At 70.0% G+C, this 57,671-nt stretch carries 49 protein-coding genes (1 of these 49 running past the window's edge); 14 read left to right on the forward strand and 35 right to left on the reverse strand.

Features of this window, described 5'->3' with window-relative positions; translation table 11 throughout:
* Positions 1 to 204: 204 nt before the first annotated feature.
* The 5 genes from era to INT51_RS18495 are packed head-to-tail and all read right to left on the reverse strand — an operon-like array spanning position 205 to position 4,475.
* Positions 205 to 1,218: a GTPase Era gene (gene era / locus INT51_RS18475; RefSeq protein WP_193106815.1), complete on the reverse strand. Its 1,014-nt coding sequence runs from the start codon at positions 1,216 to 1,218 to the stop codon at positions 205 to 207.
* Positions 1,208 to 2,548: a hemolysin family protein gene (locus INT51_RS18480; protein WP_193106816.1), complete on the reverse strand. Its 1,341-nt coding sequence runs from the start codon at positions 2,546 to 2,548 to the stop codon at positions 1,208 to 1,210. The genes era and INT51_RS18480 overlap by 11 nt, the downstream gene beginning before the upstream one ends.
* Positions 2,549 to 2,594: 46 nt before the next feature.
* Positions 2,595 to 3,056, reverse strand: coding sequence for an rRNA maturation RNase YbeY (gene ybeY / locus INT51_RS18485; RefSeq protein WP_193106817.1), 462 nt, complete (start codon positions 3,054 to 3,056; stop codon positions 2,595 to 2,597).
* Positions 3,057 to 3,059: 3 nt separating this feature from the next.
* A complete protein-coding gene (locus INT51_RS18490) occupies positions 3,060 to 4,106 on the reverse strand; it encodes a PhoH family protein (protein WP_193106818.1) in 1,047 nt (348 codons plus the stop codon).
* 6 nt (positions 4,107 to 4,112) lie between these two features.
* On the reverse strand, positions 4,113 to 4,475 hold the full coding sequence (locus INT51_RS18495; protein WP_193106819.1) for a histidine triad nucleotide-binding protein: 363 nt from the start codon (positions 4,473 to 4,475) through the stop codon (positions 4,113 to 4,115).
* 77 nt (positions 4,476 to 4,552) lie between these two features.
* Between INT51_RS18495 and INT51_RS18500 the strand changes: the two genes are divergently transcribed.
* A complete protein-coding gene (locus tag INT51_RS18500) occupies positions 4,553 to 5,095 on the forward strand; it encodes an NADPH-dependent FMN reductase (protein WP_193106820.1) in 543 nt (180 codons plus the stop codon).
* 68 nt (positions 5,096 to 5,163) lie between these two features.
* Here INT51_RS18500 and INT51_RS18505 read toward each other — a convergent pair whose 3' ends face one another.
* From INT51_RS18505 to hrcA, 6 genes are all read right to left on the reverse strand, one after another.
* Positions 5,164 to 6,021, reverse strand: coding sequence for an ABC transporter permease (locus tag INT51_RS18505; RefSeq protein ID WP_193106821.1), 858 nt, complete (start codon positions 6,019 to 6,021; stop codon positions 5,164 to 5,166).
* Positions 6,014 to 6,841 (reverse strand): ABC-2 family transporter protein, encoded by an 828-nt coding sequence (locus INT51_RS18510; protein WP_193106822.1) that lies wholly within the window; start codon positions 6,839 to 6,841, stop codon positions 6,014 to 6,016. Before INT51_RS18510 ends, INT51_RS18505 begins: the two co-directional genes overlap by 8 nt.
* Positions 6,838 to 7,833 (reverse strand): ATP-binding cassette domain-containing protein, encoded by a 996-nt coding sequence (locus INT51_RS18515; protein WP_193106823.1) that lies wholly within the window; start codon positions 7,831 to 7,833, stop codon positions 6,838 to 6,840. The genes INT51_RS18510 and INT51_RS18515 overlap by 4 nt, the downstream gene beginning before the upstream one ends.
* 139 nt (positions 7,834 to 7,972) lie before the next feature.
* Complete coding sequence (locus INT51_RS18520) at positions 7,973 to 8,761, reverse strand: 16S rRNA (uracil(1498)-N(3))-methyltransferase (RefSeq protein ID WP_193106824.1); 789 nt, start codon at positions 8,759 to 8,761, stop codon at positions 7,973 to 7,975.
* Positions 8,762 to 8,788: 27 nt separating this feature from the next.
* Positions 8,789 to 9,916, reverse strand: coding sequence for a molecular chaperone DnaJ (gene dnaJ, locus INT51_RS18525; RefSeq protein WP_193106825.1), 1,128 nt, complete (start codon positions 9,914 to 9,916; stop codon positions 8,789 to 8,791).
* A gap of 115 nt (positions 9,917 to 10,031) precedes the next feature.
* Complete coding sequence (hrcA, locus tag INT51_RS18530) at positions 10,032 to 11,042, reverse strand: heat-inducible transcriptional repressor HrcA (RefSeq protein ID WP_193106826.1); 1,011 nt, start codon at positions 11,040 to 11,042, stop codon at positions 10,032 to 10,034.
* A gap of 167 nt (positions 11,043 to 11,209) precedes the next feature.
* Here hrcA and INT51_RS18535 point away from each other — a divergent pair, with 167 nt between their 5' ends.
* Positions 11,210 to 12,097: a DUF3097 domain-containing protein gene (locus INT51_RS18535; RefSeq protein WP_193106827.1), complete on the forward strand. Its 888-nt coding sequence runs from the start codon at positions 11,210 to 11,212 to the stop codon at positions 12,095 to 12,097.
* A gap of 151 nt (positions 12,098 to 12,248) precedes the next feature.
* The gene (locus tag INT51_RS18540) at positions 12,249 to 13,253 is read left to right on the forward strand and encodes a DUF4870 domain-containing protein (protein WP_193106828.1); all 1,005 of its coding nucleotides are present in this window, start codon (positions 12,249 to 12,251) and stop codon (positions 13,251 to 13,253) included.
* Here the strand turns inward: INT51_RS18540 and INT51_RS18545 are convergent.
* From INT51_RS18545 to INT51_RS18600, 12 genes are all read right to left on the reverse strand, one after another.
* Positions 13,231 to 13,428 (reverse strand): hypothetical protein, encoded by a 198-nt coding sequence (locus tag INT51_RS18545; protein ID WP_193106829.1) that lies wholly within the window; start codon positions 13,426 to 13,428, stop codon positions 13,231 to 13,233. The two genes, INT51_RS18540 and INT51_RS18545, sit on opposite strands and share 23 nt — an antisense overlap.
* Positions 13,429 to 13,481: 53 nt before the next feature.
* Positions 13,482 to 14,648 (reverse strand): radical SAM family heme chaperone HemW, encoded by a 1,167-nt coding sequence (gene hemW / locus INT51_RS18550; protein ID WP_193106830.1) that lies wholly within the window; start codon positions 14,646 to 14,648, stop codon positions 13,482 to 13,484.
* Complete coding sequence (locus INT51_RS18555; protein WP_193106873.1) at positions 14,645 to 15,334, reverse strand: MOSC domain-containing protein; 690 nt, start codon at positions 15,332 to 15,334, stop codon at positions 14,645 to 14,647. The genes hemW and INT51_RS18555 overlap by 4 nt, the downstream gene beginning before the upstream one ends.
* Positions 15,335 to 15,398: 64 nt before the next feature.
* Positions 15,399 to 17,291, reverse strand: a complete 1,893-nt coding sequence (gene lepA / locus INT51_RS18560; RefSeq protein ID WP_226985915.1) for a translation elongation factor 4 — start codon at positions 17,289 to 17,291, stop codon at positions 15,399 to 15,401.
* Positions 17,292 to 17,457: 166 nt separating this feature from the next.
* Positions 17,458 to 19,065, reverse strand: coding sequence for an aldehyde dehydrogenase (NADP(+)) (locus tag INT51_RS18565; protein WP_226985916.1), 1,608 nt, complete (start codon positions 19,063 to 19,065; stop codon positions 17,458 to 17,460).
* A 52-nt stretch (positions 19,066 to 19,117) separates the two neighbouring features.
* Positions 19,118 to 20,092 (reverse strand): 5-dehydro-4-deoxyglucarate dehydratase, encoded by a 975-nt coding sequence (gene kdgD / locus INT51_RS18570; protein ID WP_193106831.1) that lies wholly within the window; start codon positions 20,090 to 20,092, stop codon positions 19,118 to 19,120.
* Between the two features lie 151 nt (positions 20,093 to 20,243).
* Positions 20,244 to 21,128 (reverse strand): LysR substrate-binding domain-containing protein, encoded by an 885-nt coding sequence (locus INT51_RS18575; RefSeq protein WP_193106832.1) that lies wholly within the window; start codon positions 21,126 to 21,128, stop codon positions 20,244 to 20,246.
* 49 nt (positions 21,129 to 21,177) lie between these two features.
* A complete protein-coding gene (locus INT51_RS18580; protein ID WP_193106833.1) occupies positions 21,178 to 21,885 on the reverse strand; it encodes a FadR/GntR family transcriptional regulator in 708 nt (235 codons plus the stop codon).
* 2 nt (positions 21,886 to 21,887) lie between these two features.
* Positions 21,888 to 23,021: a mandelate racemase/muconate lactonizing enzyme family protein gene (locus INT51_RS18585; RefSeq protein ID WP_193106834.1), complete on the reverse strand. Its 1,134-nt coding sequence runs from the start codon at positions 23,019 to 23,021 to the stop codon at positions 21,888 to 21,890.
* A gap of 109 nt (positions 23,022 to 23,130) precedes the next feature.
* Positions 23,131 to 23,805, reverse strand: coding sequence for a M23 family metallopeptidase (locus INT51_RS18590; protein ID WP_193106835.1), 675 nt, complete (start codon positions 23,803 to 23,805; stop codon positions 23,131 to 23,133).
* Positions 23,806 to 23,822: 17 nt separating this feature from the next.
* Positions 23,823 to 24,746, reverse strand: a complete 924-nt coding sequence (locus INT51_RS18595) for an alpha-E domain-containing protein (protein WP_193106836.1) — start codon at positions 24,744 to 24,746, stop codon at positions 23,823 to 23,825.
* Entirely contained in the window at positions 24,727 to 26,460 is a 1,734-nt protein-coding gene (locus tag INT51_RS18600; RefSeq protein ID WP_193106837.1) for a circularly permuted type 2 ATP-grasp protein, read from the reverse strand. The genes INT51_RS18595 and INT51_RS18600 overlap by 20 nt, the downstream gene beginning before the upstream one ends.
* 63 nt (positions 26,461 to 26,523) lie before the next feature.
* Between INT51_RS18600 and INT51_RS18605 the strand changes: the two genes are divergently transcribed.
* Together INT51_RS18605 and rpsT are read left to right on the forward strand one after the other, a co-directional pair.
* Positions 26,524 to 27,174 carry a type II toxin-antitoxin system PemK/MazF family toxin gene (locus INT51_RS18605; protein ID WP_193106838.1) on the forward strand — a complete coding sequence of 217 codons (651 nt, stop codon included), beginning with the start codon at positions 26,524 to 26,526 and terminating at the stop codon, positions 27,172 to 27,174.
* 343 nt (positions 27,175 to 27,517) lie between these two features.
* The gene (gene rpsT, locus INT51_RS18610; protein WP_193106839.1) at positions 27,518 to 27,784 is read left to right on the forward strand and encodes a 30S ribosomal protein S20; all 267 of its coding nucleotides are present in this window, start codon (positions 27,518 to 27,520) and stop codon (positions 27,782 to 27,784) included.
* Between the two features lie 116 nt (positions 27,785 to 27,900).
* Here the strand turns inward: rpsT and holA are convergent, their stop codons facing one another.
* From holA to INT51_RS18650, 8 genes are all read right to left on the reverse strand, one after another.
* Positions 27,901 to 28,887: a DNA polymerase III subunit delta gene (gene holA, locus INT51_RS18615; protein WP_193106840.1), complete on the reverse strand. Its 987-nt coding sequence runs from the start codon at positions 28,885 to 28,887 to the stop codon at positions 27,901 to 27,903.
* 34 nt (positions 28,888 to 28,921) lie between these two features.
* The gene (locus tag INT51_RS18620; RefSeq protein WP_193106841.1) at positions 28,922 to 31,288 is read right to left on the reverse strand and encodes a ComEC/Rec2 family competence protein; all 2,367 of its coding nucleotides are present in this window, start codon (positions 31,286 to 31,288) and stop codon (positions 28,922 to 28,924) included.
* Between the two features lie 13 nt (positions 31,289 to 31,301).
* Complete coding sequence (locus INT51_RS18625; protein ID WP_193106842.1) at positions 31,302 to 32,219, reverse strand: ComEA family DNA-binding protein; 918 nt, start codon at positions 32,217 to 32,219, stop codon at positions 31,302 to 31,304.
* A 180-nt stretch (positions 32,220 to 32,399) separates the two neighbouring features.
* Complete coding sequence (locus INT51_RS18630) at positions 32,400 to 33,128, reverse strand: vitamin K epoxide reductase family protein (protein WP_193106843.1); 729 nt, start codon at positions 33,126 to 33,128, stop codon at positions 32,400 to 32,402.
* A gap of 52 nt (positions 33,129 to 33,180) precedes the next feature.
* Positions 33,181 to 34,176 (reverse strand): NAD(P)-dependent oxidoreductase, encoded by a 996-nt coding sequence (locus INT51_RS18635; RefSeq protein WP_193106844.1) that lies wholly within the window; start codon positions 34,174 to 34,176, stop codon positions 33,181 to 33,183.
* A complete protein-coding gene (locus INT51_RS18640; RefSeq protein ID WP_193106876.1) occupies positions 34,173 to 36,800 on the reverse strand; it encodes an alpha/beta fold hydrolase in 2,628 nt (875 codons plus the stop codon). The genes INT51_RS18635 and INT51_RS18640 overlap by 4 nt, the downstream gene beginning before the upstream one ends.
* A 50-nt stretch (positions 36,801 to 36,850) precedes the next feature.
* On the reverse strand, positions 36,851 to 37,825 hold the full coding sequence (locus INT51_RS18645) for a 3-oxoacyl-ACP synthase III (RefSeq protein ID WP_255509804.1): 975 nt from the start codon (positions 37,823 to 37,825) through the stop codon (positions 36,851 to 36,853).
* Between the two features lie 266 nt (positions 37,826 to 38,091).
* Positions 38,092 to 39,108, reverse strand: a complete 1,017-nt coding sequence (locus tag INT51_RS18650) for a sugar phosphate isomerase/epimerase (RefSeq protein WP_193106846.1) — start codon at positions 39,106 to 39,108, stop codon at positions 38,092 to 38,094.
* A gap of 65 nt (positions 39,109 to 39,173) precedes the next feature.
* On the opposite strand from INT51_RS18650, the gene eis reads away from it, so the two are divergent.
* Together eis and INT51_RS18660 are read left to right on the forward strand one after the other, a co-directional pair.
* Complete coding sequence (eis, locus tag INT51_RS18655) at positions 39,174 to 40,445, forward strand: enhanced intracellular survival protein Eis (RefSeq protein WP_193106847.1); 1,272 nt, start codon at positions 39,174 to 39,176, stop codon at positions 40,443 to 40,445.
* 73 nt (positions 40,446 to 40,518) lie between these two features.
* Positions 40,519 to 41,136: a thymidine kinase gene (locus INT51_RS18660; protein WP_193106848.1), complete on the forward strand. Its 618-nt coding sequence runs from the start codon at positions 40,519 to 40,521 to the stop codon at positions 41,134 to 41,136.
* 127 nt (positions 41,137 to 41,263) lie between these two features.
* On the opposite strand, the gene INT51_RS18665 is transcribed toward INT51_RS18660, so the two are convergent.
* The gene (locus INT51_RS18665; RefSeq protein WP_193106849.1) at positions 41,264 to 41,638 is read right to left on the reverse strand and encodes a hypothetical protein; all 375 of its coding nucleotides are present in this window, start codon (positions 41,636 to 41,638) and stop codon (positions 41,264 to 41,266) included.
* Between the two features lie 419 nt (positions 41,639 to 42,057).
* Between INT51_RS18665 and INT51_RS18670 the strand changes: the two genes are divergently transcribed.
* The 3 genes from INT51_RS18670 to INT51_RS18680 all read left to right on the forward strand — a co-directional run bounded on the left by INT51_RS18670 (position 42,058) and on the right by INT51_RS18680 (position 48,342).
* Positions 42,058 to 45,492 carry a bifunctional proline dehydrogenase/L-glutamate gamma-semialdehyde dehydrogenase gene (locus tag INT51_RS18670; RefSeq protein ID WP_193106877.1) on the forward strand — a complete coding sequence of 1,145 codons (3,435 nt, stop codon included), beginning with the start codon at positions 42,058 to 42,060 and terminating at the stop codon, positions 45,490 to 45,492.
* Between the two features lie 159 nt (positions 45,493 to 45,651).
* Positions 45,652 to 46,770: an acyltransferase family protein gene (locus INT51_RS18675; RefSeq protein ID WP_193106850.1), complete on the forward strand. Its 1,119-nt coding sequence runs from the start codon at positions 45,652 to 45,654 to the stop codon at positions 46,768 to 46,770.
* Positions 46,771 to 47,004: 234 nt separating this feature from the next.
* Positions 47,005 to 48,342 carry a glycoside hydrolase family 76 protein gene (locus INT51_RS18680; protein ID WP_193106851.1) on the forward strand — a complete coding sequence of 446 codons (1,338 nt, stop codon included), beginning with the start codon at positions 47,005 to 47,007 and terminating at the stop codon, positions 48,340 to 48,342.
* Between the two features lie 224 nt (positions 48,343 to 48,566).
* On the opposite strand, the gene INT51_RS18685 is transcribed toward INT51_RS18680, so the two are convergent.
* Both INT51_RS18685 and INT51_RS18690 read right to left on the reverse strand, forming a co-directional pair.
* Complete coding sequence (locus INT51_RS18685; RefSeq protein ID WP_193106852.1) at positions 48,567 to 49,589, reverse strand: hypothetical protein; 1,023 nt, start codon at positions 49,587 to 49,589, stop codon at positions 48,567 to 48,569.
* 485 nt (positions 49,590 to 50,074) lie between these two features.
* Positions 50,075 to 51,463 carry a UTP--glucose-1-phosphate uridylyltransferase gene (locus INT51_RS18690; protein WP_193106853.1) on the reverse strand — a complete coding sequence of 463 codons (1,389 nt, stop codon included), beginning with the start codon at positions 51,461 to 51,463 and terminating at the stop codon, positions 50,075 to 50,077.
* Between the two features lie 166 nt (positions 51,464 to 51,629).
* Between INT51_RS18690 and INT51_RS18695 the strand changes: the two genes are divergently transcribed.
* Complete coding sequence (locus INT51_RS18695) at positions 51,630 to 52,406, forward strand: DUF899 family protein (RefSeq protein WP_193106854.1); 777 nt, start codon at positions 51,630 to 51,632, stop codon at positions 52,404 to 52,406.
* A gap of 113 nt (positions 52,407 to 52,519) precedes the next feature.
* Here INT51_RS18695 and INT51_RS18700 read toward each other — a convergent pair whose 3' ends face one another.
* Complete coding sequence (locus INT51_RS18700; protein WP_193106855.1) at positions 52,520 to 54,091, reverse strand: ATP-binding cassette domain-containing protein; 1,572 nt, start codon at positions 54,089 to 54,091, stop codon at positions 52,520 to 52,522.
* 242 nt (positions 54,092 to 54,333) lie between these two features.
* Here INT51_RS18700 and INT51_RS18705 point away from each other — a divergent pair, with 242 nt between their 5' ends.
* From INT51_RS18705 to INT51_RS18715, 3 genes are all read left to right on the forward strand, one after another.
* Positions 54,334 to 54,981, forward strand: coding sequence for an HAD family hydrolase (locus tag INT51_RS18705; RefSeq protein WP_193106856.1), 648 nt, complete (start codon positions 54,334 to 54,336; stop codon positions 54,979 to 54,981).
* Between the two features lie 33 nt (positions 54,982 to 55,014).
* Positions 55,015 to 56,814, forward strand: coding sequence for a methionine--tRNA ligase (gene metG / locus INT51_RS18710; RefSeq protein ID WP_193106857.1), 1,800 nt, complete (start codon positions 55,015 to 55,017; stop codon positions 56,812 to 56,814).
* A gap of 150 nt (positions 56,815 to 56,964) precedes the next feature.
* A protein-coding gene (locus tag INT51_RS18715) for a Fic family protein (protein ID WP_193106858.1) crosses the window boundary here: on the forward strand, positions 56,965 to 57,671 show its 5' portion. Its footprint extends 526 nt past the window's final position; the window shows 707 of its 1,233 coding nt (coding positions 1-707); its start codon is at positions 56,965 to 56,967; its stop codon lies beyond the right edge, outside the window.

The raw sequence follows: 57,671 nt of genomic DNA on the forward strand, positions 1-57,671 counted from the left end.
CAGGACCGCCCTCCTGTTGCGACCAACGGCACGTCGTGCGTCGGTGAAACCCTGCGCATGGTCACAACCGCTCGGCGCGAACCGTCGACGGCGTCCCGATGCGTGCGAGTTCGACGGGCGGGACCTCGACGGGAGGGACCTCGCTGCGTGCGGCCTCGTTGTGCGCGTCCGGAATCGACCGTCAGCGAGGCGGATCCGGGCGCGTCAGAAGCCGAGCCGGCCCAGCTGCTTGGGATCGCGCTGCCATTCCTTGGCGACCTTGACCCGCAGATCCAGATGCACCTTGCGGCCGATCAGCTGGTTGATCTCCGCCCGGGCCTGGGTGCCGACCTCCTTGAGGCGGGAGCCGCCCTTTCCGATGATGATGCCCTTCTGGCTGTCGCGCTCGACGAACAGAGTCGCCCGGACCACGAGGCGCCCTTCCCCGGGAGCCATCTCGGTGAAGGGGTCGCCCTCGGGATCGGTCTCCACGACCTCCTCGACGACCACGGCGATCGAATGGGGCAGCTCCTCGCGCACACCCTCCAGGGCGGCCTCCCGGATGAGCTCGGAGATGCGGTCGTCGCGGGACTCCTCTGTGAGCTGCTCGTCGGGGTACAGCTGCGGACCCTCGGGCAGCTGCTTCGCGATGACCTCGAGCAGCACGTCGATCTGCTCGCCCTTGACGGCGGAGATCGGGACGATCTCGTCGAACTCCATCAGCTGGTCCACGCTCATGAGGTGCTCCGCCAGGCGGTCGCGACCGACGAGGTCCGTCTTGGTGACGATCGCGATCACCCGCGGGCCGCGACGACCGGTGCGCATCTCGACGAGGTCCTGGGCGATGAAGCGGTCACCGGGGCCGATCTTCTGATCCGCGGGCAGGCAGAGCCCGACCACGTCGACCTCGCTGAGGGTGTCGCGCACCAAGTCGTTCAGACGCTCCCCGAGCAGCGTCCGGGGGCGGTGCACGCCGGGGGTGTCGACCAGGATGATCTGTGCATCCTCGCCCGTCACGATGCCGCGGATCGCGCGGCGGGTGGTCTGCGGCTTGCTGGAGGTGATCGCGACCTTCTCCCCCACCAGCGCATTGGTCAGCGTCGACTTGCCGACGTTGGGCCGGCCCACGAGAGCGACGAAGCCGGCGCGGTGCGCAGGGCCCTCGACAGGCTCAGCGGTGGGGTCGGCGTCGACCGTGGGGTCGCTCCCGACAGTGGTGGGGTCGAGGTCATCGGTCATCGTTGTTCTCCTGGTCAGCGGGGTCCGTGTCGGGACGGGCGTCCAGCGCCCGCGAGACGATCACGGTGGACAGTCGTCGGCGGCGTCCTGAGGTCTTCTCGGCCTGAAGGGCGAGCCCGTACGCCTCGGCACGGGACCCGGCGATCGGCACTCGGCCGGTCACCTTGCCCAGCAGCCCGCCGACGCTGTCGATGTCATCGTCGTCGATCTCGAGGTCGAACAGGTCACCGACCTCCGTCAGACCGGCGCGGGCGGGCACTCGATAGCTGCCGTCGCCGAGATCCTCGATCTCGGGTTCGGCGGGGTCGTGCTCATCGGCGATCTCGCCCACGATCTCCTCGAGGATGTCCTCGATCGTGACGATGCCGGAGACGCCGCCGTACTCGTCGACGACCACGGTGATGTGCACGTGACTGGTCTGCATCTGGCGCAGCACCTCGTCGGCCGTCACGAACTCGGGCGCGAAGCGGGCGGCGCGCATGATCTCGCTGACGGGACGTTCCGGGCGGGGATCCCACGGCGAGTGGATCGCCTTCATGACGTCCTTGGCATAGAGCATGCCGCGCAGGTCGTCGACGCTCTCGCCGATCACCGGCACTCGCGAGAAGCCGGAGCGGACGAACAGGCGCATGGCCTTCTTCGCGGACGTCTCGACGTCCAGCGCCACCATGTCCGTGCGCGGAACCATCAGCTCACGCACCATGGTCTCGCGCAGCTCGAACACGCCCTGGATCATGTCCCGCTCGCCGTCCTCGACGTGCTCGTCCTCCAGAGCGCGGTCGACGTTCTGGCGGGCCTTCTCCGCGCCGTCGACGGCGCTGTCCTGGGCGCGCGGGCGAGCGGCAAGGTTGACACCGACGCTGGTCAGTGCGCTCGCGGGCAGCCAGAGGAGCCCGCGGACGGCGAGCACCAGCCCGCGGGTCGAGATCAGCACCGACTCGGGACGACTGCGACCGATGGTGCGTGGAGAGATCGCGAGGACCACCAGCAGCAGTACGCCGGAGACCACGATGGTCACCAGGGTCGGAAGCGCCCAGACGTCCCGGCCGCTGAGATGGTCGAACGCCACGAAGGCGAGTCCGGCGACGGAGGCGACCATCACCGCTTCGCAGAGCACGCGGCCCAGGGAGACGGAGGCGAGGGTGCGCGGCGCGTCACCGTGCTGGGAGAGCACGCGGGTGCGTACTGCCTCGGGCCGGTGCGCGAGCGTCTTCTCCAGCGCGCTGCGGGAGACGGCGAGGTACGCAGCGTCGACGGCGGTGAGCACGGCCGCGACCACCAGCGAGGCCAGGCCCACCGGGAGCAGCACGAGCAGCGCGGTGCTCAGCATGCTCGACAGCTTCCGGGGTGCGCGGCGGCGGTCATGCGCGTCGCGTTCAGCTCTTGCCCCGCGAGGCGAGGAACGTCAGCAGGAGCTTGCGCTGGAGGTCGAACATGATCTTGCGCTCGTCCTCCTCCATGTGGTCGTAGCCCAGGAGGTGGAGGATCGAGTGGCAGGTCAGCAGGAGCATCTCCTCGACGGCGCTGTGACCGGCCTCGCTCGCCTGCTTGGCCGCGACGCTGGGGCACAGTACGACGTCCCCGAGCAGCCCTTCCGGAGCAGGATGCTCGGGCGTGCCGGGGGTCAGCTCGTCCATCGGGAAGCTCATGACGTCCGTGGGACCGGGCAGATCGAGCCACTGCACGTGGAGCTTCTCCATCGCCTCCTCGTCGACGAACAGGATCGACATCTCGGTGGCGGGATTCAGGTGCATGGCGTCGAAGACGAAGCGGGCGAGGTCGACGAACTCGGTCTCGTCGACGACGGCGGTGGTCTCGTTGCGGATCTCGATGGTCATGGTTCAGGTCCCCTGGTTGGCGCGGTGGCGGGCGTCGCGGCTGCCGCCGGGGCGGATCTCCCAGCGACCGTAGGCCTCGACGATGTCGCTGACCAGGGAGTGGCGTACGACGTCGCGGGACGAGAGCCGACGGAACGAGATGTCGTCGATGCCGCCGAGGACCTGTTCGACGACCTTCAGGCCGCTCTTCTGGGAGCCGGGCAGGTCGACCTGGGTGACGTCACCGGTGACCACCATGGTGGAGTTGAATCCGAGTCGGGTCAGGAACATCTTCATCTGTTCCGGCGTGGTGTTCTGCGCCTCGTCGAGGATGATGAAGGCATCGTTCAGGGTGCGCCCGCGCATATAGGCCAGGGGTGCGACCTCGATGGTCCCGGCGCTCATCAGTCGCGGGATCGACTCCGGGTCGAGCATGTCGTGCAGGGCGTCGTACAGGGGGCGCAGGTACGGATCGATCTTCTCGTTCAGCGTGCCCGGCAGGAAGCCCAGCCGCTCCCCCGCCTCCACGGCGGGACGGGTGAGGATGATCCGGTTGACCTGCTTGCTCAGCAGCTGCTGGACCGCCATGGCCACAGCCAGGTACGTCTTGCCGGTGCCGGCCGGGCCGATGCCGAAGGTGATGGTCGAGGACTCGATCGCCTCGATGTACGACTGCTGCCCGAGGGTCTTGGGGCGGATGCTGCGCCCGCGCGAGGACAGCACGGTGCGCGAGAGCACCTGCTCGAGCTTCTCGCCCGAGGCGCGGCCGTCGCCGTACAGGTTCGCGACGCGCTGGACTGCTTCCGTGGTGACGGCCTGGCCGTTCCCGGCGAGCTCGATGAGACTGCGCATGATGTGCTCGCTGCGGCGCAGGGCGTCCTCGGTGCCGCGCAGGGTGACCTGGTGGCCCCGCACGTGAACGTCCGTATCGGGGACCGCGTCCTCGAGGGCGGCCAATGCCTGGTCGTTCTCCCCGAGCACCTGGAAGGGGCTCAGGTGATCTGGGATCGCGAGCGTGCGTTCACGCGCCTCCGGGGCGCGGCCGGGCGTCGGGGTGAGGGCATCAGTCAAGATCCGTCACATCTCTCCTTCTGCGAGCGTCCCGCCCGCCAGGACGTGCGCATGCACGTGGAATACGGACTGTCCGGCGGTCGCGCCGGTGTTGAAGATCAATCGGAAGTCACCGTCGGCGAGGTCGGAGGCGATCCGTGCGGCGACCGACGTGAGATGCGCGAGCAGTTCGGGCTGCTCGGCGAGCTCACGGACATCGCGGCGATGCTCCCTCGGGACGACGAGCACGTGGACCGGCGCCTTCGGGTTCTGATCCCGGAACGCGATCACCTGATCGTCCTCATGGACGCGATCGGCAGGGATCTCTCCCGCGACGATCGTGCAGAAGACGCAGTCCGGGGCGCGATGGTCGTTGACGGTGTTTCCCATTCTTCGAAGTCTACGGGAGCGACTCTCCGCACAGCCGACTTGGGTTCACCGACTCCCTATGAGAAAGTTCAATCATCATGACGAAGCTTGGAATCCTCATCAGCAGTGCCCGCCCGAACCGTGTCGGGGAGAAGGTGGCCCGCTGGGTCGCCGACGCCGCGTCCGACCAGTTCGAGATCGACCTGATCGACCTGCGCGAGATCGCGCTGCCGTCCTTCGACGAACCGGAGAGCCCGAAGTCCGGCGCCGACAAGACCACCGACCACGGCCGCACCTGGGGCGAGCGGATCGGCGCGCTCGATGCCGTGGTGATCCTCACTCCGCAGTACAACGGCTCCTACCCCGGTGCCCTCAAGAACGCGATCGACTTCCTGTACGCCGAGTGGCGCGGCCTGCCCACTGCCCTGATCGGCTACGGCTGGGGCGCGGCCAGCGAGGTGCTGCCGCAGCTGGAGGCGCTGATGGTCCGGCTGGATGCCGACGTGATCGCCGGTATCGGCCTCGGTTTCCGCGAGGACCTCTCCGTCGAGGGCGAACTGTTCGTCACGCAGGAGAAGTCCGCCGCTCTGCGTGACGCGCTCGTCGCGATCGAGCAGAAGGTGCTCACTCCCGTCGCCTGAGGTGCCCCCCACCCCGAGGGGCCCCGTCGGAGTACTCCCCGGCGGGGCTCTTCCGATGCCCGCAGCGGTCAGTGCCCGGGGCTCGCGTAGTAGCGCGAGAGATACCGGAACCCGGCCACGCCGAGCACCAGGATCAGCGGCCCGGCCAACGGCGAGACCTGCGCGAGCCACAGGGGGACGACCAGCTCGTCGGTATGGCCGAGCACGATCGTGGCGGGCAGGTAGGCCATGAACGCCAGCGGCAGCAGGAAGGTCAGCAGCCATGCCCCGACGGTGCCGAATATCGTCATCGGATAGGCGCCGAAGTCGGTGAGCACGCGGTCGATGGTGTCCTTCACCCGCGTGGTCGGGCCCATCCGGAAGTCCAGCCCGGAGATGCCGATCTGCAACCCGGCCTCGACCAGACCGCCGCCGATCGCCGCCGCTGCCACGTACAGCACCGTCCACGGCGACCACGCGACCTCCACGCCCGATCCGGCGACGCCGAGGATGGTCACCCCGAGCACCAGATCGCCGATCGTGCCGGGGTTGAAGTAGCGGGTCAGCAGCTGCATCAGCGGTGAGGCCGGGCGCAGCAGGTAGCGGTCCCAGTCCCCGTCGCGCACCACGTTCGCGCTCGAGCGGTGCTGACCGAAGTTGATCGTGCAGACGCCGTGCGCGGTCAGGCGCAGCCCGTAGAGGAAGGCGACCTCTGCCACGCCCCAGCCGGCGATGGTGCCGAAGGCGCCCAGCAGAACCCCGATGAAGGCGAGTTGGGTGCCCTGGAGCGCGGCGCTGCCCAGGAACGTGAGGATCAGATTCACGCGGTGCACGCGCATGCTGCGCCAGGTCGCACCGAGCAGGATCACGTAGGTGCGCCAGGGCGGGATCGGTCGGGCCAGGGAGCCGCCGGCGTTCTCCGGGATACGGGCAGGTGTCTCAACCACCGAAGATCACCAGCCTGCGGATGGCGCGTCTCCACACCAGGGTGGCCAGGGCGATCAGCACGAGGATCCAGACCGCCTGCAGGCCGATCGCACCGACCGTGTGCCATCCGGGATCCCGGTCGACGTAGATCGACAGGGGCACGAAGATCTGTGCGGAGAACGGCAGCAGGGTCAGGATGCCGGTGAGCCAGTCCGGCATGAACCACAGCGGGATCAGTGCTCCCGAGGAGAACTGGGCGAGCATCCGGTAGATGAGGAACGCCCCTCCGACCTCGAGAGTCCAGAAGCCGACCAGGCCCACGGTGAAGTTCACGATCAGCGCGATGGTGAAGCCCAGGATCAGCGACACCAGGCAGGCGAGACCGGAGAGCCACGAACCGGGCAGGGCGATCGCCCCGAGCGCGAGGCCGATCACGAGGGCGGCGGCCGCTGCGGGAAGCTGGCCGATCGTGCCGCCCACCTGTCGTGCCAGCGCGACCGGCACCGCCGAGATCGGCCGCATCACGTCGAAGGCGATCGCCCCGGTGCGCAGCCGGCCCAGCAGCGAGTCGAAGATGAATGGCTGGAACAGGGTGGTGGTGAGCACTCCGAGCACCGCGTAGGTGACGGCGTCGACCTGGGCGACCCCGGCGACGTCGGTCCGATCGCCGTAGACCGCGGTCCACACCAGGTGCACGAGGATCACCTGGAGCACGCACCCGACGATCCCGGTCCAGGTGGAGGCTCGGAAGGCGAACTGGGCGCGCGCAGCGTGGCCGATCGAGGCCCGGATGCCGTCGCGGACCTGACGTGCGGGCAGGCGGCCGGCAGCGAGGCTCACGGTGCGATGCCCCGATCGGTGTAGATCCGATGGATCACGTCCTCCACGTTGGGCTCGCGGGAGGACAGATCGGTGATCTCCAGGGCTCCTGTGAGCCGTCCGATCGCTGCCGGGGCCGGCAGCTGCTCGGGGTCGAAGCGGAAGGTGCCGCGCAGCTCGTCTCCCACCGGGAGGAGTCGGGTCAGTGTCAGCCCGGGAATATCGGTATCCTCGGGAAGGTCCACGGCGCTCACGACGATCTCGCGGAATGGGGCGTACCGGGAGCGGAGGCTCTCGAGGCCACCGTCGTACAGGATGCGCCCCTCGTCGATGATGACCACCCGGCGTGCGAGCTGCTCGACGTCGGAGATGTCGTGCGTGGTCAGCAGCACCGTGGTGCCCGCAGTGCGGTTCTGCTCGGCGATGAAGTCCCGGATCCGTGCCTTCGCGACCACGTCCAGGCCGACGGTCGGTTCGTCGAGGTACAGCACCGGCGGCCGATAGAGCATCGCCGCGACGATGTCCCCGCGCATGCGTTGACCCAGCGACAGCGAACGCACCGCCGTGTCCAGGAAGGGACCCATGTCCAGCAGGTCCACGAAACCGTCGAGCGAGCGCCGGTAGTCGACCGGATCCAGGCCGTAGAGCTTCGCGATCAGGTCGAAGGACTCCCGCAGCGGCAGATCCGTCCACAGCTGAGTGCGCTGGCCGAAGACCGCGCCGATGTTGCGGGCGTTGGTGCGACGATCCTTCCACGGCACGATGCCCTCGACCTCGATGTGCCCGGAGGTGGGCACGAGGATGCCGGTGAGCATCTTGATGGTGGTGGACTTGCCGGCGCCGTTGGGGCCCAGATAGCCCACGATCTCGCCGTCGTCGATCCGCAGCGAGATGTCGTCGACGGCGCGGGAGGTGATCGTCTCGGCGCTGAAGAAGGATCGCAGCCCGGCGAAGCGGCCCTCGGCGCGCTTCGGACGACGGAACTCCTTGACCAGGTTCTCGGCGAGGATCATCGTCGCCTACCGCCGCTGCCCCGGGCTGCGACACGGGCGGGCAGCAGGGCGACGGAGCTCATGGGGTCCGACCTTACAAGCCGGCGTCCCTCTGGTCAGACGTTTTACGCATGTGCGCTGTGAGACCCGTCCGCCCGGCTCAGCCCCAGCGGCCGAGGAGACTGCTGAGCACCGCGAGCGCGGCCGGGCCGGCGGTGGAGGAACGCAGCACTTCGGCGCCCAGCAGCACGGACCGGGCACCGGCTTCTCGCAGGGCGTCGAGCTCTGCGGGAGCGATGCCACCCTCGGGACCGACGATCACGATGATCTCCTCGACGCCGTTCTCGCTCGTGGCGCGCAGTTGACCGGCCAGAGCCATGAGGCCGACGGACTCCTGCTCGTGCAGCACCAGCACGAGGGCGCCGTCGGCTGCGCGTCCGCGCACGTCGGCGAGAAGCGCCGCGGTGGTGACCGGTTCGGCGACTTCGGGGATCCCCGGCCGACGGCACTGCTTGACCGCTGCCCGCACGGTTCCGGTCCAGCGGGCGCGACCCTTGAGGAGCTTCTCCCCGCGCCAGACGGAGACCGAGCGCTGCGCTATCCACGGCACCACCCGGTCCACGCCGAGCTCGGTCGCGGATTCGATCGCCTGCTCGTCCCGCCCACCGGTCGCGAGCGCCTGGACCAGGATGAGCCGGGGCAGGCGCTGGACGGCGGCCGTCGGGGCAGCGAGCAAGCGCAGGTCCAGGGCCTCCTTGCGGGCGGCCACCACCTCGGTGAGAACCTGGCGGCCGGGCCCATCGGTGAGCAGGATCTGCTCCCCCACCCCGATGCGGGCGACCTTCGCGGCGTGCTTGCCCTCCTCCCCGTCCAGGGTCAGGACGTCCTCCTCGAGCGCCCCGGCGAGGGCGTCGTCGAGGATCAGGAAGCCGGGTGGGGTGGTGGGCATGTCAGGACCTGCGCCGTCGGAGCTGGATCAGAACTCGCGCAGGCGGTCGCGCAGCTTGGCGAAGGGGCCGTGGCCCCGGCGCCTCGTGCTCTCGTCACCGCGCAGGGCGGCGAACTGCTCGAGCAGATCGCGCTCCTCCTCGCTGAGCGAGCTGGGCACGGCGACGTCCAGCACCACCCGGATGTCGCCACGTCGCTCGCGGCGCAGTGGAGTGACGCCCAGCCCCTTGAGGGTGATCTCCTCGCCGGGCTGCGCGCCGGGCTTGACGTCGATCTCCTGGGAGCCGTCGAAGGTCTCCAGCGGGATCGTGGCGCCGAGAGCGGCCGAGGTCATCGGCACCGCCATGGTGATGACGAGGTCGTCGCCATCACGCTCGAACATCTCGTGATCGGTGACGGCGAGCTCGACGAAGAGATCGCCGGCAGGGCCACCGGCCTCGCCGGTCTCGCCCTCGCCGCGCAGCTGGATGCGGGTGCCGTTCTCGACACCGGAGGGGATGCGCACCGTGACGGTGCGCTCGGAGGGAGTGCGGCCGTGACCGGAGCAGCTCGTGCAGGGCTGCTCGATGACGTCGCCATGACCTTCACAGGTGGGGCAGGGCGCCATCGTGACCATCTGCCCCAGCAGCGACTGGGCGACCCGCTGGACGTGGCCGCTGCCGTTGCACGCGGTGCAGCGGGTGGGGCTGGTGCCGGGCTCGGCGCAGGCACCGTCACAGCGCTCGCAGAGCACCGCGGTGCGGAAGGTGACCTGCTCCTCGGTCCCGAAGACGACGTCGCGCAGGTCGATCTTGACCCGGCGCAGCACATCGCCGCCGCGGCGCTGGCGGGGCACGGGGCCCTGACCACGGCCGCGCATGCCTGCGGCGCCCGCGAACATGTCGAAGATGTCGTTGAAGTCGAAACCCGCGCCGCCGCCGGGGAAGCCGCCGCCCCCGCCCATGCCCGGGCCGCCGCCCATGTCGTACTGGCGGCGCTTGTCCGCGTTGGACAGGGTCTCGTAGGCCTGGGAGACCCGCTTGAACTTCTCGGAGGCTTCGGGGTCGGGATTGACGTCCGGGTGGAGCGTGCGGGCGAGCTTCCGGTACGCCTTCTTGATCTCCTCGGTCGAGGCGTCGCGGGAGACGCCGAGGAGTTCGTAGTAGTCGTCGTTCACAGTGAAGGATCCTTACCGGGGAGTCGGGGCACCCGGAGCCGCGGCATACGGCTCTGGGGCACGGGGCAGTGATGGTCGGAGGGCGACGGCGCGCGTGGATGCACGCGCCACGGGGTCATTCGAGATAGCGGGAGACGTAGCGGGCGATGGCTTGGACGGTCGAGATGCCGGCGACGTAGTCCATGCGGCTGGGGCCGAGGATCGCCAGGTGCGACCCGCCCCCGTACCCGGCACCGACGACGGCCGCCTGATGCAGCGCCTGGTCCTGCAGCTCGGAGCCGATGCGTACCTCGACGGCACCTGGCAGGGCGTGCATCTCGGTGAACAGGCGCATCAGCACCAGCTGTTCCTCGAGCACGTCCAGCAGCGGCTCCACATCCTGAGTGAAGTCCAGTGCGGAGCGGGCGATGTTCGAGGTGCCGGCCAGCATGATCCGGTCCTCGGCGCGGGTCGCGGCCAGCGCGACGAACGCCTCGGCCACCTCTGTGGTGCCGGGGCGGTCCTGGTGCGGGACCGCCTCGCAGAGGTCCGTCAGCGGGAGCTGGAGGTCGGTGACCTCACGCCCGGAGACGACGCGGTTGAGCTGATCGCGCAGGTCGACGTAGAACTCCGCGGGTTGGCCCGCGAATACCGGGACCGTGCGCTGGTCGACGCGCCCGGACTCGGTGATCAGCACGACCAGGAGCAGTGACTCGGCGACCTTGACCAGCTCCACGTGGCGTATGCGGGCCTGGCGACGCGCCGGATACTGCACCATCGCGACCTGCTGGGTGAGCTGCGCCATCAGACGCACCGTGCGACCGAGGAGCTCCTCGACGTCGCCGGAATCCTCCAGCAGGGTCTGGATGGCACGCCGTTCGGGGGCCGACAGCGGCTTCACGGTCGCGACATGGTCGACGAAGGCACGGTAGCCCTTGTCGGTCGGGATGCGACCGGCGGAGGTATGGGGCTGATGGATCAGCCCTTCCTCCTCGAGCGAGGACATGTCGTTGCGCACCGTGGCGGCCGAGACCCCCAGCTCGTGGCGGTCCAGCAGGGACTTGGAGCCGACGGGCTCACGGGTGGAGACGTAATCCTCGACGATCGCGCCGAGGATCTGCAGTTTCCGGGCGTCCGTGTCCCTCACCTCCTGCGTTCCGTGGGTGCATCTCGATCTGGTCAGGTCGTTCCGGCGCGGTGGCGTGCCCGCGTCGCCGAGGCGACAGCTGGCACTTGCCCACGCCGAGTGCCAATCCTACGCGCCTGCGGCGATGCTCGCGGGGAGGTGTTCGCCACGGGTGTACGGTATCGCGCGTGCCTGCAGCATCCGATCACTTCCCCGACCGGTACGGCCCTGACGTGCTGTCCTCCGGTCCGCCCTCCCATCATCGCCGCCGCCCCGTGGCCCGTGAGGTCCCCGCGCAGCGGGACCTCGTCGTCGAGGAGGCCTCCACCGGCTTCACCGGCGCCATCACCCGGGTCGAGAAGATCGCCGGCGAGCAGGTCGTCGAGCTCGAGGACGGACGCGGCGTGCGCCGCACCTTCCCGCTCGGCCCCGGCTTCATGATCGACGGCAAGCCGGTGCTGCTGACCCGCGCTGCCCCGCGGGCCCAGGCTCCCGTGCGCAAGCGCTCCGCGAGCGGTTCGGTGTACGTCGAGGGCGCGAAGGCCCGCACCGCCCGGGCCTCGCGCATCTGGGTCGAGGGCACCCACGACGCCGAGCTGGTGCAGAAGGTGTGGGGTCATGACCTGCGCATCGAAGGCATCGTGGTCGAACAGCTGGAGGGCGCTGACAACCTCGTCGAGCGTGTCCAGGAGTTCGGCCCGTCGGCCGGTCGCCGCCTCGGGATCCTGGTGGACCACCTGATTCCGGGCTCGAAGGAGTCACGCATCGCCGCCGAGGTGATGAAGCTTCCCGGAGCCCGCGGGAACGTCGCAGTGCTGGGCCATCCCTATGTCGACGTGTGGCAGGCCGTGCGCCCCGCCCGGGTGGGCCTGACCGCCTGGCCGCACGTCCCCAAGGGGACCGACATCAAGGTGGGCTCGCTCGCCGCCCTCGGCTGGCCCCGCGCGGATCAGGCCGACATCGGCCAGGGCTGGCAGCGGATCCTTGCCACCGTGCGCTCCTACGCCGACGTCGAGCCGTCGCTGTCCGGTCGCATCGAGGAACTCATCGACTTCGTGACCGTCGATCACTCCTGATCGACGTGCTGGGTGGGGCGCACGGACCTGGGGGATAACCCCCGGGCGACATGGCGGCTCACCACGGAGACCGGACCGTTGCGGCTGGTTAGGCTGAGTGCATCAGCCCGACGTCGGCCCTTCCCGGCCGGCCTGTCCCGAAAGAGGAACCATGAGCCAATCTCCGCACCCGCACGATCCGTACGGCACCGAGCCGAGCGCTCCTGCCCCGGAGCAGCCGGTCACCTCGGATCCTGCGGCTGCCGATGCGTCCCAGGACGACTTCCTGGGAGCCACTCCCCCGCACTCCGAGTCGTCTGCCCCGGCAGAGCACGCCGTGCCCGCGAGCGGTTTCGCACCGCAGGACGGCGCACCGCAGCAGCACCCCGCCCCGGAGGATCAGTCGAGCCCGACCTCGGACCCGGCCCTGCATCCGCACGATCCTTTCGCCTATCCCGCGGGCTCGCAGCAGCCTGCCCCGGACTCGGGGGCGGAGAGTTTCTCGGCCTCCTCCCCGTACGCGTCTCCTGCACCCTCCGGCAATCAGGACCCGTACTCGGCGCCGTCGTCGGCGCCGGGCGGCGACCCCTACGCAGCACCCGCCGCGGGTGCAAGCGGGTACAGCGCAGGGCCTCAGGGCCCGAGCGGTGCGCAGGAACAGTACGGACCGTCGGGCCAGTACGGAGCGCAGGGCCACGGCGCCCCGGGTCAGCACGGTCAGTACGCCCCCCACGGCGCCGCGTCGCTCGACGTCCCGCCACCCGGGTTCAAGGGAGTGCACGAGGGGCCGCTGTCGGGCCAGCCACTGCCGGACACCGACGCGAAGACCTGGGCACTCGTGGTGCACCTGGCCGCGCTGCTGCAGTTCGTGATCCCCTTCGTCGGTGGCCTCATCGCCCAGATCGTGCTCTACGTGATCTTCAAGGATCGCAACCGCTTCGTGCGCTACAACGCCGCGGAGGCCCTCAACGGCACGATCGCCGCCCTGATCATCTCGCTCGCGATGGGTGCGGTGTTCACGATCATCACGATCGTCACGTTCGGCATCGGAGCCTTCCTGTTCGGCCTGATGTTCGTCCCGACCCTCGTGCAGGCGATCTTCGCGATCATCGGCGCCATCAGGGCCTACCAGGGAACCTGGTGGAACTACCCGGTCAACGTGCGCCTGGTGAAGTGACCTGATCGGCCACTGCGCCGCCATGATGCGAGCCCCTGGGATCGAGGTGATCCCGGGGGCTCTCGTCCGTCCTGGGCGCGGCGTCCCGGCTGAGGGCCCGAAGCTCGCGCAGCAGCGTCGTCGCCGGCTCGTCATGGCCCGCGATGTACTCGTCGATCGTCGAGGGCTTCGTCATCGCTCCAGTGTGCTCCCCGCGGGCTGTGCTGTCGACGGCCCGGACCGGCGACGTCAGGGCACCAGGTCGCGGATCACCGCGTCGGCCAGCAGCCGGCCCTCACGGGTCAGCACCGCGCGGCCGGCGGCCAGGGCGTCGGCGTCGAGGTGGCCGCGCTCGCGGTGCACCTCGAGCATCGGCCGGGTCTGCTCGGGCACCTCGTCCACCGCGAGACCGTCGATGATCCTCAGCTCGAGCATGATCCGCTCGACCAGCCGGTCCTGCGAGGAGACCTGCTCGGAATCGGCCACCGGGAGGGCGCCCTCGGCCAGGGTGGTCGCATAGCGGCTGGGATGCTTCACGTTCCAGGAGCGCAGGCCGTCGCGATGGCGGTGGGCACCGGGGCCGATCCCCCACCAGTCGCTGCCGCGCCAGTAGGCGAGGTTGTGGCGGGAGCGCTGCGCCGGCGTGCGTGCCCAGTTGGAGACCTCGTACCAGGTCAGCCCGTCAGCGGAGGCGAGATCGTCGACCAGCTCGTACTTGTCGGCCATGTCGTCGGGATCCGGGGCCTCGAGCTCACCGCGACGCAGCTGGCGGGCCATCGCCGTGTTGCCCTCGATGATCAGCGAGTAGGCGGACATATGGTCCACGCCGCAGGCCAGGGCCGCTTTCACGGAGGTCTCGACGTCGGCGAGAGTCTCCCCGGGCGTGCCGTAGATCAAGTCCAGGGAGACGTCCAGCCCGGCCTCGCGGGCCCAGGCCACAGCCTGCGGCACCCGCTCCGGGTCATGGGTGCGACCCAGGGTGCGCAGCACCGAGCGCACGGCGGACTGCATGCCGAAGGAGACGCGAGTGATGCCGCCGTCCGCCAACTGCTGCAGGGACTCCTCGGTGACGGAGTCCGGGTTCGCCTCGGTGCTGACCTCGGCGCCTTCGGCGAGCGGGATCAGGCCGCGCAGGTGCGCGAGCATGGCGACGAGCTCGTCCGCCGGCAGCAGCGTCGGGGTGCCGCCGCCGAAGAAGACCGTGCCCACGCGGTCGTAGTCATACCCGGCGGCGCGATCGTCGGCGAGGGTCAGGTCCATCTCGGCCATCGCATGGGAGGGGTACTCCGCCTGGGACCCGCCCCCGCCCAGCTCCGTCGCGGTGTACGTGTTGAAGTCGCAGTACCCGCAGCGCACCGCGCAGAACGGCACGTGGACGTAGACGGAGAGATCGCGCTCGCGATGTCGGTCGCTCATCGTTCTCCCCTCAGGTGGCGTGTCGCCCGCTTCTCGAGCTCGTGATGCAGTGCCACACCGCTCTCCCGTGCCCAGGAATCGAGGGTGCGGGTGAGGTCCCGATCCCGGGCCCCGCCGTAGGTCGCGGCGACGGTGACCCCGTGGTCCGGGGTCAGCTCGACGAGGAACGTGTCCCCGGCGGTGATCTCGCCCGTCTCGATCACGCGGAAGTAGACGCCGGTGCGACCGCGCTGGTGGTACTGCGCGCGGAAGTCATCGGTGCCCATCCAGCGCTGGAACGTCATGCAGGGAGTGCGCGGGGCGGTCACCTCGAGGAGCGCGGTGCCGGCACGGACGCGGGCCCCGATCTCGAGGTCGTCGACGGCGAGGCCGTCGATCAGCAGGTTCTCGCCGAGGCCGCCGGGGGCCACCTCGCGCCCCAGCTCCGAGGACCAATGGGCGGACTCCACCGCGTCGATCGCGTAGACGGCCTGGTCGGGCCCGCCGTGGTGGGCACGGTCCGCCTGGACATCAGCGTAGAGACCGAGCTCGCCGAGGCGCACGGCCCCGTCGACCGGGCGCTTGTCGATCGCCGTCGTGCCCACGCTGCCCGCATCGGCATGCAGGGCGGAGACGACGCAGACGGCCGCGACGGTGCCGGTGGCTCCGACGGCGACGACTGCCACGGGGGGCGCGGACGAGGGCATCCGGGTCACGAGTTCCTCCTGCTCTCGGGAGCGGGCCGGTGGGGATGCAGGTCCCCGACGACCCTCATTTCTTCTTGGAGTCCTTCGGCATGTCGCCGTCGTCGGAGGACAGAGCGGCGATGAAGGCCTCCTGGGGCACCTCGACGGAACCGATGTTCTTCATCCGCTTCTTGCCCTCCTTCTGCTTCTCCAGCAGCTTCCGCTTTCGCGAGATGTCGCCGCCGTAGCATTTGGACAGCACATCCTTGCGCATGGCTCGGATGTTCTCGCGGGCGATGATCCGGGCACCGATGGCGGCCTGGATCGGCACCTCGAACTGCTGGCGCGGGATGAGTTTCTTGAGCTTCCCGGCCATCTCGACGCCGTAGCTGTACGCCTTCTCCCGGTGGACGATCGCACTGAACGCATCCACCGGCTCGCTCTGGAGCAGCATGTCGACCTTGACGAGGTCCGCGACCTGGGAGCCGGAGATGTCGTAGTCCAGCGAGGCATAGCCGCGGGTCTTGGACTTCAGCTGGTCGAAGAAGTCGAAGACGATCTCCGCGAGCGGCAGCGTGTAGCGCAGTTCGACACGGTCCTCGCTGAGGTAGTCCATGCCGCCGAGATTGCCTCGCTTGGACTGGCACAGCTCCATGACCGAGCCGATGAACTCGCTGGGGACCAGGATCGTTGCCTTGGTCATGGGCTCGCTGATCTCGCGGACCTTGCCCTCGGGGAAGTCCGAAGGATTGAGCACCTCGATCTCGGTGCCGTCCTCCATGACCACCTGGTAGACGACGCTCGGGGCGGTCGATATCAGGTCGAGGTTGAACTCGCGCTCGAGACGCTCGCGGATGATCTCCAGGTGCAGCAGGCCCAGGAAGCCGACCCGGAAGCCGAAGCCGAGGGCCGTGGAGGTCTCCGGCTCGTAGTTCAGGGCTGCGTCGTTGAGCTTGAGCTTGTCCAGCGCATCGCGCAGCACCGGGTAGTCGGAGCCATCGATCGGGAACAGGCCCGAGTACACCATCGGCTTGGGATCCGCGTAGCCCTCGAGGGCCTCCGTCGCACCGCGGATCGAGGTGGTGATGGTGTCGCCGACCTTGGACTGGCGCACGTCCTTCACACCGGTGATCAGGTAGCCCACCTCGCCGGGTCCGATACCCGGGGTCTTGTGCGGCTCCGGGGAGCTCACGCCGATCTCGAGCAGCTCGTGGTGCGCGCCGGTGGACATCATGTCGATCCGGTCGCGGGACTTGAGGTAGCCGTCGATGACACGGATGTAGGTGACGACGCCCCGGTAGGTGTCGTACACGGAGTCGAAGATCATCGCGCGGCAGGGGGCATCCGGCTCGCCCGTGGGCGACGGGAGGGTCCTGACGACATGGTCCAGGAGGTCCTCGACGCCCACGCCGGTCTTGCCGGAGACCCGCAGCACCTGGTCGGGCTCGACGCCGACGAGCTGGCCGATCTCCGCGGCGTACTTCTCCGGCTCGGCCCCGGGCAGGTCGATCTTGTTGAGCACCGGGATGATGGTGAGGTCGTTCTCCATCGCCAGGTACAGGTTCGCCAGCGTCTGGGCCTCGATACCCTGCGCGGCGTCGACCAGCAGGATCGCGCCCTCGCAGGCGGCGAGCGAGCGGGAGACCTCATAGGTGAAGTCGACGTGCCCAGGGGTGTCGATCATGTTCAGGGCGTAGTTCGTGCCATCGACCTGCCACGGCATGCGCACCGCCTGGCTCTTCACCGTGATGCCGCGTTCGCGCTCGATGTCCATGCGGTCGAGGTACTGGGCGCGCATCGCGCGCTCGTCGACGACGCCGGTTATCTGCAGCATGCGATCGGCGAGCGTGGACTTGCCGTGGTCGATGTGCGCGATGATGCAGAAGTTCCGGAGACGCTCCTGGGGTGTCGACGCGGGAAGGATGTCCCGGGCCTCGTCGGCCGCGATCCTCGGGGTCACCGGCTTACGTCCTCTCATCGTTGTGGGGCCCGCGCACCTGCGCGGGGACAATCGCTCCATGGTCTCACGGGGCCCGCGCCCGGGCCTGCATCGCGGCCGGTCGCGGGCAGAGGTCACATGAGCCAGGAGCATCGGTCGTGCCCCGCCACCGGGACGACCTCGAGATCGACGATGGTGGGGCCGGTCATGAGTCGTTTCCGGCTGGCTCGAGGCGGCCATCGAGACGACGGTTCAGGTGCCACGGATTGTTCTCCCGCAGCGGCTGCGGCAAGAGGTCGTCGGGGATGTCCTGGTAGGCGACGGGACGCAGGAAGCGCTCGATCGCCAGTGTCCCGACCGAGGTCGTGCGGCTGGCCGAGGTGGCAGGGAACGGTCCCCCGTGGACCATCGCGTGGCCGACCTCGACGCCGGTCGGCCACCCGTTGGCGAGGATCCGGCCGACCTTGCGCTCGAGGACCGGCAGCAGCAGCGCCACGGTGGCGTGGTCGTGGTCGGTCAGGTGCAACGTGGCGGTGAGCTGCCCTTCGAGCCGGCTGGCCGCACCGACCAGCTCCTCGGGCGAGGAGTAGCGGATGAGCATCGAGGCGGCGCCGAAGATCTCCTCGTGCAGCGTGTCATTGGTGAGGAACGTGGACACGTCGGTCTCGAAGACTGCCGGCGCCGGTGCGTTCTGCGTCGCGCCGGCCCGGCCACGGGCGACCAGGTCGACGCCCTCCTGCGCGCCGAGCGTGTCGACGCCGGCCACCCACGAGTCCGCGATCGCGGCGGTGAGCATCGTCTGGCCCGACGCCTTCGCGAGCGCCCGTTCGACGGCGGTGGCGAACCCGTCTCCCCCGGTGTCGGCCGGAACGAACACCAGGCCGGGAGCGGTGCACAGCTGCCCGCTGGAGCCGGTGACCGAGCCGACGAAGGCCTCGGCCAGCGCGTCGACGTCGCCCTGCAGGGCCCCGTCGAAGAGGAACACGGGATTTATCGAGCTCATCTCGGCGTAGACCGGGATCGGGACAGGCCGGGCGGCGGCAGTCGCAACCAGCGCCTGGCCTGCGCCGCGCGACCCTGTGAAGCCGATCGCCTGGATCACCGGGTCGGCGGCCAGCGCCTGACCGATCCGCGAACCCTGCCCGTAGACCAGGGAGAAGACGCCAGGGTGAAGACCGGCCTCGTGGACGGCGTCGGCGATGGCGTGGCCGACGATCTCGCTCGTGCCCGGGTGAGCGTTGTGGGCCTTGAAGACGACGGGGCACCCGGCGGCGAGGGCCGAGGCGGTGTCGCCGCCGGCGGTCGAGAAGGCGAGCGGGAAGTTCGACGCACCGAACACAGCGACCGGGCCCAGGGCGAGCTGGCGCTGTCGGATATCGGCCCGGGGCGCCGGCGTGCGGCCAGGCAGCGCCGGGTCGATCCGCACGCCGCGGTGGTCGCCCTGCTGCACGACGCGAGCGAACAGGCGAAGCTGCCCGGTGGTGCGGCCGCGCTCGCCGGTCAGACGCGCCTCGGAGAGCCCGGTCTCGGCCATCGCGCGGGTGACCAGCTCGTCGCCGACGGCGTCGATGTTGTCCGCGATCCGTTCCAGGAAGGCGGCGTGGGCCCCGGGTTCCATCCGGCTGAAGCTGGCGTAGGCCTCCTCGGCGGCCGCGGTGGCGATGCGCAGCTGAGCCTCGTCGATCAGGGTGTACCCGGGCTCCAGGGCCCGGTCGGTGGCGGGGTCGGCACCGTGGACGGTGGCGCCGGTGCCGGCGACGGACACGCCGGCGAGGATCGAACGGCCGGTCAGGGCGATCTCTTTCGTAGTCATCGGTGCTCCTTCGGTGGTGCGCGTTCAGGGATGTGCGGGGATCGAAGGTCGGTCAGGCGGTCTGCGGGACCGATGAGGCCGCTCGGTCTGCGGGGGCCGTGGCGCCGGGGCGTATACCGGCGGTGTCGATCAGGGCGGAGAGGTCGGCGAGGTCGCGCTCGGTCAGGTCCTGCAACGGGGTGCGGACCGGGCCGACGTCGCGCCCGACCGCCTTCAGACCGCCCTTGATGATCGAGACGCCGTATCCCTTCGTCCGGTTGCGGATCTCGAGGTAGGGCAGGACGAAGCGGTCCAGCTTCTCCGTGACTGCTGCGCGGTCCTGGTTGCGGACGTCACGGTAGAACGACAGGGCGAACTCGGGGACGAAGTTGTACATGGCGGAGGAGTAGGTGCTCATTCCCAGCTGCAGCAGGGGCAGGGCGTAGACCTCGGCGGTGGGCAGACCGCCCAGATAGAAGATCCGGTCGCCGTTGCGGGTGTAGACGCGGGTGAGCTGCTCGATGTCACCGATCGCGTCCTTGAAGCCGATGAAGTTCGGGTGCCGCTGTGCCAGGCGCGCGACCGTCTCGGCCGAGTAGAGGGCGTTGCCACGGTTGTAGACGATGACGCCGAGGCGGGTGGCGTCGCAGACGGCGGACACGTGACCGGCGAGCCCTTCCTGGTCGCATTCGGTCAGGTAGGGCGGCAGCAGCAGGAGTCCCTCGGCGCCGGCTTCCTCGGCATCCCTGGCGTTCTGGACGGCCTGGACGGTCGGCCCGGCGGCCGAGGCGAGCACCGGAACGCGGTCACCGACCTCCTCGACGGCGACCCGGGTGACTCGAGCGGACTCGGCAGGGGAAAGGCTGAAGCCCTCCCCGGTGCCGCCGGCGGCGAAGAGGCCGGCGACGGGGAAGCTCGCCTGCCACGCGAGATGGGTGCGGTAGGCGGTCTCGTCGACGGTGAAGGCCGCGTCGAATGGGGTGACCGGGAACGACAGCAGACCTTCCTTGAGGGTGTCGGCGAGTTCAGGGGGCGTGAAGCGGGCCACGTGCATCATCCTTCGGGCAAGGCGCGCCGAGCGGCGCGAGACGGGATCGTCCTGTGACCGTAGGAACACATGATGATGCTTGTCCAAGCCCGATTCGGCATGCATTGATGCTGTGTGGGTATCGCTAGCAGCGTGGGCGACGTCCGCTCGGTCAGGCGGCGCTCGCCCGGAGAGCGTGAAGCGCACGGAAGAGGGCAGGGTTGTGGGCGTTGCGGTTCCAGATGGCGTGCAGCTCGACCGCGTCGGGTGCGAGGCCGGCCAGGCGTAGGTAGTCGACGCCCTGGACCCCGAGCACGCGCGCCGACTCCGGGACGAAGGCGACCCCGCGGCCCGCCGCGACCAAAGAGATCATCGTCAGGATCTGGCTCACGGTGTGCACGACGTTGTCATGCTCGACCGGCAGCTGACGGACCACGAGGTCGTAGAAGTACCGGGCGCGTGTGGGGTGGTGCATGATCAACGGCACGTCACCGAGATCCGCCTCGCGCAGCGGCCGTCCCAGGCGAGTCAGAGGATGGTCGCTCGGCACGGCGAGCAGCAGGTGCTCGGAGAGCAGCAGCCAGGACTCGAACAGGACGGAATCGAACGGTGGACGCGCGAGTCCCAGGTCCAGGTCCCCGCGCTCGAGCGCCCGCAGCTGTTCGCCGGTGACCTGCTCCTCGAGGGTGAGGTCGACGTCGGGCAGCGCGCGGGTGATCTCGCTCAGCAGGGTCCCCAGCAGACTGAACCCGGTGGTGGCGGTGAATCCGATCCGGAGCTCACCGGAGCGGCCGTCGGCGATCCGTCGCGCCGCGGCCGGGGCGCGATCAGCGGCGACCATCAGTCGGCGCGCCTCGGCGAGGAACGCGTGTCCGGCTGCGGTCAGTGCCACCTTGCGGCTGTCGCGCTCCAGCAGTGCGACACCGACGCTGCGCTCCAGCTTCTGGATCTGGCGGCTCAACGGTGGCTGGGTCATCTCGAGCCGCTCGGCGGCGCGACCGAAGTGCAGCTCCTCGGCGACGGCTATGAAGTGGCGGGCCTGATCCAAGGTGAACACGATGCACTCCGGGTAGTGGTCGATGCGGGGGCGGGAGCGGGCGCGAAGATCACTCCTCGTCGAGGTCGAGCCGTCGGCGCGAGCCCACGAGGTGCGTGCGCATCGCCGCGGAGGCGGCCAGGGCGTCTCCGGCGGCGATCTCCGCCAGGATCGCAGCGTGCTCGAGGCCGACCGCACTGCAGCCCGGACCACCGACCATGTCGGAGCTGCCTGACGGGTCGGTCGCGGAGAGACGGTGACGCGGCATCGTGATCATTGCCGGCCCGAGGGCGTCGACCAGGTCGAGCACGAAGGGGTTCCCGGCGGCGTCCGCGACAGCGCGGTGGAAGGCGAAGTCCTGCTCCAGCGCGGCAGCTGGAGCCCCCGCGGCGTCGTCGAACCGTGCGAGCGCGTCTCGCATCGCCACCAGGTCGGCCGCCGTGCGACGGGTGGCAGCGAGCGCGGCGGCCTCGGACTCGAGGCCGGTCCGCAGTTCCAGCAGGGCTCGTCGGTCCGCAAGTGTGCGTACGGGCCGCGCAGGCCAGGCGGCGCTGGGGTCTGCGGGCGGAGTGAGGGCGAAGCTGCCCGCGCCGCGGCGGGTGCGCACCAGCCCCTCGGCCTGCAGACGGGTGACGGCTTCGCGGACGACCGTGCGGCTCACGCCATGGGCAGCGATGAGCTCGTTCTCGCTGGGCAGCTTCTCGCCGGGCACGATCTCGCCGTCGACGATGCGGCGGCGCAGGGCGGCGACGAGGTGCGCCGTGCGGTGCGTGGCCATGGTCAGACCGTGCCGAGTTCGACGGACTCCGTGGTCCAGGCCCGTGCCTGCCCGGAGAGGGTGACGCCGAGGCCGAGTCGGTCGGGAACCAGCATGCGGCCACCGCGGGTCTCGAGCCGTTCCTCGAACAGCGGATCCAGCCAGTCGAAGTGCTCGACCCACGGCTCGCGCGGGTAGGTCGCGGCCAGGTGCAGGTGGATCTCCATCGCGAAGTGCGGCGCGAGGTCCAGACCGGCGTGGTCGGCGAGGGTCGCGAGCTTCAGGAACGGGGTGATGCCACCGACGCGCGGAGCGTCGGGTTGGAGCACGTCGCAGGCCCGCGCAGCGATGAGGCGCTCGTGCTCGGCGACGGAGGCGAGCATCTCGCCGGTCGCGATCGGGGTGTCCAGCGTGCTGGCGAGGGCGGCGTGGCCTTCAGCGTCATCGGCGTCCAGCGGCTCCTCGATCCAGGTCAGGTCGAACTCCTCCAACCGGCGACCCATGCGCAGTGCGGTACGGCGGTCCCACTGCTGGTTCGCGTCGACCATCAGGGGCACCGCGTCGCCCAGGTGCTCGCGCACCGCGGCGACGCGGCGCAGGTCCTCGGCGCCGTCGGGCAGACCGACCTTGATCTTGATGCCTCCGATGCCCTCGGCGAGGGAACGGTCGGCCCGATCTCGCACCTCGTCGAGCGAGGCATGGAGGAAGCCACCGGACGTGTCATAGGTCCGCACGCTGTCGCGGTGGGCTCCGAGCAGCTTCGCGAGCGGCAGGCCCGCACGCTTCGCCTTGAGATCGTAGAGCGCGATGTCGAGGGCGGCGAGGGCCTGGGTCGCGACCCCGGACCGACCGACCGAGGCGCCGGCCCAGAGCAGCTTCGTATACAGCTTGGCGATGTCGCTGGGATCCTCGCCGAGCGCGACCGCGGCGACCTCCTTCGCGTGCGCGTACTGAGCAGGACCGCCGGCGCGCTTGGAGTAGCTGAAGCCGAGGCCTTCGCAGCCCTGCTCCGTGGTGATCTCGGCGAAGAGGAAGACGACCTCAGTCATCGGTTTCTGGCGGCCGGTGAAGACCTTCGCGTCGGAGATCGGGGTGGTCAGCGGCAGCGTTGCCGTCGAGAGGCGGATGTGGCGGATGGCGTCGGGCGAGTAGGGCATGGAGGTCCTTCATCGGCGGCTGGGACCTACTTATTCTACAAGTCAGTCACCTATTTGATAAGTGGGTCCCGGAAGATGCCCGAGGGGGCCTGCACCGATCACCCTCTCCTCAGGGAATGTCGAGGATCGCTCCGTTGCGTGGCAGCCCGTCCGGGAAGGTGATCGGAAGGGGTCGGGCGGCCGACGGGTCGGCGGCGTCCATCGCCTGCAGGTGCAGGTGGGGTTCGGTGCTGTTGCCCGAGTTGCCGCAGGCACCGACGCGCTCCCCTGCCCCGATCCGCTGCCCGGGCCGCACCGCGATACTGCCGCGCCGCAGGTGGCACAGGACGACGAACACCGGCCGCGGCCCGCTGTCGTCGGCCCGGAGGATCACGTGGTTCCCGGCCAGTGCTTCCCACCCGGCAGCGGCGCGGCGGCCCTGGGTCAGGGCGTATCCCAGGGACGGGACCCCGCGCATCGCAGGATGATCCTGCTCGCCCTCGTGCACGGCGTGGACCACACCGCTCAGGGGCGCCAGCAGAACCCTCCCGAAGCCCGGGAACGCGGTCGGTGGCTCGGGTCTCAGCAGCGAGCGCAACCGGATGGGTGCGGTGCGGCCGCGCTCGTCGACCGGGACCAGATCGATCGACTGGTCCAGGGCGAATCGGGTGGTCCCGTGGCTGGGGACCCGATCTGCGGGGCTGTTCTGCGTCAGCCAGCGCCCCTGGAACGGGTAGTCGAGCACCACAGGGCCGCCCGGCACCGGTCCGGCGACGCCGGAGCCTCCTGCTCCCTCGGGAGCCATGACGCAGGCCGCCCCGATCAGTTCGCGAGGTGGAAGTACGTGGTGCCGAGCGCGCGGGTGACGGCGCCGGTGACCTTCTGGAGCTGCTCCATCTCGTCCTCGAAGTCCGTGATGATGTCGTCCAGCGAACGGAACCGCAGGCTCGCCGCGGCGCGGCCGACGATCCGTCGGCCTGGTTCGGAGGTGCCCATCCGGTCGAAGGTGCTGCCGTGGAGTTTGGCGAGGGTGTCGAGCGCCTCGTCGATCTCGAGCAGGCAATGCGCGGCCGAGCGCGGGAAGATCGAGTCCAGCAGCAGGAATTCGATCGCCTGAGCAGGCCGCACGCGACCGCGGTAGGACCGGATATAGGCCTCATGGGCGCTGCAGCTGCGCAGGAGCATGACCGTCGCCGCGTCGGAGGAGTCCTCCAGGTCATGCGCCTGCAGGATTCGGGCACTCATGTCGACCCGCTCCAGCAGCTGGCCGATCCGCAGGAACAGCCACGCCTCGTCACGCGTCATCGAGGCGTCGACCAGGCCGTTGACCACGGCGCAGCGATCCTTGGCGAACTGGAAGGCACCGTGCATGCGAGAGGGGCGCACTCCGCGCGGCATTCCGAGCGTGGTGGTGTTCAACGACTCCCACACCTCCGTGGACAGCGCCTCGCGGGCGCCGCGGGCGTTCTCGCGGGCCGTCTGCAGGGCACCGGCGACCGACGACGGGTTCTGCCGGTCGGTGACCAGTCGGTCCAGCACCCGCTGCACGGTGAGGTCGGAGTCCGGTATGTTCTCGACGTCCCCGATGCCGAAGATCTCGTAGACGCCGCTGCAGGCGATCGGCTCGTCCTGGGAGGCGTCCTCGGTGATCGACTGCAGCATCACGTCGAGAATGCGAGCGGTCTGGTCGGCTCGCTCCACGTAGCGCCCGATCCAGAACATGGAATCAGCGATCCTGCTGAGCATCATCGGCCTCCTTCCGGACGCCCGTGGCGCCGCGCTGCGCGTCGTCGGCATCATCTGCCTCGTCGACGTCTCCGAAGTCTCCGATGTCTTCGACGTCCAGGAGCGGGATCGCCGACGTCACGGGGTCGGGTTCACGAGTCGTCTCCTCCGAGTGGTCCTCGGGGAGATCGTCGAACTCGTCGTAGTCCTCGGCCAACGGGTGCTCGATCCGCTCGTCGGCCGAGGTGCTCGCCGGGGACTGCGAGGAGCCGGCGCCGGGTGCGGCGGACCGCTGGGCGGCGAGCACCCAGGTGTCCTTGGAGCCCCCTCCGCGGGAGGAGTTCACGATCATCTCGCCTCGCGGGAGGGCGACGCGGGTGAGACCGCCCGGCAGCACCCAGACGTCGTCACCGCCGCTGTTCAGGGCGAAGGGTCGCAGGTCGACGTGGCGGGATTCCGGCCCGTCCTCGACCAGGGTGGGGATCGTCGACAGCTGGACGACGGGCTGCGCGATCCAGCCGCGCGGGTCGCGCAGCAACCGGTCACGCAGGGCGTCGAGCTCGCCCTTCGTGGCGGCGGGGCCGATCACGATGCCTTTGCCGCCGGAGCCGTCGACGGGCTTGACGACCAATTCGTCCAGGCGGTCCAGCACCTCGGCCAGGGATTCCGGCTCCTCGAGGCGCCAGGTGTCGACGTTGGGGAGGATCGGCTCCTCGCGCAGGTAGTAGCGGATGAGGTCGGGGACGTACGTGTAGGTCAGCTTGTCGTCCCCGATCCCGTTGCCGATCGCATTGGCGACCACCACGTTCCCGGCGAGGATCGCCCGGACCAGGCCCGGCACTCCGAGCATCGAGTCGGGGCGGAACACCTCGGGGTCGATGAAGTCGTCGTCGGTGCGCTTGTAGATCACGTCCACGCGGCGCAGGCCCGCCGTGGTGCGCATGTAGATGCGTTCATTGCGTTCGACGAGGTCGCCGGCCTCCACCAGGTCGATGCCCATGGTGCGTGCCAGCAGCGAGTGCTCGAAATAGGCGCTGTTGTAACGACCCGGGGTGAGCACCACGACGGTGGGCTCCTCGTCCGCGATGTCCGGCGTCGCCGCTTGGAGCGCACTGAGCAGCCGGCCGGGGTATTCGCCGACGCGGCGCACCGGACGGTGGGCGAACAGCTCCGGGAAGGTCTGGGCCATGGCACGGCGGTTGGACAGGACGTAGCTGACGCCGCTGGGGGTGCGCACGTTGTCCTCCAGCACCCGGAACTCCCCCGCGCCGTCGCGGACCAGGTCGATGCCGGAGATGTGGATGCGCACGCCATTGGGTGGGCGGTAGCCGCGCATCGCGTCGACGACGTAGGTCGAGGAGATGACCAGCTCGGCAGGGATCACCCCGTCGGTGATCGCGCTCTGGTCGGTGTACAGATCGTCGAGGAACAGTTCGAGAGCGCGCACGCGCTGGGCGACGCCGCGGGAGACCCGGGCCCACTCGTCGGCGGCGATCACGCGCGGGATCGCGTCGATGGGGAAAGGCCGCTCCTCGCCGGCATAGTCGAAGGTGATGCCCTGGTCGAGGTAGCTGTGGGCCAACGATTCGGAGCGTGCACGGAACTCGTCGGGTCCGAGGCCCGCGAGGGCGTCGTGCAGAGCCTCGTAGGTGGGGCGCACCGTCCCGTCGGGGGTGAACATCTCATCGTCTTGCGACCCTGTCTCGACATTCTGGAACAGAGAGGTGACTGGCATGCCTACCATTCTCACACCGTCCCCCTTCCGACGTGGGCGCCCACCGCCCAGGAAACGAGAACCATGTCCTTTGCCTCCCGCTTGACGTCCGTGCTCCGAACCGCCGCACGCTCACCTGCCGTGCGCCGAGGCGCCCGCGGACTGGGCCGTGCCGCCGTCCGTGCGGTGCGGGAACGCCAGGGTGGATCCGGGTCCAGCACCCCCTCGCGCGCGGGCGGCGCATCGCACCGGTCGGCCGACCCGGCGGGAGTCGAGGGGGCAGGGGCGCTCGCGGATCGAGCCGCCTCGCCGGCGCTGAACCTCACGTACGCACCGCATGCGGATGACCGCCCCGACCCCGGGGAGATCGTCTGGGCCTGGGTGCCGTACGAGGAGGACATCACCCAAGGCAAGGATCGACCGGTGCTGGTCGTGGCCCAGGAAGATGCCGCCACCGCCGGAGGCGACGGCTCCGGCGACGTCCTGGTTGCCCTCATGCTCACGTCCCGGGACCGTGCCGACTCCGCCGAGGTCATCACCGACGAGCACGGATCGACCTGGGTGGATATCGGCTCCGGCAACTGGGACCAGCAGGGCCGCCCCTCCGAGGTGCGTGCCGATCGCCTGCTGCGGATCGATCCCGGGTCGGTGCGGCGCGAGGGAGGTCGCCTGGGTCAGGGGCCCTTCGAGCGGGTCGCGGCCGCAGTGCGCACAGTTCACGGCTGGCGCGACTGAGACTGCCCGAATCGCTCGCTCCGAGTCAGGGCCCCGGGACGCGACCTGCAGGAATAAGCCATGGGGAGGAACTGAGCGAACCCGCACGAGACACGCCGCACACCCGGTGCGTCTGCGAGAACCGCTCTGGTAAGGTCGAGCCTCGTATGTGTGACATACCGTTCGGTGTGCGCATACCGTCGTTCCGCCGTGTCAGGGATGATGGTTCGTGCGACCCGAGCGAGTTCCCGTGACAGCGATTCGGTACCGACGTCTCCAGGCGAGTCCCCACCGCCGTCCCCGTCGGCTCCGTCCCTCGGCCGTTTCGGATGATCCACCAGAGCAGCACAAGAGAAGAGTCTTCGTGGCAAACATCAAGTCCCAGATCAAGCGGAACAAGACGAACGAGAAGTCGCGTCTGCGCAACCGCATCGTCAAGTCCGAGCTGAAGACGTACACCCGCAAGGTGAAGAACGCCGTCTCCACCGGTGACGCCGACGCCGCCGGTGAGGCGCTCAAGGCCGCGTCCCGCAAGTTCGACAAGGCCGTCTCGAAGGGCGTCATCCACGAGAACCAGGCTGCGAACCGCAAGTCCGGTCTCGCCAAGCTGGTCTCCAGCACGTCCAAGTGACATCGCAGCTCAGCTGCAACCCCGCGTGATGGGGTGAGGAAAGGCCCGGTGCGGAGCGATCCGCCCCGGGCCTTCTCTCTGTCCGGGCCCGTCCAGCCGGTGTCGCTCAGCGCCGCTCAGCGGGCCCGACGGGCACGGCAGATCTCCATGACCATGCGCTGCACGGACCAGCGGGGGTCGCGCCCGGCGCCCTTGACCTCGTGATCGGCGCGGGCCACGGCCTCCAGCGCGCGGGCCAGCGAGCGGTCGTTCCAGTTCCGCGCCTCACGGCCGAGATTGCGGAGCATCCAGTCGGGCATGCCGAGGGTGCGGGCGCTGGCACCGGGGGCGGAGACCTTGGCCAGCGACCGCATCTTCGAGGCGATGGCGGCGACGATCGGCACCGGGTCGGCACCGGCCAGCTGCGCCTGCTGGAGCAGCTGGAGCGCTTCCTGTTCGCGGCCGGCGATCGCGGCATCGGCCACGGCGAAGGCCGTGGATTCCACCCGGCCGGCGGTGACCGAGTGCACGTCCTGCGCGGTGATCTGAGCGGCCTGTCGGCCCTCATCCGGGGTGGTGTCCTCGATGAGCTGGCGGCTGATCGCAGCGAGTTCCGCGAGGTCGGTGCCGAAGGCGTCGACGAGGGCAGCGATGGCGTCGGGCTGGATACGTCGCTCGGCGCGGGCGAACTCGGCGGCGACGAAAGCCTGCTTGTCCCCGGCGCGTTTGACCGGGCTCGCATCGACCCGCGGGACGCTCGCCTTCTTCAAGGTGTCCAGCAGCTTCTTGCCGCGGTTCCCACCGCGATGGACGAGCACGAGGGTCACGTCGTGCTCGGGGTTCTTCACGTAGTCGAGAATCTCCAGGACGAGGGAATCCGGCGCGGCCTGCAGCTCGGGGACCAGCACGAAGCGCGGCTCGCCGAACAGCGAGGGGCTCGCGACCTGGGCCAGAGCTCCGACCCCGGCGGCGTCTCCAGAGAGGTCATGGACCGCGACCGACGGATCTGCGTCCTTGGCCAGCGATCGCAGCCGTCGCACGGCACGGTCGGCGATCAGGGTCTCGGTGCCGTGGACGAGCACGATCGGTGCGAGGGCAACGCTGTGCCACTCGACATCGCTCACGGGAACTCCTCATTGTTCGGGGACCTGGTCGATCCTATCGGGCCGGACCCACGGATCGCGCCGCCGAGGGGTCGTCGGCGCGAAGAGCGACCGTGCCATGGACGTCGGTCCGGATGATCTGGGTCCCGCTGCCGCGCAGGAGTCCCAGCAGATCCTCGGTGGGGTGGCCGAAGGTGTTGTCCTGCCCCACGGTGATCAGCGCGAGGTCGGCGTCGAGCTGATGGTAGAGCGGCTCGTGCTGGTGACGGGATCCGTGGTGCGCGACCTTCACGATGTCGGCAGGCCCGGGGGCGAGGGCGGCGACCTCCGCCTGGGCTGCGGGCTCCAGATCGCCGAGGGACACGAGACGAGTGCCGTCGGACCAGGTGGCCGAGAGGGCGACGGAGCAGTCGTTCGCGGCGTCCCCTTCCGCGGAACCGTCCTCGCGCTCGGAGGCGGAGTAGGCGTCCTCGGCGGAGCCCGGCCACAGCACGGTCAGGTCCAGGCCCTCCTGCCGCCAGGTCAGACCGGTCGTCGCCACGGTGGTGGTGGCCGCAGCCGCCACGACGTCCCGGCCCGCCTCGGGCAGCGGGCAGATCCACTGCTCAGCCGGTACGTAGGAGCCGGTCAGCGCAGCGCGTCCGCCGGTGTGGTCGAGGTGCGGGTGCGTCAGGACCAGCAGGTCGATGCCTTCCACCCGCAGATCGTCCAGGCATTCTCGCAGCGCCGCGGGCTCCGGGCCGGTGTCGATGAGGACGGTCGGTGAGTGCTCTGCCGTGGGCGCGGCGCGGAGGAGCAGGGCGTCGCCCTGCCCGACGGCGCAGACGGCGAGCGTCCAGGTCGGGGCGTCTCCGAGGGGAAGGATGCGCCCGATTCCCGGCGCGATCACGGCAACCAGGACCGCGGCGCTCACCCACCGCACCGCAGGCGCTCGGCGTGCGGCGACCGCGACGGTGAGGGCGAGCAGCACGGCCAGGGCGAGCAGGACTCCACCGGCCCCCTCGGGCACGGAGATGCGGGAACCCGGCAGGGCGTCGGCGGCGCGCGCGGTCAAGAGCACGAGGTGGGCACCGCCCGCGGCGACCGTGTTCAGGACCATGGCCGCCGCAGGCCAGAAAGTGCCGAGGACGAGGGCGAGCAGACCGATGACGGTGGAGGGCCCGACCAGAGGACCGACGATCATGTTCACCGGCACCGCCCAGAGGGAGACTTCCGGGGTGAGCAGGATCAGCACAGGCGTGCAGGCGAGCTGGGCCACCAGGGGGACGGCGAGCACCAGCGCCATGGTCTCCCCCAGTCTCTGCCCGCTGAGTTCGACGATCGCCCGTGCCAGCGGCGGCGCCGTGATCAGGATGGCCGCAGTGGCCAGGGCGGAGAGCAGGAAGCCGATCGATGCCGCGGTCACAGGGTCGGTCACCGACCACAGCGCCACGGTGAGGGCGAGTGCGGCGACCGGGGATGCGCGCACCCCGGCGAAACGGGCCGCGAGCAGCGGGGCGGCCATGGTGGCCGCGCGCTGGACGCTCGGTTCGTCGCCGACGAACCACACATAGCCGATCACGACCAGCCCGGCGATCGCGATCCGGGGCCTGCGCCGCACGCCGGCGAGCAGCAGCGGGCCCAGGATGGCAGCGAGGACGAAGGCGATATTGGCGCCGGAGACCGCGACCAGGTGGGAGATGCCCGCCCGCCGCATCATCTCCTCGCTCGATTCGCTGAGCCCGGTCGTGTCTCCGCTGGTCATGCCGCGCACGAGGGCTGCTTCGTCGGCCGGCAGGTGCGCCGTGGCCGCGCGTGCCTGCTGACGCAGCGCGTGCCGCGCCGCCTGGGAGCGATCGTTCGCACCGGTGACGGGCACCTCAGTGGCCTCGTAGATCCGCAGCACGACCAATCCACCACTGGTGGCCAGCGACCCACGCACCCGGATCGTGTCGCCGTCCTGGGCACGAGCCAGGTCATCGGCGACGTCGCCGTCCGCCTGCACCAGGAGCGGCAGCGATGCCGGCAGCCGGGTGTCCTCGCGACCGATGCGCGCGGGCCCGCGGACGGTGCGGGCCATCACCTGCGTCCCGGTCCGGGACCACTGGGGGCCGGCGGTGGGGGCCGCAGGGTCGCCGTTCGCGACGACCGTGAGCTCGACGATCAGGCCCTCACGCGCAGCCTCCCCGAGCAGATGATCTGTTCCCCCGTGACGTTGCAGGGCGGGGAACAGGAGCGCCCCGGCGAGGACCAGGATCCCGAGGTGCGCGAAGATCCCGTGCCGAGTGCGGGTGCCCCCGATGAGCATGACCGCTGCCAGCGCCAGAGCGACGATCACCGCACCGGCGGCGATCGCCGCCGAGGTACCGGCCGTCACGCCCAGTACCGCGAGGGCCCAGATGCAGGTGGCCGCCGGGAGCAGTCGCAGATCGGCACGCTTCACGAGCGCAGCTCACTCATACGGTGGCCGTCCCACGGATCTCCTCGAGAGTCGCGGGGCCGATCCCGGAGACTTCGAGCAGTCCGTCGACCGAGGTGAACGGCCCGTTCTTCTCCCGGTGCTCGAGGATGCGCTGGGCGATCGCGGGACCCACGCCCGGCAGCTGTTCGAGGTCGGTCGCCGTTGCGGTGTTCAGGTCGATGTGCCCGCCCGCAGAGCTGCCCGCGTCGCTGCTGTCTGCGCCACCGCCGTCCTCCCCCTCGCCAGCTCCGGAGGGCGCTGAGACAGCCGCGGGTGGCTCCTCCCCTGGCCTGGGCACATGGATCTGCTCGCCATCGGTCACGGTGCGGGCCAGGTTCACGGCGGAGAGCTCCCCGTCCGCGGTCGCGCCGCCGGCGGCGCGCAGCGCGTCGTCCACGCGGGACCCCGGCGGCAGCTTCACGACCCCCGGACTCTCGACGGCGCCGGAGACATGGACGACGAGTTCCGAGGGACCGTCGGTCGCGCTCGTGTTCTCGGCGCCGTCCTCGGCGGGCGCGGAATCGTCCCGGCCGGCCGAGCCTGTCGAGCTCCCAGCAGTGTCGGGATCGACGTCAGGTTCTGCGCCGTTCTCCTTCTCGGTCACTGCGTCGGTATCAATGTCAGCCTCGGCAGCTGCGGGGTCTTCGTCGGCCGTTGCGCTCTCGGCCGCGACGACGTCCTCGCCGCCGAGGGGCACCGCAGTGCCGGCTCCGGAGAGGTGAATGACGCCCACCGCGATCAGGACCAGTACGGCAATACCTACGAGTGCCGAGGGCGACGGGGACGGGAGGGTGAAACGACGTGCGGGCTTGTGCTCCGTGTGGTCGCGGCGCTCGATCAGTGCGTCACCGGTGCGTCGATGACGCCCGGCCGGTCGGCGTCCCACGCCGGAGGATCGTCCCTGTGCTCCCATGCCCGCGACCCTAAGGAGGACACGGGCCTCCGGTCAGCGCCGCACCCGGACATGGGGACGACAGGGCACTGGGGAGGAACCATCGCGAGGCGCCGGGGCGCGCGGAGCTCGATCCGGGACGGGTCCGACGAGCGGACGGAGCGGAGACCCGGCGGGGCTGGGGTCAGACGGAGCTGGGCCTCAGGCGATCCCGAGCATCGTCAGCCACTGCCCCCAGAAAGCTGCGAGGATCACGATGATCACGACCACGTACCAGGCGACGGAGAGCACCACCCAGTGGCGCAGCACGCTCGCCAGCGGGGCCGGCAGCCTCAGGTCACCGCTCTCGATGCTGCGAGCGAGGGTCGAGAAGAACATGGGCGCGGTCACGGTCCAGATGACCATGCACCACGGGCACAGCGCCTTGATGACGAAGATTGCCGAGATCGCCAGGAACTGGATGTACCCGAAGGCGAAGGTCATGCCACCCAGCCGGGCCCAGCGGAACCAGGGGGGCAGATGGGTGCCGCTGACCATCAGCGCACCGACCATCGCCATGATCGCGTAGCCGGCCAGTCCGATCGCCTGATTGGGCAGCCCGAGGGCCGAGGCCTGCCAGGTCATCATCACGTTGCCGCAGGAGATGAACGGGTTGATGTCGCAGGCGAGCGATGCCCCGGGATTCTGGAGCAGGAACTCCTTGTCGATCAGGAGCTTCAGCGCGGAGATCCAGCCGAGGAGACCACCGAGCAGGAGCACGGCCCCTGTCAGTCGCGCACCGGCGCGCTGCGTCGAGGAGCGTTCTTCGGCGAGCTCCGCGTCGATCTGCGCGATCAGCTCCGCGTCGGTGGCGTCTGCGTCGTCTGTGTAATCCGCGTCGTCTGTGTCGTCTGCGTCGGCAGGACCGGTGGTGGAGGCGTGGTGGCTCATGTCTGGTCCGGGATCTTCCGTGCGAAGGGTATCGGGAACGTGCCGCGAGGCCTCAGTCGGTGACCGGGTGCTCGCGGAACCAGGTGGCGAGGTGCGCGTTGCCCTCGTCCATCGACACGCGCGGCGTCCACTGCAGGCGCTCGCGGGTACGCCGCTGGTCGAACCAGTGCGCGGTGGACATCTGCTCGGCGAGGAACTCCGTCATCGGCGGTTCGTCATGGCCGGGACGCGCCTCCCAGATCCGCTCGACCACGCGGCCCGCGAAGCGGCCGACCGAGCCGGGGATCTGCAGTCTCGGACGCGGCACCTCGGCGGCGTCGCACCAGCCGTTGAACACGTCACGCACCGTACGGGGTTCGCCGTTGGTGATCACGAAGCTCTCGCCGTGGACGTCGTCGATCCGGTCCAGCGCCGCGACGATCGCGTCGGCCGCGTTGGTCACGTAGGTCGTGTCGATCAGCGCCATGCCTCCATCGAACAGGGGCAGGCGGCCGCTCCTGGCGCGGTCGACGATCCGGCCCACCAGCTGCGTGTCGCCGGGGCCCCACACGATGTGGGGGCGCACGGAGGTCACCAGCAGGCCGTCCTCGCCGTCGGCCCCCATCGCCACCAGCTCGGCGGACGCCTTGGTGCGCGAGTAGGGGCCGCGGGCACGGTCGGGATCCGCCGCGGTGGCGTCCAGACCCTCGATCGCGCGGCCGAGATGGGCGACCGACGGGGAGGACACGTTCACCAGCGTCCCGCCGCCGTGTGCGCGCAGCGCGGACACGACATTCTCGGTGCCCCCGACGTTGATCGCCCTGTACTCGTGCTCGGGCCCGGAGATGGACACCTTCGCGGCGAGGTGGATGACGGCGTCGGCGCCACGGGCCGCGCGCCGCACGTCGTCCGCCTCGGTGAGGGAACCGATGACATCTTCGACGCCGGGGATCGCGGCCGGTCGGCGCTGGAAGGCCCGCACCCGGGCGCCGCGGTCCCTCAGGGTCGTCGCGACGGCACCTCCGAGCATTCCGGAGGCGCCGGTGACCAGGATCGTCGGCGAGCTCACAGCGCTCCGGCCTTCTCCCCGCGCAGGGTCTGACCGGCCCAGCGCGACAGCGCCGCGCGGTCGATCTTCGAGTTGTGGCGGATGTCGGTGGGCAGCGCGCTGGTGGTGAACACCGCGACGACCTCGGCCCCGGAGCGGTCGCGCACGGTACGGCGCACCGCCTCCTGCAGGGACGTCGTCGCGGCCCGCGGGCGGCCCGTCCGTCCGGGCCGGTAGCCGGCCTCGGTCTCGAGGATCACGACGACCTGCTGGGTTCCGCGAGGGCCGACGACGGCGGCGCCGGCACGACGCACGGTCGGCACGGTCTCGGCGGCGTCCTCGACCTGGACAGGGGTGAACAGTCCGTCGGCCGTGGCCAGCACGTGATCCGCGCGGCCCTCGACCCACAGGCGGCCTGCGCCGTCGAGGTGGCCGACGTCGCCGGTGGCGTGCCAGCCCGGGAACCGCATGGAGGTGCGGGTGGTGCGCCACAGCATCAGGTAGCGATCGCGCACGTGCGGGGCGCGGATGAGGATCTCACCGGTGACGTCCGGGTCCTGGCTGGTCTCGCCGGTGGTCCGGCCCTCCTTGTCCATGACGGCGATGGCGATCTCGACCCGGGGAACCGGGCGGCCGACGCACACGCCCGAACCCTGACCGGCTTCCTCGATGCCCTCGAGATCGATCGCCGTGACGGCCAGGCATTCGGTCATGCCGTACGGAGTCAGCGCCCTCGCCTGCGGCATCAGGGTGCGCAGCTCGCGCAGCAGGTGCGCGGGGATCGGGGCGCCGGCGGAGAAGAAGCTCGCCGCGCTCGCGATCGCGGCCCTGCCGTACTCGTCGAGCTGATCGGCGGTGTCCAGGATGTTGCGCAGCGCCGCAGGAGCGGTGAACACGGCAGGCTCACCGAGCGCGGCGATCGCCTCGGCGAGGGCCGGCGCCGTGAGCTCACCGGGGCGGGTGATGTCCATGTCGGGGACCACCGTCGGCGCACCGAGCGCGGGCCCGAGCAGGGCGAAGGGGGCGAAGCCGGCCACCAGGCCGCGCTCCGGATCGAGCTGGAGGGTGTCCCCGACGGCGGTGAACATGGCGCTCATCTGCCGGTGCGTGTACACGGCACCCTTGGCGGGACCGGTCGAGCCGGAAGTGAACAGGATCGCCGCGTCGGCGTCCTGCTCGGGCCAAGGGGCGTGCAGCGGGGCTCCGAGCTCGCGCATCATCGATCCGGAGGTCGCGAGCTGCGCGATCGAGGTCTCGACTCCGAGGGCGGCACGGTCCACGGTGGGCAGCTGCTCGACGCTGAGGCGCCGGCCGGGCCAGCCCATCGCGCGGGCACCGACCAGGGCCTTGGTGATACCGATCAGCCAATCCGGGTGGGAGCCGATCACGGCGCGAGTGAGGCCGGGGACGCCGAGCCCGGCGTCCGCGATGACGGCGACCGCGCCGATGCGCAGGCAGGCGTAGAGCACGCCGGTGAGATCGGCGCCGGGGGTGATCAGGATGCTCACGCGGTCCCCGGGACGGATCCCGTGTCCCAGCATGCCCGCGGCGATGTCGTCGACCCGACGGTTCAGCAGCGACCAGGAGATCTCCCGTCGCTCACCGTCCGCACCGGACATCTCGACCACGGCGGGGCTGTGGGCATGGGCAGGGTCCGCGGCCAGGCGCGCGATGGGTTCGCCGATGTGGCGCTCCAGGGCGGGTTCGGCGTAGGAGGACACCGGGCGCCAGGGCTCGGCCTCCTGCTCGGAGTCGGGTCCGACGCGCTCGCGCAGCCAGTCGGCGACCAGGCCGGCGACGTCGGCGTCCTCCCACACCAGATGCGAGGTCTTCTCGAAGCGGTGCACATCGGCGTGGGGGACGCGCTCGATGAGGTCGCGCAGGTAGCGGTCGGAGAAGGTGACGTCGCGAGGGCCCCAGGCGAACAGGGTGGGGACCGTCAGGTCGCGGATGCCCTCGGCGAGACGCTCGAGGGTGGGACGCGACGGATGGTCTGCGTCGGCGGGGATGTCGGCGACGAAGTGCTCGATCCCCTTGCGACGGGCACGGGTGCGGTACGGCGCGAGGTAGGCATCCTGGACCTCCCGGGGCAGCGGAGGCCTGGACAGCGCGATCGTGGTGCGCAGGAAGGTGTCGGTCAAAGACGTCGAGGCGGGCAGGAAGGCAGGTGCGGTCGCGAGCTGAAGCGCCTTGGGCAGCGACTCCCCCAGCTCCTGGTGGATGCCGGTGTTGGTGAGGATCATGCCGGCGAGGTCGTGACGGTTGTCCAGCGCCCAGCCGACCGAGACGATGCCGCCCCAGTCGTGGCCGACGGTCACCACCGGGCCGCGCACGGAGAGGGCGTCGGTCAGCAGCGACAGGTCGGTGATGCGGTCCTGCAGGCGACGATTGACGCCGGTGCGCTCGGACCAGCCCATCTCCAGCTGATCCACGGCGATGAGCCGCCACGGGATGTCCTCGCGCACCAGGGAGCGGAACAGGAACGAGTAGGTGGGATTGCCGTGCACGGCGAGCAGGGTGCCCTGCGGCGTGATGCCGCGCTCGGCCAGCAGCGGACCGGAATCCAGCAGATGCCAGCGGCGCAGCTCGCCTTCATGGTCCCGCACTTCGAGGGTGCGGCTGATGCGCGGGTCCACGTCGGGCATGCCGGGGATCTCGCCGATCGCCGCGCGGCGGCGACCCTTGCTGCCGGTGTTCACCACTGGACCTCCATCATCGCGGTGTTGAGCCCGGATCCGACCCCCATCAGGAGGACACGTTCACCGCGCTTGACGTCGTTCTGGATGCTCGCCAGGGTCATCGGGACCGCTTCGGCGGCGATGTTCCCCCAGTCGGGGAAGGTCACCGGGATGCGTTCCATCCCCACTCCGGTGATCTTCGAGAAGTTGCGGGTGTAGACCATCGAGACCTGGTGCGGGATCACGTGCTCGATGCTCTTGAAGTCGAGACCGGACTCGTTGGCACCCTTCCAGGTGTCCAGGATCAGCTGGATCCCGTTCTCCAGCAGGCCGGCGGAGTCCGTGCGCATGTCGTGCATGTCCGCCACGCACAGCTCGTGGTGCTCCGTGCCGGCGCGCGCCTGGGTGACCTTGAGGCGGTGGCCCTCGGGATGCTCGTCCGCCGGGCCGATGACCGCGGCGGCGGCCCCGGAGCCCAGGGTCAGGGAGGCGAACTGATTGTTGAAGTCCGCGCGCGTGGACGTCTTGGAGTTGAGGCGTTCGATGGTCCCGCGCTGGACCTGCTCGACGTCCTCGGCACCGACGATCAGGGCGTACTTGATCTGCCCGGCGTCGATCATCCCGGCGGCCATCGTCATGGCGTTGACGAATCCGAGGCAGGCGTTGGTGATGTCGAAGTTCATGCAGCTCGGGGGCATACCGAGCGAGTGGTGGATGCCGGTGGAGACCGCGGGCTCCAGATGCTGGCGGGAGACGGAAGCGTTGATCAGCAGCCCGACCTGATCACGCATGATGCCCGCCTTGGCCATGGCGCGCTCGGCGGCGAGCACGACGCCCTGCTTCCAGCCGTTCTGCGGATCGCGCCACCAACGGCGCTCATAGACCCCGGCCACACGCTGCAGCACACCCTTGGGCAGGCGCAGGCGCTTGCGGGCAGGGGCGAGCATCTCGTCGATCTCGTCAGAGGTGACCGTGACCTGCGGCAGGGTCATCTCGACCGAGAGCAAGGAGGCATTCCGGTGGACGAATCCTGTATTCCCGTTCCCATTTCCCATCTGCGTGCGCTACCTCGTTCGTCTCGTGCATCTCATGGTGGACATGGCCGCGGCGCGGACGCCGCTCCGAGGGGCCGACGCCGAACGGCGAGGGCACGACGGGAACAGGCTCATGCTTCGGCCATTCTCACACCGTCACCTGAGGGGTGCCTGCCCGGGTGTCGGATCCCACGTCGGTCCCTCCCGGGCCGGGAAGCCGGCGCTCAGCTCGCGGGGGGTCCGTCCGAGCCGCCGTCAGCGCCGCCCTCCCCGTCGACCCCGCTCTCGGCGCCGAACTCGTCCTCGTCGAGGTGGTGGCCCAGGTGGTGCCGGGCGAAGAGCAGGCATTGGCGCAGGATCTGCTCCCGGCGATCTGCGTTCCCGCTGGTGCTGACCTCGAGGAGCACCGAGCCCTCCCAGCCACGGTTGGCGAGGCGGCGCAGCACCTCGGCGCAGGGCTGGTTGCCCTCCCCCGGCGGCAGATGCTCGTCCTTGGTGGTGCGACCGGAGCCGTCGGCCAGGTGCAGGTGCGTGAGGCGGTCGCCGAGCCGGTCGATCATCTCCAGCGCATCGTCGCCGGCAGTGGCGGCATGGGAGAGATCGACGGTGACATGGGAGTAGTCCTCGTCGGTGGGATCGTGATCGGGCAGATAGTTCAGCAGCTCGCGCACTCCCAGTCGCCATGGGTACATGTTCTCCACCGCGATCGCGATCCCGTGCTTCCGCTCGAGCTCGGCGACCCCGGTGACGAATCCGCGGGCGTACTTGCCCTGCCACCGGAACGGCGGGTGGGCCACGATCGTCGGCACCCCCAGCTCCTTGGCGATCTCGACGGTGCGCTCGACCTTGACCCAGGCGTCGCGACCCCACAGGCCCTGGAGGAAGAACAGGGTGGGTGCGTGCAGGGAGAGGATCGGCTGATCGTAGCGCTGGGAGTACGCGCGCAGCAGCTCCGGGTCCTGGCTGTCCTTGGCGTAGGACACCATCACCTCGACCCCGTCGTAACCGATCCGGTCTGCGAGGCGGAAGGCCTCCTCGACCCCGGCGGGGAACACGGACGAGGTGGACAGACCGACGGGGATACGGCGCTGCGGATCCTGCTCGCTGCGCGGATCGCCGGCCGAGAGCCGCTTGGACAGGGCCTCACGGTGGGTGTGCTGGGCCCGGTTGGGGCGGGTGTACGGCTTGCGGGCACCGTCTCGCGGTGCACTCGTCGACTGACGGTCACGGCGTGGGTTCACGGCATCTCCTCGGACGGTGGGTCGGCGCAGTCAGTATGCAACAGCCCCGCCCTAGACTTGTGGGCATGCGTGTTCGTGAACTCACCTCCGACGACTACGTCGCCTACCGGACGATGACCTCGGGAGCCTTCGGGGGCTCGTTCCCGGAAGCCCAGGAGAAGGAGTCTCGTCCCTTCGCCGACGGCGAGATCCCTCTCGGCATCGACTCCTCGCAGCTCCCCGGAGGCGTCGACGGCGTGATCGCGGCCGGCGCCCGCATCCGCCGCGATCGCGTGGCCCTGGGAGGAGGCGTCGTCCGCTGCGGTGGGATCGGCGGGCTCGCCGTGCACCCCGCTCATCGGGGCGGCGGCCTGTTCGGTGCGCTGCTGACCGGGGTCATCGCCCGCTGCGACGCGGAGGACATGCCGCTGTCGATGCTGTACCCCTCGAACCCGTCGATCTACCGTCGATTCGGTTACCAGGTGGTCGCCTCGGTGCCCACGGTGATCATTCCTCTGATGGATCTGCAGCGGATGCCGGCCGTGGCGGGCAGACGCCTGGTGCCGGTCACCGCGGAGACCGTGCCGCGTCTGCACGCCCTGTACCGAGAGTTGAGCGCGGGCGACAACGGGATGCTCCGGCGCGAGCCGCCACTGTTCGCCACGGGGATGCCCGGTGGCGGCTGGTCCGCCCTGCTGCTCGAGGACGTCGACGGTCTTGACCACGGCTACATCTCCTGGACGCGCCTCGACGAGGACGCGCAGGGGGCTGGGCTGGACGTGCACGAGGTCTTCGGTCGCACCCGGGATGACCGCATCGCCCTGCTGCGCTCGCTCGGCTCGTGGTCGACGGTCACGGAACGTGCCCGCCTGCGGGTCCGCACCGAGGATCCGGTGCTCGACGCCCTGCCCGGCGGCGGGCTGCGCCCGGATCCCGGAACGCTGCCCCTGGTGATGATGCGTGTCATCGACACCGCCGCCGCGCTCGAGGCGCGCCGCGCCCCGGTGGGACTGTCCGGCTCCGTCCACCTGGTCGTCGAGGACCGCACGGTTCCGGCCGGCACCTGCCGCTCCGCAGGCCGCTGGATCGTCTCGGCGGCCGACGGGCGCATCACCGTGGCGGCCCAGAAGAGCGACGGCGGTGGTGGCGGCGACGACGGTCGGGGCGGCGCTGGAGCCGAGGGCCCTCTCGGGACCGCACGCCTGGACGTCCACGCCGCGTCGCTGCTCCTGACCGGTGGCCGTACCCTCGCCGACGCCCGCCGGCTGGACCTGGTGGCGACGGCGGATCCGTCGGCCGAATTCTTCCTGGACGCTCTGCTCGCCGGCCCCCGCCCGAGCGTCATGGACGCCTTCTGAGCCTCGACCACCGTACGCTGGCGCTTCTGCTGATCCCGCCCCTGTCTGCCGTCGACCCCCGGAGCACACCCGCATGGCCAAGCTGCACTTCAAGTACGGAGCGATGAACTCCGGTAAGTCCGACACCCTCATCAAGACCGCCTACAACTACGACGAGCGGGGCCTGGCCACCCTGACCGTGAAGCCGGCGCTCGATACGAAGGGCGAGGACTGGGTCGTGGCTCGTGGCGGCGCCCGTCGCCGCGTCGATGTGCTCGCCCACCAGGGTGAGGACCTGCGCGCCCGGGTGCATGCCGTCGCTGATCAAGGGGGGCTGCGTCCGTTGTACTGCGTCCTGGTCGACGAGTCGCAGTTCCTCGAGCCGATCCAGATCGATCACCTGTTCCGGATCGCCAAGAAGGACGGCATCTCCGTGATCTGCTACGGGCTGCGCACCGATTTCCGCACCGTGATGTTCCCCGGTGCGACCCGGCTGTTCGAGCTGGCCGACAACGTGGAGAAGCTGCCCACGATGTGTCGCTGCGGGTCTCAGGCCGAGTTCAACTGCCGGGTGGTGGAGGGTCGATACGTCTTCGAGGGGGACCAGGTCGCGATCGACGAATCCTCGGCCGGCGCCGTCACCTATGTGTCGTTGTGCGGACCGTGCTTCCTGCAGGAGCAGCGCACCGCCGGTGTCTCGGTCCTCGGCTGACTCGGCTCCCGTACGTCTACGAGGTCGCCCGGCTCGTCGGCCCTGGCGCAGACGTGCGCTGTGCTTCCCGTGGTGGAAGCACAGCGCACAGTGCTGTGACGCCGGGGCGCGCCCCGGCCGGTGCAGCTCAGGAGCTGAGCGGGCGATCCTCGCCGACCTCGGCATCGCCGCCGACGCTCGCGCTGTCCTCGGACTTCCCCGCGAGGGTCGAGGCGTCGTCGTCGAGCTGCGCGTCCTTGTCGCTGCCGATGCGGTCCTTCGCGGACGCCGCAGCACCGGATACCGCACCCTGCACGTTGGAGGCGACCTCCGGGGCCTTCTCCTTCACGCTGGCGGCAGTGTCCTGCGCGACGCCCTTGGCCTGCGCGGCACGGCGCTGGACCTCAGGATCGTCGGCGACCTGCCGCGCGGTGCGCTCGAGGGATTCGTAGGGTCCACGGCCGGTGCGGGAACCGACCACGAAGCCGATGGCAAGTCCGGTCAGGAAAATGAACTTCTTCATCGCTGCCTCCAGGGATCGTCTATGTCGTGTTCCGCATCGTGTCACAGGAAGATCACGAGGTCCCGTCGACCCGACCGAGCGGTCCAGGCAGCACCCCCGCGGTGCGGGGCCCCGCACCTGTCGCCCCGATCCGCTCCCGGTGCCGTCTCGCTCGCACTGTCTTGCTGTCTTGTCGAGCCCGTCCCGGCTCCCATTCCAGTGCCGCTCCCTCGTTTCGTCCCCGATCGGTCCCCGTCTCGTCCCCGTCCGGTCACAGAACCTCCACGCCGAGCGGGTACGGGACACAGCCAGCACCCCCGCCGAGGCTCTACGATCGAGGCAGGGCAAAGAAGCCCTGCGCCGACCGTCCCCGCCGTGCTCCGCACGGCGACCGAGGAGAAGACACTTTGTCCCCGTCGCAGTTCCCGCTCGATGAGCGCATGTCCACCACGTTGACCATCGAGGACGTCGCCGCTCAGGTGCGCACCTGGGTCGATGCCGCCGCCACCCGTTCGGTTCCCGGGCCCGCGAAGCTGTTGTCGGATGTGCTGCGCGACCCCAAGGGCCTGGACTTCACGCTCGCCTTCGTGGACCGCGTGATCCGCCCCGAAGATCCCAAGGCCGCCGCCGTCGAACTGCGTCGCCTCGCCCAGGACCCACCGGCCTTCCTGCCTCCCGCCCTGCGACGTGTGGTCTCGCTCGGGGGCATCGCCTCCCGCGTTGCTCCCACGCTCGTGGTGCCCACCGCGCAGGCCGCGATGCGCACGATGGTCTCCCACCTCATCCTCGACGCCCGCAGCGGCCCGCTGTCGTCGGCGATCGCACGGCTCACCGCCGACGGCACCACGTTGAACATCAACCTCCTGGGCGAGGCCGTGCTCGGCGCGCAGGAGGCCACGCGGCGTCTGCAGGGCGTCCGCGAGCTCGTCGGCCGCCACGACATCGACTACGCGTCCATCAAGGTCTCCTCGATCGTGGACCACCTGCCGCTGTGGGCCGCTGCCCAGACCGTCGACCACATCGTGGAGACCCTGCTGCCGCTCTATCTCGACGCAGCCCGAGGCGAGCACCCCACCTTCCTCAACATGGACATGGAGGAGTACCGGGACCTCGAGCTCACCCTGCAGGTCTTCGAGAAGCTCCTGGACCGGCCCGAACTCGCCCAGCTGCACGCCGGCATCGTCCTGCAGGCCTACCTGCCCGATGCCCCCACCGCGATGGCCCGCCTGCGGCGCTTCGCGCGGCGCCGTGTCGCCGAAGGCGGAGCACCGATCAAGGTACGCCTGGTCAAGGGCGCGAACCTCGCGATGGAGAAGGTCGATGCGTCCGTCCATGGATGGCCGCAGGCGCCCCTGCTCAGCAAGGAGGAGACCGACGCTCAGTACAAGCGGATGCTCCTGGACGCCTTGCATCCCGAACAGCTCGCCTCCGTGCACCTGGGCGTCGCCGGCCACAATCTGTTCGACGTCGCCTTCGCACACCTGCTGATGGGTGAGCGCGGGATCCCCGCGGGCGAGGGCAGCGGAGTCGAGTTCGAGATGCTCGCCGGGATGACTCCCGGCCAGCAGGCCGTGGTCCGGGAGTCGACCGGCTCGATGCGGCTCTACGTCCCCGTGGTCCACCCGAAGCACTTCGACGTGGCCGTCTCCTACCTGGTTCGTCGTCTCGAGGAGAACGCCTCCTCCGAGAACTTCCTGTCGGCAGCCTTCGAGCTCGACACCGCGCCCGAGCTGTTCGAGCGGGAGGAGCACCGTTTCTCCCTCGCCCTGGAACGCGCCCTGCGGGAGACCTCACCGTCCACCCACCGCGACCAGGATCGCGCCACCGAGACCGACGGCGCCGTGGCGCAGATGGGCTCCTCCGCCCTGCCGGCGGTCCCCGGCGCCTTCCGCAACACTCCCGACACCGATCTGTCGACCCCCGCGAACCAAGCCTGGGGCGAGCAGATCACCCACCGCGTCCGCAGCTCCACCCTCGGGCAGGACGAGGTGCGCGCTGCACGGATCGAGACCGTCACCGGCGTGGACGAGACCATCACCCGTGCCCTGGTCGCTCAGCGGGAATGGGCCGCGCTCGGCGTCGAGAAGCGCGCGATGGTGCTGCGACGGGTCGCCGGAACTCTCGCCGCCCACCGTGCCGACCTGCTGGAGGTCATGGCCTCGGAGACCGGGAAGACCCTCGAGCAGGGCGATCCCGAGGCCAGCGAGGCGATCGACTTCGCGCTCTACTACGCCGAACAGGCCGAGCGCCTGGACGCCCAGCCCGATGTGGCCTTCTCGCCGCGCCCCCTGACCCTGGTGACCCCGCCCTGGAACTTCCCGGTCGCAATCCCCACCGGCGGAGCCCTCGCGGCCCTGGTCACCGGCAGCGCCGTGATCATGAAGCCGGCGCCGCAGGCCCGCCGTTGCGGCGCCCTGCTCGGTCGCCTGTTCCATGAGGCCGGGGTCCCCGAGGGGGTCTTCACCCTCGTCGACGTCCCGGAGAACGAGGTCGGGGAGGCGCTGATCTCCGATCCGAGGATCGATCAGCTCATCCTCACCGGCGGCTACGAGACGGCCGCCCTGTTCGCCTCGTGGCGGCCCGAGCTGCGGATCCTCGCCGAGACCAGCGGCAAGAACGCGATCGTCGTGACCCCGCACGCGGATCTCGACCTGGCCGCACGAGACATCGCCGCGAGCGCCTTCGGGCACGCCGGCCAGAAGTGCTCGGCAGCGTCCCTGGTGATCACCGTCGGCTCGGTGTCCCACTCCCGCCGCTTCTCCGCGCAGCTCGCCGACGCCGTGCTCAGCCTGCACGTCGGGGAGCCGACGGACCCGACCGTGCAGATGGGTCCGGTCATCGAGGCCCCCGGGGAGAAGCTCGCCTCGGGCCTGACGGAGCTCGGCGACGGGGAGTCCTGGCTCGCCCGTCCCCGGCAGCTCGATGACAGCGGTCGCGTCTTCTCCCCCGGCGTCCGCACCGGCGTCGAAGAGGGTTCGGCGTTCCATCGCACCGAGTACTTCGGTCCGGTGCTCGGGATGATGCATGCGCACACCCTCGAGGACGCCATGCGGATGCAGAACGGCACCGAGTTCGGTCTCACCGCCGGGCTCCACTCCCTGGATCCCGGGGAGATCGCCCGGTGGACCGACCACGTCGAAGCCGGGAACCTGTACGTCAACCGCGGCATCACCGGGGCGATCGTGCAGCGTCAGCCCTTCGGCGGCTGGAAGCGCTCCGCGATCGGCCAGACCGCGAAGGCCGGCGGCCCGAACTACCTGGTGCACCTGATGGATGCGGCCGACGCCGGCGATCTCGCGGGCACCGGCGGGACGCGCGACGACGAGGCGTGGCTCGCCGCCGCGCGTCACTCCGACCGCGAGCACTGGGCGAGCACGTTCGCCCCGCGCGACGTGCAGGATCTCCATGGCGAGATCAACGTCCTGCGGCACCTGCCGCTCCCGGTCCTCGTGCGCGCCGCCGCGGGGACCACCGCCGCGGAACTGACGCGGGTGCTGCATGCTGCGGCGACCGTCGGCGCCGACGTGGAGGTGTCGCTCGCCGATGCCGCACTGGTATCGATCGCCGCCGGTGCCGGGTTCGAGGACTCCCGGATGCAGGTCGAGGACGCCGAGGCCTTCGCCCTGCGCATCCCGCGCGTCGAGCAGCGGCGCATCCGCCTCATCGGGGAGGCCGACGATCACCTGCGCACCGCGATCGCTGATCGCATCGACGTCGCGCTGTTCACTGGAACGGTGGTGGCCAGCGGGCGCGCCGAACTGCTGACCTTCCTGCACGAGCAGGCGATCAGCGCGACGGATCATCGGTATGGGAACCCGCTGCCCCATCGGCTCGATCTCACCGGCGCGGGCGGCTGGACCCGAGGAGCCTCCTGAGCACTGCGCGCCTGACCCCCCGCGCTCCTGGGTCCTCGATCCCGTGAACGGGCGCACCGCCGACGGTGCGCCCCGGGCCGAGGCGCGCCTCGGGGAGAGCGCGTCTCGGGAGTCGTACCCTGTCCAGAATATTCCTGAGCACGAGTCCGGAGGCGTTCCATGACCGACGGTGACCCGACCCGACCTGGCAGCGACGCCGAGCGCCGTCCCACGCCTTCGGCGGAGACCGCTGCACCGGCACGTCGGCAGCGGGATCCGTTCCTGGACAACGCACGGGGCCTCCTCATCACTCTCGTCGTCGTCGGCCACACGCTCGAGTGCTTCGACGGGAAGAACGTGTTCCTCGGAGGCGCGATCCACACCTGGATCTACTCGTTCCACATGGCGGCCTTCGTCGCGATCTCCGGGTTCCTCTCCCGCTCGTACCGCAACGAGCCCCGTCAGGTGCGTCGAATGCTGACGTCGATGGCCGTGCCGTTCCTCATCTTCCAGGTGCTCCATGAATTCGGCAGGATGCTCCTCCTGGGTCAGGAGTTCCACCTGCAGTTGATCACTGCGGCGTGGACGCTGTGGTTCCTGCTGGCGCTGCTGATGTGGCGACTGGTGACACCCGTGCTCCGCGTCCTGCGCTACCCGCTCGTGTTCGCGGTCGCGATCGCGGTCATCGTCCCGCTGGATGCGGACCTGGATTCGACGTTCACCCTGGGTCGATTCTTCTCGATGCTGCCGTTCTTCGTGCTGGGACTGGTGACGACTCCGGAGAGGCTCGAGAAGCTGAAGGCGATGCCGCATCGCTGGATCGGCGCAGTCGTCCTCGTCCTGGTGCTGGCCGTCTCCTTCGCCACCCACGAGCGATTCTCGGTCGCGATCTTCTTCCTCCGCAGCAACTACGACAACGGGCCCTACGGCACCGCGACGAGCATCGTCATGCAGCTGCTCGTGCTCGCGGCAGGCATGATCGGGACGGTCGCGTTCCTGCTCGTCACGCCGCGGGGCCAGACGATCTGGACAGCACTCGGCACCCGCTCCCTGACCATCTACCTCCTGCACCCGCTCGTGCTCCTGCCCTTCCGGTACGCCGAGGAACCGTTCGCCTGGGCGGAGTCGTGGTGGGCACCGATCCCGGTCGTGCTGATCGGCCTGGCGATCACGGCGGTGCTCTCCCGCGGCATCGTCGCCACCGCGACACGCTGGGTGACGGACCCTCCGATCGGCAACCTGTTCGTGCGGCCGGATCAGCCGGACCAGCAGGCCCCCGCACGGCGAGTGGGCACCTGAGTCGGCGGAGTTGAGTGTCTGAGGTGGCGGGTGTCAGCGCCGCTGCGGGCCTGACGTCTGGGCATCTGGGCATCTGGGCATCTGGGCATCTGGGCATCTACTGCGATGGGCGCAGCTTCGGAGCGGACGAAGCGGGGGTTTCTGTACCGCTTAAGCAGAATAGGGTGCGGTGCCTCACATCCACGGCTAGCGTGGAGGAGCCCCGCCCCCGATCGCACGCAGAGGTGCCTCGCCATGACCGACCCGGCAGTCCCGACCAGCGCTCACCGACCCACCTCGGACCATCCCGCCAGATCCTCACCGTCTCGGCGCGGAGTTCTCGCCGCCACAGCTCTGACCGGCACAGCGGCATTCGCTGTCGCCCCCACGGCCACCGCGGCCCCCATCGAGAGGAACCAGCCTGCCGTGACCGAGAACAATCCCTCGGGCGGCCCTCCCGTCACTCCGAAAGAGGCCGCCGTCCGCGCCGTCGCGGTCACCGACGCGCTGCTGACGTATTTCCCGGCGGAGACCGACCCGGACATGCTCATCGAGCGCTATCCACGCCAGGAGGAGGACCCGGAGTTCGCCTACGTCTGGCCGCTGTCTCAGGCACGCGCCGCGGTCACCGAACTGATCGCCGCGCTCGGCTCGGGAGGGCCGCCGACTTCGACCGGGGACCTCGACCTCTCCGCGGCGGACGCCGCACTGATCCGTGCTCAGGAGCACTACTGGTACCCGCAGGGAGGCTCCACCGGCGTGCCCGGCTACACGGCCGCCACAGACTCCGTGCAGGGCGCAAACGGCGACTTCTTCTACGACGACAACGACTGGATCGCGCTGATCGAGATCGAGCAGCACCTGCTCAGCGACGGGACGAAGGGCGATCTGGACCGGGCCATCGAGCTACTGGATCTGTTCCGCTCGGGCGAGTCGACCGATGCCTCGCTCCCGTCCCCCGGCGGCATCTTCTGGACCCAGGCGGACTGGAACAATTCGCGCAACACCGTCTCCACCTTCCCCTCGGCGAAGGTGGCACTGCGGATCCACCAGCTGACCGGCGACGCGAAGGCGCTCGAGGACGCGCTGCGCTGGATGGATTGGGGCCGAACGACCCTGCTGGCCCCGAACGAAGGCCTGTACTGGGACAACATCGACCCCGAGGGCGCGATCGACAAGACCTTCTGGACCTACAACCAGGGCGTCCCCCTGGGATGCGAGGCCCTCGCCTACGAGCTCACGGGCGACAGCGCGCACCGGGACAACGCTCTGGCCCTGGTCAAGGCGATCATCGCGTTCTACGAACCCTTCACCGAGGGTGGGGCGTTCGACGAGCAGCCGATCCAGTTCAACGCGATTCTGCTGTCGAACCTGCTGATGGCCGAGTCGATCCTCGGTGGGCGGGTCGAGGGCCGGGCGATCACCGAGTCCTCCGCCCAGCGTCTGTGGGCCAACCGGCGCGACCCAGAGACGAACCTGGTGACCGGATCTCGCGAGTCCGACGTCGGCACCCACCTGCTGGACCAGGCCGGCTTCGCCCGCTCCCTCGCTCTGGCGGCCACTCCGCGCCCGCTCTGGACCCACCTGAGCTGACTCTCCGCAACGCCTCGGAGCGCACGCTCTACCTCCAACCTCCTCGAACCTCCGCGCACGGCGGGATCCATGCCGCTCCACACCACGCAGGGGCAGCGTTGCGACCAACGGCACCTCGTTCCGTCAGGAAGAGGTGCCGTTGGTCGCAACACAGGCGCCTCCCCACGTGACAACCCACGCCACTGTCCACGTGATATCGCGGGCCATCGGTGGGGCGTCCGGGTTCAGGAGGGTGACCAGCCCTGGCGGAGCAGAGCATCGCGTGTCCGGTCAATCGCGGATCGGCAGCCGTAGCGCAGGTCCTTGGCCGTCGTCCGTACCTCGATCCAGCCGGCCCTCTGGCGACGTTCACCTCGAGCGATGTCCTTGGGCAGTTGTTCGGCATCGAGGTGCGAAGGTCCCTCGTGCTCCACCGCCACCCGCCACTGCGGCCAGTGCAGATCGGGTTCACCGAGGTCGATGCTCGAGGTACCGGATTCGCCGTTCTCACTCGCACGCACATTGAGGAGCGGTTCCGGCAGACCTGCTCGGAGGAACGCCAGCCGCAATCGGGTCTCCGCCGGAGAATCGCTGCTCACCCTCACCTGGGTAATCGCGGCTTCGGCCTTCGGAGCCCCGCGGCCGGTGAAGCGATTCGACTCATCGATGAGCTCCTCGACGGTCGCGTACGGCTCTGCTCGGCCCTCGAGCCCCGGGCGCGGACGACGAACCAGGTGGTCCCCGATCACCACCAAGTCATCGGGCATGAGGAGCGCGGAGAGATCGAGCAACGTGCGGCTCCGCGTGGTCAACAGGACCGGAGGGCTCCCGTCCAGGGAAACGGGCTCGAGGTCCAGTGCGCTCCACCGCACCAGAGCGCTCTCCCGGCGGCGAGCCGACCTCGTCCCCAGATGCACGCGGTTGTCCACGGAGTCTCCCCGTGGCCGGTGCACCGCGCGGTCGTTGACCCGGTGTGTATGGCCTTGGGCTGCGATCACCTCGTCCCCGAAAGCCCCCGGCAGCGGAAACTTCCAGAGGCGGGCGGCCGTCAGACCGACGGCGAACACGGCCGGATCGCGTCGACAGTACGCCGAGACGATCTCCCTCTCCGTGAGAGTCCGGTCCGTCCTCGCCCACAGACCGCGGCCCATCGACCTCAGGTCGGAGGCTCGCAGACGCACCCGGGTGACGCCGGCGCGCCGAGCCTCGTCCGTCGTGAAGACGGCGAAGGCCAGCGCAGCAGGGAGCGGATTCGGTCTGCCAGGCATGACGACAGCATCGAGCCCTTGCCAGCGCACGGCTCATCGCGTCCACATCCTGCTGGTCACAGCGCCGCGGCATCGCTCCTCCCCAGCGGGAGACCGGTCATGCCGCCACACGACCGACGCGAAGTAGAGCGTCGACCCCGCAGCGTCAGGAGCTCAGCACCTTAGGCGTGCGACCTTGGGCACCCCTTCAGCCACCAAAGAGGTGCCCAAGGTCGCAACGGCCGATATATCTCCCGTCATCCTCACCATGCGCCCCTCGCGGCGCGGCGTAGCGGGGAGGGGCGTGGCAGGCACGTTTGCGAGGCGAGGTGAAGGAGCGAGACGGCGTCGCGAGGCGACGTGACCGGGCTCGGTGGCGAGGCGACGTGACGGAGCGAGGCGGCGGCGCAGGGCGACGTGACCGGGCTCGGTGGCGAGGCGACGTGACGGAGCGAGACGGCGTCGCAAGGCGACGTGGCCGGGCTCGGTGGCGGGGCCTGCTGAGGTCAGGAGGTGCTGACGGTGCCGACGCGGGCTCCCTCGGGCACCTCGCCGCCTTCCTCGCCGAGCACCGCGTCGCCGACCACGCTGACGTCGGCGCCGAAGGTCCAGTTCCCCTGCACGTCGAGGCTCACGGCTTCCTTGAGAGAGGGCACACCGTTGGCGAACCTCGGCTCGAAGTCCTGGATCAGCTTGTACGAGTCGGCATGGAGCGCGACCGTCGGCACCTCCTCGACCTGCTGGACCAGCGCGCCGCGATCATCCAGGGTGTAGGCGTCGGAGCGCACCAGCAGCAGGTCGCTGGTCGCCTTGACGGGCAAGAACCGGTCCCGGCCCACGACGAGCGCGGTCGCGCCGTCGAACACCTCGATCGCCGCGCCCATCGCGGACTCGATCTGGTAGACGGGGGTGGTGCTCTTGTCGGCGGGATCCACGGTCTTCTCGTTGCGGATGAGCGGCAGGCCCATGACGCCGCTGCGCTCCTTGAGCACGGCGTCCATCTGCTCGAGGTCGAACCACAGATTGTTCGTGTGGAAGAACGGGTGCCGGTGCTCATCGGTGAAGAAGTCCATCTCCTCCTCCGGGGTCTGCGCGGTATCACGCAGGATGAGGCGTCCATCAGACTTTCGGACGGCGAGGTGACCGCCCTTGCGATCGGCCGGCGTGCGGCGGCACAGTTCCGCGGCGTAGGGGGCGCCGGTGGAGGCGAACCACGAGGCGATCACCGGGCTCGGGACAGTGCCTAGGTTGTCGGAATTGGAGACCGAGGCGTACTTGAAGCCCGCGTCCAGCAGCTGCTGGAGCAGGCCGGAGGTCTGCAGGGCGGTGTAGATGTCGCCGTGCCCCGGCGGGCACCATTCCAGGGTCGGGTCCTCCTCCCAGGTGACCGGGGTGAGGTCGTCCACGCGCAGCTTGGGCTCCTTGTTCTGCAGGAAGTCCAGCGGGAGATCGCCGACGCGCAGATCCGGGTACTTCTCGAGCACCTCGAGGGTGTCCTCGCGTGTGCGGAAGGAGTTCATGAAGATCAGCGGCAGGCGGGATCCTGTGCCCTGACGCGCGGCGAGGACCTGCTCGACGATGATGTCGAGGAAGGTCTTGCCCTCACGCACCGGCAGCAGCGACTTGGCCTGGTCCAAGCCCATCGAGGTGCCCAGGCCGCCGTTGAGGTTGATGATGGCCAGCTGGTCGAAGATCCCCTTGGCATGGGCGGGGTCGATCTTCACGTCCTCGAGCAGTGGCGGGTCGAGGTACGGATCGATCGTGCCTTCGGGGATGGAGCCGGTGACGCCGTCCTCGAGCTGACCGTAGTAGTGGGAGAAGACGTCGATCGCGGTCTGCGCGACCCCTGCATCGGCCATCTTCTTCTGTGCTGCGGAGAGTCCTTCGGTGCTCATGACTCCAGGGTATCCGGGCCGACGCTCCGTTCGGGCCGCCTGGCCCCTCCCCCGTCGGGCGCCCTTCCCCTGTCCGCCGCCCTTTCCCTGTCGACCGCCCAGTGCTTGACTGGGGGGCGGAGCGCGACGGGCACCGTCGTCCGTCGCTGGATCCCAGGAGGACACCATGACCGCTCCCGAGGCAAACCCCACCCGACCCGGCCTGCCCCAGGTCGTCGACCGGGCCACCTGGCAAGCACTGCGCGATGAGCTGCTGGTGCGCGAGAAGGCGCACACCCGGGCGGGCGATGCCCTCGCCGCGGAGCGACGGCGGCTCCCGATGGTCGAGGTCGACGGAGACACCCAGGTGGTGGGACCTGATGGCGCCGTCCCCTTCCGCGACCTCTTCGCCGGGCGCGACGAGCTGATGATCTACCAGCACATGTGGTGGGACGGCGCACCCCACCAGGGCCAGTGCGAGGGCTGCACGATGACCGTCTGGCATCTGCACGACGCCTCATACCTGCGCGCCCGCGGGGTCTCCTTCGCGGTCCTCACGACGGGTGCATGGGAGGAGGTGGCCCCGTTCGTGGAGTTCATGGGGTACACCGAACCCTGGTACAGCGTGCGGGACATCGAGGAGCCGATCGGCGGCGACATGGGCTACTTCAGGTCGTTCCTGCGCGACGGCGAGAGCGTGTACCTCACCTATGCGACCACCGGACGCGGAAGCGAGATCGCCGATCCCACGCTGGGCCTGCTGGACCTCACACCCTACGGTCGCGGCGAGGCCTGGCAGGACATGCCGGAGGGCCGCGCGGCCGCCCACGACCCGTGCTGGTACTGGCGCACGGACGTGGACGGCAACGCCACCTGGGGGCCGACGGGCCGGCCGGTCCCCCAGTGGACCCGGCCCGGCGCGGACGCGCAGGCGACCCTCGGCCGCCAGGGCAGCCATTCCTGACATCCTCAGCGCCCCGCCTGCCGGGACGGCCCCGAGGAACGCTGTGCCCGGCGGGGAGGGAATCTCCTCGGCCGCACCGCTCGTCACGGGCCCGGCCCTCCTGCCGTCGCCTCTCAGCCACCCAGCTCGAGCCGCGGCCAGTGAGCGAGGGCGCGCAGCACGGACCGGTCGTGGGTCGCGAGGACGACCGCCGCCGGACTGTCCTCGAGGGCTGAGAGCAGATCATCGACGCCGCTGATGCCCAGGTGGTTGGTGGGCTCGTCCAGCAGCAGCACGTCGGGTCGAGCGGCGAACAGCCCGGCCAGTTCGCGCCGTCGTCGCTCCCCCGGGCTGCCCCGGTGCATCGTCGGAGGCCCTGAATGGCCCTCGTCCTCCTGCGCGAGCATCCCGATGTGCGCACCACCCAGCCTGCGCACGGCGCCGGCCGACGGTGCCATCTGCCCACCGAGCACCTGCAGGAGGGTCGTCTTCCCGGCACCGTTCGGGCCCACCACCAGCAGGCGGTCACCGCCCTCGAGCCGGAGCGTGGTCTCGGCCAATCGGTGCGGCCGGCCCGTGGCCGGTGCCGTGCCCGTTGTGTCCGTGGCGTCCGAGCGATCGACGCGCACCTGGTCGGCCCGCAGCAGCGGGGATCCCGGCGCCGTGGACGAGGGAGGGAGCGTCAGCCGGGGCGGCGGTGACGGGACTTCGAGACGATGCTCCTGGAGCTCGTCGATGCGCTCGTTCAGCGCCCTGACCACTCCCGGCGCCCGGCTCTGGCGCTGGTGCTTTCCCGTCCCCTTGTCGGGACGCCATCCGGTCGAGAGCCGGGACCGGGCGGCGTCCGCGCGGGAGTGGAGGCGGTCGTGCTCGTCCTGCTGTGCCCGATACGCGTCCTCCCAGGCCGCGCGGCGTCGCCGGCGGGCCTCCTGCCACTGCTGGAGACCTCCGCTGACCAGGAGGGCGCTGCCGTCGCTGCTGGGGTCGAGATCGAGGAAGCCGGTGGCGACGTCCGCGAGCAGGGCCCGGTCGTGGGAGACGATCGCGGCGGCCCCTGGATGCTCCCGCAGCGCGCGGGCGAGGTGGTCGAGGCCGCGTACATCGAGATGGTTCGTCGGCTCGTCCAGCAGGAGGAGGTCGTCGCGGGCCGCGATGACCCCCACCAGTCTCACCCGATAGCGCTGGCCCACGGACATCGCGGCCAGCCTGTGGTGGCGGTCGGTGAGCGCGCCGACCTCCGTGAGAGCCACCTCGAGTCGGCGCGGGGCGTCCCAGGCATCGATCGCCGTCGCTGTCGCCAGCGCGGCGTCGTACCGACTCATCGCCTGGGAACCGAGATCGCCGGTGAGCGCGTCCGCCGCCTCATCGAGCTCACGCACGGCGCCGAGAGGGCGAGCCAGCAGGTCATCCAGCAGATCGCCGATGGTGCGGTGGTCGTCGTCAGCGACCACGAGCTCCTGGCGTACGACGCCGAGGGTCCCGTGCCGCTGGACCGTGCCGAGGTCGGGGTCGAGGTCGCCGCTGAGCGCCTCGAGGAGAGTGGTCTTGCCCCGGCCGTTCTCGCCCACCACGGCGAGCCGGTCACCGGGTGCGAGGGTGAGGTCCACCCCGCGCAGGAGCACGCGGCCGCCGCGGGCGAGATGGAGGTTGCGCGCACGCAGATGGGCGGTATGTGACGTTGTGTGAACAGGGGTGTGCGTGGTCATGTCGTGCCTTCCGGTGAGAGGTCACCGGGCAAGCTGCGGAGGGCCGCCCGGTCAGGATCCGGACGACAGCGCGAGGGTGTGCTGGGGCGCCGCCGTCAGCGGCGGGCGCGGGGGCGAAGTGCGACGGTCGCGAAGCACAGGCAGGAGATCGACATGGGGCCCACCGTAGGGTGACGGCCGAGGGGTGTCACGCGAATATTCGCGGGCGCCGGTCCTCGCCGCCCCCTTCGTACGATGGCGCGATGACCACGTCCCTGCAGCAGCTGCGCGACCTCGTCCGGGACCACCCCGTCCAGGCCGTGGTCTCGGACCTCGACGGGGTGCTGCGGATCTTCGACCCGTCCCTGTGGGCCGAGCTCGACGCCGTCGCCGGGACCCCCGAGGGCACGGCCTTCGCCGCAGTGCTCGGCCATCCCTTCCTCGACGAGGTGGTGCGGGGACGCGGCACTCACCGCCAGTGGCAGGGGCGCGCCGCCGGCGAGCTGGTCGCGGCCGGCAGCACTCCGGAGGCGGCAGACACCGCGATCCGCACGTGGCTGGCCTCCCCCGCCCGCATCGATCGCGAGGTCCTCGTGGAGCTGGAGGCGCTGCGAGCGGCGGGACTCGGAGTGTTCGTGCTGACCAACGGCACCGACCGGGTGCCCCAGGAGCTGGAGGACCTGGGCCTGGCCCCGTTCCTCGGTGAGGATCGACGATTCCTGCTGAATTCGGCGGACCTCGGCGCCGCGAAGCCCGATTCGATGGCCTTCGCACGGGCGCATGACCGCATCGAGGAGGAGCTCGCCACGAGCCTGCGCCCGGATCAGATCGTCTTCCTCGACGACTCCGCGGGCCATGTGCGCGCGGCCGAGAGCTTCGGCTGGCACGCGCTGCGGCACCGAACCGTCTGATGGCGACCGCCACCTCCCCTAGAATCGACTCCCATGAGCACAGTCCTGTCCGCGGTCGCCTGGCCGTATGCCAACGGTCCCCGTCACATCGGCCACGTCGCCGGTTTCGGTGTCCCCTCCGACGTCTTCTCGCGCTACATGCGCATGGCCGGCAACGACGTGCTCATGGTCTCCGGCACCGACGAGCACGGCACTCCGATCCTGGTCGAGGCGGACAAGGAGGGCATCACCGCCCGCGAGCTCGCCGACCGCAACAACCGCCTCATCGTCGAGGACCTCGTCGCGCTCGGTCTCTCGTACGATCTGTTCACCCGCACCACGACCCGCAATCACTTCCAGGTCGTCCAGGACATGTTCGTGACCGTGCGGGACAACGGGTACATGGTCGAGAAGACCACCTCGGGCGCGATCTCCCCGTCGACCGGCCGTACCCTGCCGGACCGCTACATCGAGGGCACCTGTCCGATCTGCGGGGCCGGCGGCGCCCGCGGCGACCAGTGCGATACCTGCGGCAATCAGCTCGATCCGACGGATCTCATCGATCCGGTCTCCCGCATCAACGGCGAGACCCCGCAGTTCGTGGAGACGTCGCACTGGTTCCTGGATCTCCCGGCGCTGGCCGGTGAGCTGGGCCGCTGGCTGGACGAGCGCGAGGACACCGGTCTGTGGCGCCCGAATGTGATCCGCTTCAGCCAGAACATCCTCGACGACATCAAGCCGCGTGCGATGACCCGCGACATCGACTGGGGCATCCCGGTGCCGGGCTGGGAGGACCAGCCGAACAAGCGCCTGTACGTGTGGTTCGACGCTGTCATCGGCTATCTCTCCTCCTCGATCGAGTGGGCGCGCCGCTCCGGTGACCCCGAGGCATGGCGGAAGTGGTGGAACGATCCCGAGACCCTCGCCTACTACTTCATGGGCAAGGACAACATCGTCTTCCATTCCCAGATCTGGCCGGCGGAGATGATCGCTCAGAACGGCAAGGGGGACAAGGGCGGCGAGCCCGGGGCGTTCGGGGAGCTGACCCTTCCCACCGAAGTCGTCTCCAGCGAGTTCCTCACCATGGAGGGCAAGAAGTTCTCCTCCTCCAAGGGGATCGTGATCTACGTGCGCGACGTGCTGGCGCGCTATCAGCCCGACGCATTACGCTACTTCATCTCGGCCGCCGGCCCGGAGAACCAGGACGCCGATTTCACCTGGGTCGACTTCGTCTCGCGCACCAACAACGAGCTGGTCGCCGGGTGGGGAAATCTCGTCAACCGCACCGCCGCGATGATCGCCAAGAACGTCGGCGAGATCCCGGCCGCCGGGGAGTTCGAGGAGGTCGACGAGGCGCTGCTGCGGGCGGTCCGCGAGGGGTTCGGCACTGTCGGAGGTCTCATCGAGGCACACCGTCAGCGCGCCGCGATCGCCGAGATCATGCGCCTGGTCGGCGAGGCCAACCGCTATGTCTCCGAGACCGAGCCGTTCAAGATGAAGGCCGAGGAGCAGCGTCCGCGCCTGCTGACCGTGCTGCACGTCCTCGCGCAGGCCGTCACCGACCTCAACACGATGATGGCCCCGTTCCTGCCGCAGTCCGCGAACGCCGTGGAGAAGGCGCTGGGCGGGGATCGTCAGCTCGCCCCGATGCCGCACATCGTGGAGGTCGAGGACCTCGACGGCGGCCCCGCGTACCCGATCATCACCGGCGACTACACGGACGTGCCGGCCTGGGCACATCATGCCGTCGGCGTGGGGCAGAAGGTCGTCAAGCCCACCCCGATCTTCGTGAAGCTCGACCCGGTGATCGCGGAGCAGGAGATCGAGCGCCTCGAGGCCGCAGCTGACCACTGAGCAGCTCCGCTGAGTTCCGACGGCTTCTGTCGCCCCCGGCTGCGGGAATCGACAGGAGCCGTCGCCGTCTGCCAGCAGATCGCCGCGGATCTGTGACTCAGCCCCTCACCGAGTAACACTTTTCTACGAAAGTGTTACTACACTGACGTCATGGGAACACTTCCTGACCCACTTCCCGTCCCGGCCACCGGTCGGCGCACGGGAACCTGGCGCGTGACGGACGACGGCCTCGCCTCTCGCTCTGCACGTGCTCGCGGCAGCGGTCCCTACGCGTCGACAGTGCCTGCCTCGCTGTCCTCGGAAGCGGGCGGGCCCGGCCTGGCGCTGGCACTGCCCGGTGACCTCGCGGCCGACGTCGCCGACGCCGAGACTGCCCTGACCGCCTTCGGTGCGCACGCAACCACGCGGCTCGGAGCCGACAATCCCGCCCTCGGGCCGATGAGCGCAGTCCTGCTCCGCACGGAATCAGCGTCCTCCTCACAGATCGAGGACCTCACCGTCGGCGCCCGCCAGCTGGCGCTCGCGGAGCTCGAGGAGTCCCGCAGTGCGAATGCCCGCGCCGTGGTCGCGAACGTGCGCACGATGGAAGCGGCGCTGCGTCTTGCCTCCGACCTGGACCTCGGCGCGGTGCTGAGCATGCAGGCGGAGCTGCTGACCGGGGATCCCGCCGCGGGCCGACTTCGCGAGCAGCTGGTGTGGGTGGGCCGCAGTGGCCTGAGCCCCCTGGGCGCCGCGCACATCGCCCCGGAAGCCGACCTCGTGCCGGCGGCGATGTCCGATCTCCTCGCGTTCATCGCCCGCGAGGACCTGCCGGTGCTGGTCCACGCCGCGATCGCCCACGCACAGTTCGAGACGAT

Source organism: Brachybacterium sp. FME24 (genome assembly GCF_014897705.1).
In the GTDB taxonomy this organism is placed as follows: Bacteria; Actinomycetota; Actinomycetes; order Actinomycetales; family Dermabacteraceae; genus Brachybacterium.

Excerpts from the sequence above, each read along its gene's own strand:
- era (WP_193106815.1), bottom strand. The coding sequence starts at position 1,218 with ATGACCGATGACCTCGACCCCACCACTGTCGGGAGCGACCCCACGGTC.
- INT51_RS18520 (WP_193106824.1), bottom strand. The coding sequence starts at position 8,761 with ATGCCCACCACCCCACCCGGCTTCCTGATCCTCGACGACGCCCTCGCC.
- INT51_RS18605 (WP_193106838.1), top strand. The coding sequence starts at position 26,524 with ATGTCCTTTGCCTCCCGCTTGACGTCCGTGCTCCGAACCGCCGCACGC.
- INT51_RS18700 (WP_193106855.1), bottom strand. The coding sequence starts at position 54,091 with ATGACCACGCACACCCCTGTTCACACAACGTCACATACCGCCCATCTG.
- INT51_RS18660 (WP_193106848.1), top strand. The coding sequence starts at position 40,519 with ATGGCCAAGCTGCACTTCAAGTACGGAGCGATGAACTCCGGTAAGTCC.
- INT51_RS18495 (WP_193106819.1), bottom strand. The coding sequence starts at position 4,475 with ATGGGAAACACCGTCAACGACCATCGCGCCCCGGACTGCGTCTTCTGC.
- INT51_RS18540 (WP_193106828.1), top strand. The coding sequence starts at position 12,249 with ATGAGCCAATCTCCGCACCCGCACGATCCGTACGGCACCGAGCCGAGC.
- INT51_RS18690 (WP_193106853.1), bottom strand. The coding sequence starts at position 51,463 with ATGAGCACCGAAGGACTCTCCGCAGCACAGAAGAAGATGGCCGATGCA.
- INT51_RS18600 (WP_193106837.1), bottom strand. The coding sequence starts at position 26,460 with ATGCCAGTCACCTCTCTGTTCCAGAATGTCGAGACAGGGTCGCAAGAC.
- INT51_RS18580 (WP_193106833.1), bottom strand. The coding sequence starts at position 21,885 with ATGGCCACGCACCGCACGGCGCACCTCGTCGCCGCCCTGCGCCGCCGC.
- INT51_RS18645 (WP_255509804.1), bottom strand. The coding sequence starts at position 37,825 with ATGACCCTGCCGCAGGTCACGGTCACCTCTGACGAGATCGACGAGATG.
- INT51_RS18585 (WP_193106834.1), bottom strand. The coding sequence starts at position 23,021 with ATGCCCTACTCGCCCGACGCCATCCGCCACATCCGCCTCTCGACGGCA.
- metG (WP_193106857.1), top strand. The coding sequence starts at position 55,015 with ATGAGCACAGTCCTGTCCGCGGTCGCCTGGCCGTATGCCAACGGTCCC.
- INT51_RS18665 (WP_193106849.1), bottom strand. The coding sequence starts at position 41,638 with ATGAAGAAGTTCATTTTCCTGACCGGACTTGCCATCGGCTTCGTGGTC.
- INT51_RS18590 (WP_193106835.1), bottom strand. The coding sequence starts at position 23,805 with ATGGCTCCCGAGGGAGCAGGAGGCTCCGGCGTCGCCGGACCGGTGCCG.
- INT51_RS18595 (WP_193106836.1), bottom strand. The coding sequence starts at position 24,746 with ATGCTCAGCAGGATCGCTGATTCCATGTTCTGGATCGGGCGCTACGTG.
- INT51_RS18480 (WP_193106816.1), bottom strand. The coding sequence starts at position 2,548 with ATGCTGAGCACCGCGCTGCTCGTGCTGCTCCCGGTGGGCCTGGCCTCG.
- INT51_RS18695 (WP_193106854.1), top strand. The coding sequence starts at position 51,630 with ATGACCGCTCCCGAGGCAAACCCCACCCGACCCGGCCTGCCCCAGGTC.
- INT51_RS18705 (WP_193106856.1), top strand. The coding sequence starts at position 54,334 with ATGACCACGTCCCTGCAGCAGCTGCGCGACCTCGTCCGGGACCACCCC.
- ybeY (WP_193106817.1), bottom strand. The coding sequence starts at position 3,056 with ATGACCATCGAGATCCGCAACGAGACCACCGCCGTCGTCGACGAGACC.
- hemW (WP_193106830.1), bottom strand. The coding sequence starts at position 14,648 with ATGAGCGACCGACATCGCGAGCGCGATCTCTCCGTCTACGTCCACGTG.
- INT51_RS18630 (WP_193106843.1), bottom strand. The coding sequence starts at position 33,128 with ATGAGCCACCACGCCTCCACCACCGGTCCTGCCGACGCAGACGACACA.
- INT51_RS18545 (WP_193106829.1), bottom strand. The coding sequence starts at position 13,428 with ATGACGAAGCCCTCGACGATCGACGAGTACATCGCGGGCCATGACGAG.
- INT51_RS18685 (WP_193106852.1), bottom strand. The coding sequence starts at position 49,589 with ATGCCTGGCAGACCGAATCCGCTCCCTGCTGCGCTGGCCTTCGCCGTC.
- INT51_RS18565 (WP_226985916.1), bottom strand. The coding sequence starts at position 19,065 with ATGACTACGAAAGAGATCGCCCTGACCGGCCGTTCGATCCTCGCCGGC.
- lepA (WP_226985915.1), bottom strand. The coding sequence starts at position 17,291 with ATGAGAGGACGTAAGCCGGTGACCCCGAGGATCGCGGCCGACGAGGCC.
- INT51_RS18555 (WP_193106873.1), bottom strand. The coding sequence starts at position 15,334 with ATGCCCTCGTCCGCGCCCCCCGTGGCAGTCGTCGCCGTCGGAGCCACC.
- eis (WP_193106847.1), top strand. The coding sequence starts at position 39,174 with ATGCGTGTTCGTGAACTCACCTCCGACGACTACGTCGCCTACCGGACG.
- INT51_RS18640 (WP_193106876.1), bottom strand. The coding sequence starts at position 36,800 with ATGCCCGACGTGGACCCGCGCATCAGCCGCACCCTCGAAGTGCGGGAC.
- INT51_RS18500 (WP_193106820.1), top strand. The coding sequence starts at position 4,553 with ATGACGAAGCTTGGAATCCTCATCAGCAGTGCCCGCCCGAACCGTGTC.
- INT51_RS18515 (WP_193106823.1), bottom strand. The coding sequence starts at position 7,833 with ATGATCCTCGCCGAGAACCTGGTCAAGGAGTTCCGTCGTCCGAAGCGC.
- INT51_RS18625 (WP_193106842.1), bottom strand. The coding sequence starts at position 32,219 with ATGGGAGCACAGGGACGATCCTCCGGCGTGGGACGCCGACCGGCCGGG.
- INT51_RS18680 (WP_193106851.1), top strand. The coding sequence starts at position 47,005 with ATGACCGACCCGGCAGTCCCGACCAGCGCTCACCGACCCACCTCGGAC.
- INT51_RS18675 (WP_193106850.1), top strand. The coding sequence starts at position 45,652 with ATGACCGACGGTGACCCGACCCGACCTGGCAGCGACGCCGAGCGCCGT.
- INT51_RS18670 (WP_193106877.1), top strand. The coding sequence starts at position 42,058 with ATGTCCACCACGTTGACCATCGAGGACGTCGCCGCTCAGGTGCGCACC.